The sequence below is a fragment of the Methylibium sp. T29-B genome (assembly GCF_000576225.1).
Classification (GTDB): domain Bacteria; phylum Pseudomonadota; class Gammaproteobacteria; order Burkholderiales; family Burkholderiaceae_C; genus Methylibium; species Methylibium petroleiphilum.
Genome location: NZ_AZSN01000007.1, coordinates 1 through 54030 on the forward strand (window position 1 = coordinate 1; position 54030 = coordinate 54030).

Sequence of the window (54030 nt, forward strand, 5' to 3'; positions counted from 1 at the left end):
GCGCGCACAGGCCTCGGCTTCACGACCTGAGGCACACCTTCGCCGTGCACACGCTGCTGCGCTGGTACCGCGAGGGCGCCGATCTGCAGGCCAGGATGCCGGTGCTGGCCACCTACCTCGGCCACGCCTCGATCGACGGCGCCCAGGACTACCTGCAGATGACCGCCGAGCTGTACCCGGAGATCGTCTCGCGATCGGACGCCGCCTTCAGCGACGTCATTCCGCGCAGGCCCTGGAGGTCGTCATGAAGCCGACCGACCTCTCCCTGCACGTGACGAACTTTCTCACGCGCTATCTCGCCGGCCAGCGCAACCTGAGCCCGAACACGATCAAGGCCTACCGCGATGTGTTCACGCTGGTGCTGCGCTTCGGCCGTGACGGCCGCGGCATCGCCGTCGAGCGCCTGTCCTTGGCCTACATCGACGTGGCCTTTGTCGAGGCGTTCCTCGATCACCTGGCGCAGGAGCGGAAGTGTTCGATCCGTACGCTGAACCAGCGGCTGGCCGTGCTGCACGCGTTCTTCCGCTACGTGCAGTCGGAGGTACCGGAGCGGATGTTGCAGTGCCAGAAGATCATGCGATGCCGCTGCGGCGCCACGTCCAGGTGCCGGTGGCCTACATGTCCAAGGACGAGCTGACGCAGGTGCTGGCGCACCCCGATCCGACCACGCCGGCCGGCCGGCGCGACGCGGTGATGCTCAGCGTGTTGTACGACACCGGCGCCCGGGCGCAAGAGTTGATCGATCTGAACGCACACGACGTGCGCCTGACGACGCCGGCCCAGGTGCGGCTCCTGGGCAAGGGACGCAAGGTGCGCGTGGTGCCCCTGATGGACGCCACGGCTCGGCTGCTGCGCGACCATCTGCGGGAGAACGATCTTGACCGGCCCGAGCGAGGCCATCTGCCTCTGTTCCAGAACCGCCAGGGCTGGCGCTTGTCGAGGTCGGGCCTGCGGTACCTGCCGCACTGCCACGTGCAGGCCGCCCGGTCGGCGGTCCCCGGCTTCACGCAGAAGATCAGCCCCCACAGCATGCGGCACACGAAGGGCATGCACCTTCTGCAGAGCGGCGTGTCGCTGGAGATGATCCGCGACTTCCTCGGGCACGTGGACGTGAAGACGACGCAGATCTACGCCAGGGCGAACCTGGAGATGAAGCGACGCGCGCTGGAGAAGGTGGCTGGCGAGTCGCCATCGGCGGCGTTGCCGTCCTGGCAGCAGAGCAAGTCGCTGCTGGACTGGCTGCGCTCGCTGTAGGCCGGCGCCAGGCCTGCCTCGCAGACCCAGCAGGGGCTGGGCTGCGAGGTGTTATGCGCAGACGGGGTCTCCGGGTTCCTTGGGAGTCGGGGCCGTCCGGTCCTTGCTGCGCATAACCGCGGACGAACCTAAATACGCGTTCGTGATCTGCGGCCGACCGTGGCCGAGCAGGGCGGACACGTGTTGCCGCGCGGCGCTGTCGGCGTCCGCCGCGACTCCCTGGCCGCCGGCCACCGGGGGCAGCGAGCCGGTCAGCTCGGTGTAGCGGTTGGCGGCGAACTGGTGTCGCAGGCCATGCGGAACCACGCGCAGATCGCGCTTCGTGATGCCGAAGCGCTCCATCACGTAGCGCAACCGGCGCAGCGCCTGAACCAGCGTCAGGTTCGGGTCGCCGACGCTGCCCTGCGTGCCTTTGGCGACGTGGCAGGCGTAGGTGACCGCATGGCGGCACAAGGCATCGTCGATCGGCACGTAGCGCTGCCGCCCGCCTTTCGTGCCGCGGTGGGTGTCGAGGTACTGGACCGTTCCGCTCCAGTCCTCCCCATCCGATCCTGAATCGCCCTTTGCCTGGCGCGCCGTCGCCACGTCGACGTGCGGACGCAGCATCAGGCTCTCCTTGAACCGCAGCCCGAAGGCGAGCATCAGCCAGAGGCTTGCCGCCGCGTGCACGTCGTAGTCCTCGACATCGCGGATCACCGACGCGACATCGATGCCCAGGGCGCGCCACGACTTGTCGTTCGTCGTGATGCCGCTACGGCGGTACAGCGCGGGGTCGTCGAAGTACGCCCGGATGGGCTTGAGCAGCTTGGGCTTGCCGATCCAGCGGGTGAAGGTCTTGAGGTGCGAGTAGTACGTCGGGATCGTGCCCGGCGCCAGGCGGCCGGCCTTGGCTTCGGCGCACCAGTGCGCCAGCACGAAGTCGGCATGGCGACCGCTGAACGAGCGCGGGTCGAGCTTGAAGGCCTTGACCGGGTTGTGGTGCAGAAACCGGAACACCCACACGCAAAGCCGGCCACGCGACTGGGCGGTGCGATGCCCGATGTTCTTGGCCTTGACCGCGTGCTGCCAGTTGTACCGGCGCAGGATCAGCGCCAGCACGTGCATGCACCGCTGCGGCTGCAGCGGCAGGGTGTCGAGATCGACGGTGAGCGGATCGGTTTGGGACATGGCGACCTCCGGGTGCCGGTGAATCGAAATTGACGGCCCGTTGAGAGACCGACAGGTGCCGAGCCAGGCATCGAGTCGGTTGCGCGTCCCCCACGCGCGGTTGCCTCGGGTTCGGACGGCAGCACCGTCCAGGCCTTCGTAAAAGTGATCGCCTTGCACACGGTGCGTACACGCGTGGCTGTCCGCTCGGGGCGGACCGCGACGCCAACTCGGCAGGGGCCGAGGGCGGGCGCGGCATGGTGTGCGGGCGTCACCCGTACGTCGGCCCATCGAGGGGCCGCACGCGGACGTTCAACCGGACCGAAAGGCACCACCGCAGCCAACGCGGTGGGCGGTCCGTTCACGCAGGTCCCACGGATACCGGTCAAGCCGGTGTGCCGTGGGTCGCGGTCGCTCGAGGCGGCCGCGGCGCGTGATGCTGGAACGTCGGGGGAAAGGAGGCGGGTGCCTGTGGGCACGCCGCAATCCACGGCCTCGGGGGCCATGGCGGCTGGTGGGTGAACTTGGCGGATCGAGTCCGCATGGATCCGGGGCTCTTAGCCCTCGGCGACCGAGGTCACCGTACTGATGGGCTTCCTTCGACGCAGCGACTGTGCACTGTGCCCGGTGTGGAAGCTACCGGCTTGACGCACCGCAATCATGTGCCAGCGCGACGCGGACCTCAAGCTCGAAATGTGCCGATTAGCGCGCCGTGATCGAGGTCGGCTCGCAGAGCGAGAGGGGTTGACAAGCCTTCTTCCTACCTCTGCCTCCGAAGGACCAGGACAGGAGTGTCTGGCGGGCCATTCGCGCGACTGCGGCACTTGACGGGACCGAGTCGGGTGCGACCGTGGAGCGACTTGCGGAAGCACCGGTGCGGCGGCGGCGAGGTGGGAGTGCAGCGAGAGCCGCGTTCCACCGAGGTCGTCGTGGCGCGCGACCTGATCGCGATAGCGCGCCGGGTTGGACGATCTTCCGCCTGGAAGCGAGCCATCGGCCGTCCGATGCTGGGCGGTCTTCACTGAACCTGTTGGAGGAACTCCATGACAGCAGTCGTCAGAGCCATCGACGTCGGCTTCGGCTACACCAAGTTCACGGTCGGCGGGAGCGCCTCGGACATCCGCTGCGCCCGCTTCCCTTCACTGGCCTGCCTCAGCACGCGTGACCCGTCGGCATCGCTGGGCGCGGAGCGCCGTCGGACCTTCGCGATCCCGATCAAGGGCGTCTTCTACGAGGTCGGCCCCGACGTGGTCCTCGCGGGCGACGGATTCCGCGCCACGCAGATCCACCACCGCTACATCGACACGCCGGAGTACCTGGCACTAGCCCGCGGCGCCATGCGCTCGATGAGGGTCGAACACATCGACCTGCTCGTGGTCGGCCTGCCCGTGGCGACCTTCGCCGCCGACAAGGCCGCGCTCGAAAAGCTGATGACCGGCCGGCACGACGTGGGCGGTGGCAAGACCGTCCACGTGCGCAAGGCACTGGCGATGGCCCAGCCGCATGGCGCGCTGATCGACTATGCGGACCAGCACGACCGCGTGCTCGCGATGCAGGACGAACAAAGTCTGGTGATCGACCCGGCTCTCGCACCTTCGACTGGTTGGTGGCGCGCGGCATGAGGCTGTCGCACAAGCGCAGCCACTCCGTCGACCGCGGCGTGGCCGACATCCTGAACCTCATCGCGGACGACGTCAGCGTGGAGATCGGCTCTACCTACACCGGCCTGGACAGCATCGACCACGCGCTGAGGACCGGCAAGGCGTTGAACGTGTACCAGAAGACCTATCAGCTCTCACGCATGAAGCCGATGGTGGAGAGCATCGCCCGACAGGCCGTCGCGGCCATGATGCGGCGCATCGGCCCCGCCTACGACGTGCGCAACGTGATCCTGGTCGGCGGCGGTGCGTTCCTGTTCCGCAAGGCGGTCATGCAGGCGTTCGCATCGCACGAGGTGCTGGAGGTCAAGGAGCCGATGTACGCCAACGTGCGCGGCTATCAGATCGCAGGTTCCAACTATGTGGCTGCGGCCACGCAGGGCACGGGCGTTGTGGTGGCGGAAGGGGGCAGGGCATGAGTGCCGTCGACACGAAGACAGATCAGAGCGTCCGGCTGCTTTTCGAACTGTCGCGCGACGACAACCCGCGGCTGTTCGACGACCTGATGCGATTCAACAAGGGGCCCAAGCGCGTCAATCGGCTGCGATTCCTCGCCCATGAGGGCCTGCTGGCACAGCAGTGGACTTTGGGCATGACCATTCAGGTGCCGGTGCCGATGGCGGCCGCGCCAAAGGCGCTACGGCATGTCGGCGTGGACCCAGCTGTGGCGCGCCAGACCAGCCAGGCGTTCGAGGTCAGCGCGGGCGGAGCGGAGGATTGATGCGGCGCCAGCGCAAGGCGAAGCGCGCGGTCAGCGCGTCAGCGTTATCGCAGATGGCAGTCTGCGAGCAGTTGTTCGTGTTCGAGCACTTCGAGGGAAAGCGCCCAACGCGCGAGCAGAGGGCGGCCCTGCAACGTGGGCTGCGGGTGCACCGGAAGTTCGCGTCGGAAGGGGAGTCGGAAGCAGCGCGGGTCGGCCGCTGCTTCATTGCCACGCATGTCTTCGGCGAGGGGCCGGAGACGCGAGTTCTGCGGCAATTCCGCGATCGGTTCCTGCGTCACACGCGCGCGGGCCGACGTGTGATCCTCGGGTATTACAGCGTGGCCCCCTTGATCTGCCGGGCCATGGCGCGCGAGCCGAGGCTGCAGGCTGTTGTTCGAACGGTGCTGAAGCCATTGGTGTGGGTAGCCTCACTCAGCCTTGACGTCTCGGAGGGCAGACGTGTCAGATGAGGTTTGGTACGCGGTTCTGGTCGTTGCAGCAGTCTTCGCCGGCGTCTGGGCGATTGTTCGCGGAAAGCGCGGCCGGCATGTCCGCGCAGAGGACTTGCTGCCAGAGCAACTTAAAGACGACGCCCTTGTCTACGTGGAGCGTACGTTTCGGTCCCGAGAGCACCCGCTTATGGTGGCGAGAGTCGATCGGGCGTACCGAAGCCGCCGAGGGCAGATCACCCTTGTGGAGCTGAAGACCCGGGCGCAAGTCAAGGCGTACCCTTCGGACGTCGTCGAGCTGTCGGCACAGCGACATGCGTTGTCGAGCGAGACCGGTGAACAGGTCTCGCCGGTGGCCTTCGTCGTCGTGGAATCGAATGGCGTACGCACACCGCTGCCGGTGCGTCTGCTGTCTCGAGACGTGGTTAGAGCCCTTGCACGAAGGCGCGAGCAGCTTCTCAACGGACTGCGTACGCCGCGCTTTACTTCTCACCCGCGGCTGTGTGCCGGCTGTTCCTATCGGAAACGCTGCCATCCTGGTCGGATGTCTGTGGACGGGCATGGCTTTTCGGAGGTACCAACGAGGCGGGTTCTCGGACCTGGAGACTGATCGCCTCGAGCACGCCAGCCCAGCGCTCCAGTGCGTGCTTCCGTTCCGCGAAGTAGTCGTACTGGTTGTAGATGCCCTCGACATCTCGCACCTTGTGATTCAAAGCGCGTTCCGCGACGAAACGGTCGACCCCGAGCGCGGCCAAGTGCGTGCGCGCCGTCCTTCGCATGTCGTGCACGGTGAAGTGCTCAACGTCGACCAGTTCAAGTCGCCGCAAGGCCACGATCAGGGTGTCGGGGCTGACGTGCTCGAACCGGTTCTTTCGGGGGACACCGGCCTTCATGTGGACGAGGCGACGTGCCGGAAACAGATATGCGCTGCCCGCGGCGTGCACCTGAAGTTCACGTAACCAGGAAACGACCAGCGGCGCAAGCGGGATGTCGATGGCCGTGCGCTTCTTCGTGCGCGAGGGCTGCAGGCGCCAGACCCCTACGTCGAGATCGAACTCGCCCCACCGGGCCGACAGCAGTTCCATCTTGCGCACGCAAAGCGCCAGCAAGAGCCAGATCGACAGCTCGTTGACGCGCCCGAAGTTGAGGGTCATGCGCATCGCGCGAGCTAGCTTGATGAGTTCGTCCCGATCGAGCCACCGCCCCCGCGGAATTTCCGTTCCCCCAGCGTCCGACTGCTCAAATCCGCTCGCGGGGTTGACCTCGATCCAGCGCTGCTTGACAGCGAAGTGGAACATGCGGAACAGGTAGCGCAGGGCGTCGTTCGCGACGGTCGGCGCTCCCTTTGCAACGATCCGAGTCAGCACGTCGTCGATGTGAGAAGGGCGGATCTGATCGACCGACAGCCGCCCGATCACCGGGTTGATGTGCAGGCGAATGACCCGTTCGACCACCTCGGGGTACTTGTATCGGGGAAGGATGTGACGCTGGTACCACTGTTGTCCGAGCGAACGGACATCGGCGCGATCGGCAGCCGCTTGCTTCTCGGCGCGTTTGGCGACCGCAACGTCGACGCCTTGCTGGAGCTGCACCCGGTCTCGCCTGGCGAGCTCGCGGGCGTCCTTCAAGGAGATGTCGGGATAGCGGCCGAGCACCTTCTCCTTGTTCTTCCCGGCCCACCGGTACCTCAGGACCCAGGAGGCCTTGCCGAGCCGGGCCCCGGCCTCGGTAGCGAAGAAGGTAAGGCCTTCGCCGATACCCTTGTCGACGGGCCCGGCGGCGAGCCAGCCTTCAGTGTCTTGTCCGTAGCGGTCCCAGTCATCGCGCGGCCTCCAGCCCGATCCGTGGGGGGAAAATCGGGAGGCGTCGCGCGCCTCGGGGGCGGATGCGTTCCCCCCACGTTTTCCCCCACACAAAACATGCGCTTCACTGGGAAGTCCTGCTACCTCCTGGCACTACGTTCCACACGAAATCAACGGCTTACGAGGCCCTTTGGGGTGGCATCGCACCCCTTGAACCACTACTCGATGTTCTGCACCTGCTCGCGCATCTGCTCGATCGCGACCTTCATCTCCACGGAGATCTGCGTCAGCTCCAATGCGGCCGACTTCGAGCCCAGCGTGTTGGCCTCGCGCTGCAACTCTTGAATCAGGAAGTCCAGGCGCTTGCCGAGCTCGCCACCGGCCTTCAACAGACGTTCGATCTCGTCGAGGTGGGCGCCGAGCCGCGCCAGCTCCTCGGCCACGTCGATCCGGATGGCATAAGCGGCCGCCTCGTTCAGGGCGCGTTCCTGCAGTGCCTGCTGCGGCAGGGTCTGCGCAGCACCGCTCGATGCCAGGGCTTCCTGCCAGCGCTCCAAGAAGCGTTGCTGCTGGCGCTGCACCACCTGCGGCACCAGCGGCTGGGCATCGCTGGCCAGCTGCCGCACGCGGTGGACGCGCTGCATCAGCACCACAACGAGCTTCTCGCCCTCGCGCGCGCGCGCTTCGACCAGCCCCGTCACGGCGCGCCGGGCGGCATCGAGCGCCGCGTCGTCGAGCCGCACCGCCGGCGCCGCGCCGCGGCACCACTGCAGCACCTCGTGCACCGTCAGCGGCGGGGCGTTCGGCAGCCACGATTGCACGGTGTTTTCCAGGCGCGACAGCGTGTGCAGCTGATCGGTCTGCGGCTGGGGCCAAGCGGTGCCGGCGTCGTCCCGCGTCGCGAGCCGCAACTCGATCTTGCCGCGCCGCAGCTGGCCGGTGATCAGCTCACGCAGCGCCGGTTCCAGCGCGCGCATTTCGTCAGGCATGCGAAATGCGATGTCCAGGAAGCGGCTGTTGACCGAGCGCAATTCCACCATCACCCCGGCGAACGGACCGTGCCCGCTCTCGCTGGCGTTTTCCCCTGTGGCGGAGGCCCCGGTCGATGCGCTTGCATAACCGGTCATGCTGTAAACTGCCATCGAACTTATCGCATTGCAAAATCCGATTATGTCAAAGCTGAAACCCGCGCCACTGCCTGCGGGCACCGTGGTCGGGGGTTACCAGGTCATCAAGAAGTTGGCGGCCGGCGGCTTTGGTGTCGTCTATCTCTGCGAAGACAGCGAGCGGCGGCTGATCGCGCTGAAGGAATACCTGCCCGCCTCGCTGGCCGAACGTTCGGTGGGTGAACTCACGCCCCGAGTCAAACCCGAGAAGCAGCCGCTGTACCGCCTGGGCTTGAAGAGCTTCTTCGAGGAAGGCCGTTCGCTCGCGCAGATCAGCCACCCGAGCGTGGTCTCGGTGCTGAACTTCTTCCGCGAGAACGAGACCGTCTACATGGTGATGAACTACCTGCAGGGCGACACCCTTCAGGACTTCATCGTCACGGCACGCGACCTGAAGCGCGACAAGGTTTTCAGGGAATCGACGATTCGTTCACTGTTCGACGAGATCCTCCGTGGACTGCGCATCGTGCATCAGCACAAGATGCTGCACTTGGACATCAAGCCGGCGAACATCTTCATCACGAACGACAACAAGGCGGTCATGCTCGACTTCGGCGCGGCCCGCGAGGTGCTGTCGAAGGAAGGCAATTTCATCCGTCCCATGTACACGCCGGGTTTCGCTGCGCCTGAGATGTACCGGCGCGATGGCACGCTCGGCCCCTGGACCGACATCTACGCGATCGGCGCGTGCATCTACGCCTGCATGCAGGGCTATCCGCCGAACGACGCGCCGCAGCGCATCGAGAAGGACCGCCTCGGGCTTTCGCTGTCGCGCTTGCGCAATGTGTATTCCGACAACCTGATCGAAGTCACCGAATGGTGCATGTCGCTCGACCCGCTGTCGCGCCCGCAGAGCGTGTTCGCGCTGCAGAAGGAACTGGCACGCGAGACCGAGCGCCGCTATACCAAGCTCAGTTTCAGCGAGCGGCTGAAGCTGCAGCTCGAAAACATCAAGACCGGCGCGAAGGCGTGAGGATCGCCGCATGAGGTTCTCCGTCTACCAGATCAGCCGCAAGGGCGGCCGCGAGAAGAACGAAGACCGCATGGGCTATTGCTACACGCGGGATTCGGGGCTGTTCGCGCTGGCCGACGGCATGGGAGGGCACCCGGAGGGCGAGGTCGCCTCGCAGCTCGCGCTGCAGACGCTGGCCGCCATGTTCCAGCGCGATGCCAAGCCGGTGCTGAAGGACCCGATGCGCTTCCTGCACGATGCCATCATCGCGGGCCATCACCAGCTGATCCGCTACGCCACCGAGAAGGCGTTGATCGACACGCCACGCACCACCATTGTCGCCTGCGTTCTGCAGGGCAACACCGCCTACTGGGCGCACTGCGGTGATTCCCGGCTCTACCTGGTTCGCGGCGACAAGCTCATCGCCCGCACCCGCGACCACAGCTATTCCGAGCTGCAGGACACGATGGCGCAGGTTGTGCCGATGGGCGAGCGCTTCAACCGCAATGTGCTGTTCACTTGTCTGGGCAGCCCGGGCAAGCCCGTCGTCGATACCGTGGGGCCGTTGATCCTGCAGAAGCGCGATCGCCTGCTGCTCTGCTCCGACGGTCTGTGGGGCAGCATCAGTGACGACACCATCACCGAGCAGCTCGCCACGCGCTCGATCTCCGACGCCGTGCCTGAACTCGTCGAGCAGGCCCTGCGCAAGGGGGGGCCGAAGAGCGACAACGTGACCGTGCTCTCGGTCGAGTGGGAGGCGGCGGAGAATGCCGTCCCGGACCAGGCCATATCCACCCAGACCCTGGGCGAGGAGGTGTTCGCCTCCACGATCCAGGCCAGTGTCGGCGCCGGCTCCGGCGAACCCGACGAGCTGGACGAAGCCGAGATCGACCGCTCGATCCGCGAGATCAACGAGGCCATCCGGCGCTCGTCCGAATCCAAGAAGCACTGAAAGGCCCGCCATGGGTTTCGAACGCACGCAAGCCCGTGCAGCGGACGCTTTGCGCCCGCTCACCATCACCCGCCGCTACACGAAGCACGCCGAGGGTTCGGTGCTGATCGCCTTCGGCGACACCAAGGTGCTGTGTACGGCCTCGGTCGAGGAGAAGGTGCCGCCGCACAAGCGCGGCTCCGGCGAGGGCTGGGTCACCGCCGAGTACGGCATGTTGCCGCGCTCCACCCACACGCGTAGCGACCGTGAGGCCGCGCGCGGCAAGCAGAGCGGTCGCACGCAGGAGATCCAGCGCCTGATCGGTCGCTCGCTGCGTGCGGTGTTCGACTTGAAGGCATTGGGCGAGCGCAGCATCCACCTCGACTGCGACGTGCTGCAGGCCGACGGTGGCACGCGCACCGCGGCGATCACCGGCGCCTACGTGGCGGCGCACGACGCGGTGACCTGGTTGCTGGCGCAGGGCAAGATCGGGGCCTCGCCGATCCGCGAGCCGGTGGCAGCGGTCAGCGTCGGCATCGTGCAGGGCACGCCCCTGCTGGATCTCGAGTACATCGAGGACTCCGCCTGCGATACCGACATGAATGTCGTGATGACCGGTGCCGGCCACTTCATCGAGGTGCAGGGTACCGCCGAAGGCGCTGCCTTCAGTCGCGCCGAGATGGACCGGCTGCTGGCGCTAGCCGAGCAGGGCATCCGTACCCTGGTCGCGGCCCAGGCCGCGGCGTTGAAGGACTGAGGTCCCCGCCGTGCGCGTGGTCCTGGCCTCCAACAACGCGAAGAAGCTGGTCGAACTGCAGCGGCTGTTCGCCGCGCTGCCGATCGAACTGGTGACGCAGGGTTCGCTGGGCATCGCCGAGGCCGAGGAGCCGCACCACACCTTCGTCGAGAACGCGTTGGCCAAGGCGCGGCACGCCGCTGCAGAGGCGGGCTGTGCGGCGATCGCCGACGACTCCGGCCTGTGTGTCGATGCGCTGGGGGGCGCTCCCGGGGTCGTTTCGGCCCATTACGCGACGGTCGTGCTGCCGGCCGCCGATCGCGAGGCACAGCGTGCAGTGCAGGACGCCGCCAACAACGCGCTGCTGCTCGATCGACTGCAAGGGCAGGCGGACCGGCGCGCCAGCTTCGTCAGCACCCTGGTCGCTTTGCGCCATGCCGACGATCCCCAGCCGCTGATCGCTTTCGGCCGCTGGCAGGGCGAAATCCTCGACGCGCCGCGCGGCGAGGCCGGCTTCGGCTACGACCCGCTGATGTTCATCCCGGCGCTCGGCCGCAGCGTCGCGCAGATGCCGGCCGAAGAGAAGAGCCGCTGCAGCCACCGGGCTCTCGCCGCGCGCGACATGCTTGCGCTGATGCGCGCACACTGGCTCGCGTGAACACGCGAGCTATCGACGTCGCGGCGCTGCACCAGCGCGCCGGCACGCTGCAATTGGCGGCCTTGCCGCCGCTGGCGCTGTACGTCCACCTGCCGTGGTGCCTGAAGAAGTGCCCCTACTGCGATTTCAACTCGCATGAGTTGACGACGGCGCCCATGCTCCGGCCCGACAGGCCCGGGGCTGGAACAGGCCGTGCGCTCGACGCCGGAGTGGAGTCGCGCTACCTCGACGCGCTGCGCGCCGACCTGGAGGGGGCTCTGCCGCTGGTCTGGGGCCGGCGCGTGGTCAGCGTCTTCATCGGCGGCGGCACGCCCAGCCTGTTCTCGCCCGACGCGATCGGGCAACTGCTGGCCGACGTGCGCGCCCGGTTGCCGCTGGAGCCCGGCTGCGAGATCACGCTCGAGGCCAACCCGGGCACCTTCGAGCGGGAGCGCTTCCGCGCTTTCCGCGCGGCCGGCGTGACGCGTCTGTCGATCGGCGTGCAGAGCTTCGACGACGCCAAGCTGAAGGCGCTGGGCCGGGTGCACGATCGCGCCCAGGCCCTGGCGGCTGTCGAGGAAGCGCGCTCGGCCTTCGACACCTTCAACCTCGACCTGATGTACGCGTTGCCAGGCCAGAGCCTGGCCGATTGCGAGGCCGACGTGCGGCAGGCGCTCACCTTCGAGCCGCCGCACCTGAGCGTCTACCACCTGACGCTGGAGCCGAACACCCAGTTCGCGTCGCGCCCGCCGGCCGGTCTGCCCGACGACGACACCGCCTTCGGCATGCTCGATCGCATCACCGAACTCACCACCGCAGCGGGCCTGGGGCGCTACGAAGTCTCGGCCTATGCGCGGCCCGGCCACCGCTGCCAGCACAACCTCAACTACTGGCAGTTCGGCGACTACTTGGGCATCGGGGCCGGTGCTCACAGCAAGCTCAGCTTCGCGCACCGCGTCCTGCGCCAGACCCGCTGGCGCGAGCCGGCGGCCTACCTGCGGCAGGCGGTGGAGGGCGCGGCGGTGTCCAACGAGCACGAGGTGGCGCGCCAGGAACTGCCGTTCGAGTTCATGCTCAATGCGCTGCGCTTGAGGGAGGGCTTCGAACTGGCCCGGTTCGCCGAGCGCACCGGCCTCGCGGTGACCGCGATCCAGCGCGGGCTGGAGGCGGCCGAGGCCAAGGGCCTGATCGAGCGCGATCTCCAGCGTGTCTGGCCGACCGAGCGCGGCTTCGATTTCCTCAGCGACCTGCAGTCGCTGTTCCTGCCGTAGCCAGCCGCGCGTGAAGCTCAGACCCGGTTGAGCGAGAGGCCCGCGGTGCTGCGCAGGCGATCGAGCAGGTGCGGTGCGATCTGCGACAGCGGCAGCACCTCGTGCGCCGCGCCGGCCGCGATGGCCTCGCGCGGCATGCCGAACACCACGCAGCTCGCCTCGTCCTGGCACAGGTTGTAGCTGCCGGCGTCGCGCATCTCACGCATTGCCTTGGCGCCGTCGGCGCCCATGCCGGTCAGCATGATGCCGATGGCGTTCGGGCCCACCACGCGGGCCGCGCTCTTGAACAGCACCTCGACGCTGGGCTTGTGGCGGTTGACCGGCTCACCGTCCTGCACGCGGGCGACGTAGTTGGCGCCGCTGCGCTCCACGCTCAGGTGCAGGCCGCCGGGGGCGATGTAGGCGTGCCCGGGCAGCACGCGCTCGCCGTCGCGTGCCTCGCGCACGCTGATGCGGCACAGGCCGTCGAGCCGGTTCGCGTAGCTGGTCGTGAAGCCGGGTGGCATGTGCTGGGTGATCACGACGGCCGGGGCGTCGGCCGGCAGCGCCATCAGCACCTCCTTGGTGGCCTCGGTGCCGCCGGTCGAAGCGCCGATGAACACAATCTTCTCGGTCGACAGAGGCCCAGGCTGGCGGCCGGCGCGGCCGCGCGCGGTGCGCTGGCACCGGGCGCCGGCGACGGCGCCGTGACCAGCTTGCGCACGCGGGCCTGGGCCGCGGTGCGGATCTTCTCGGTGATGTCGGCGCCGAGCTGGCGCAGGCCATCGGCGACGCCGATCTTCGGCTTGGCGACAAAGTCGACGGCGCCCAGTTCCAGCGCCTTCAGCGTGACTTCGGCACCGCGCTCGGTCAGCGTGGACACCATCACCACCGGTGTGGGACGCAGCCGCATCAGGCGCGACAGGAAGTCGATGCCGTCCATGCGCGGCATCTCGACGTCGAGCGTGATGACGTCGGGATCGAGGTTGCGGATCATCTCGCGCGCGACGATCGGGTCGCTGGCCGCGCCGACGCAGCTCATGTCCGGTTCGCGGTTGATGATCTCGGTGAGCAGGCTGCGCACCAGCGCCGAATCGTCCACCACCACCACACGGATCTTCGCCATCTTGTTCTCCCTGTTCTTGTGTCCTCGATGCACCGTCCTGTCGCCGCCGGTCGGCTCAGAACAGGTCCACCGAGCCCCCACCGCCCGTGGCCGGCAGCACGGCCTTCGCGGCCGCGCGATCCTGCGCCACCAGGGCGTCGGTGTTGGTCGCTGCCAGCCGCTTGACCATCGCCTTGCCGCTGGCCGGGAAGAAGCACACCTTGCGCGGGTAGATGTCGAGCACGTCCTTGCTGACCACCGGGATGCGCTCGGTCTTCAGGTAGTCCAGCACGAAGGCGGTGTTGCGCTCGCCGACGTTGAGCGTGTTCATCCCGCTCACCACCGCGCCGCCGCCGAACACCTTGGCCTCGAGCGTCAGGCGGTTCGCGCCGCGCTTGAGCATCTCGTTGATGAGCAACTCCATCGCATAGGAACCGTAGCGGCCCGATTCCATCGCACCGCCGCCGTCGGGCAGCATGAAGTGGTTGAGTCCGCCGATGCGGCGCTCGCGGTCCCACAGGCAGGCGGCGATGCAGGAGCCCAGCGTGGTCATGATCAGCAGATCTTCGTCATGGACGAAGTACTCGCCCGGCAACACCTTCACGGCGTCGGCCTTGAAGTGGGCGTCGAAGAAGAAAAAGGAGGCCTCGCCTGGCTTGCGCGGCGCGGCCTTCAACTGCTCGAGGCGGGAGAACGGGCGGCCGGTGCCGCGCGCGGGGCCGGCGGCAGCGCCTGTGGGCTGGGCGATGGAAGAGAGCATGAGGGCAGGGGGCGGGTCGGGAAATTCAGCGATCCACGCGCTCGTAGACCGTCTTGCCGCGCAGGCGGAACAGTTCGCGCGCGTCGCTGAAGTTCTCGGAATGGCCGACGAACAGCAGGCCTCCCGGCTTCATCACGCGGTGGATGCCTTCCAGCACGCGGCGCTGCGTCGGGTTGTCGAAGTAGATCATCACGTTGCGGCAGAACACGATGTCGAACGGGTCTCCCAGCGCCCATGCGCTGCTCATCAGGTTGAAGGCGCGGAACTCGATCATGCGGGCCAGTTCGGGCTTCACGCGGATCGAGCCGGCGTTGGCGCCCTTGCCGCGCAGGAAGTGCGCGCGCAGCCGTTCGGGGCTCAGGCCGCGAGAGTCCGCGTCGTAGACGCCGCGGCTCGCGGTGGCCAGCACCTTGGTGTCGATGTCGCTGGCGACGAGCTTGACGTTGTGCTGGGAACCCAGCGCCTCGATGACCGTCATCGCCAGCGAATAGGGTTCCTCGCCGGTGGAGGCCGCGTTGCACCACATCCGCACGGCCTGGCCACGCCGTTGCTGCAGCGCCTGCGTCAGCAGCGGAAAGTGGTGCTCCTCTCGGAAGAAGCTCGTCAGGTTGGTGGTCAGGCAGTTCACGAACTCCTGCCACTCCGCCTCGCCGGCAGGGCCGGTGTGCTGTTCCAGCCACTGCAGGTAGCTGCCGACCGAGCGGTGCCCGGTGTCGCGTAGCCGGCGCGACAGCCGGCTGTAGACCATGGCCTGCTTGCCCGGCTGCAGGTTGATGCCGGCACGCTGGTAGATCAGGGCGCAGACGCGCTGGAAGTCGGCGGCTTCGAAATCGAACTCGCGTTCGCCGGCCGGCGGCGAAGCGGACGGGACGGATGACAGCACGGCGCTCATGATGGGGCGAGTTCGGACAGTGGCAGGGGGATCGTCAGGTTTATCGGCGGAAGTCTGGCGATCTTGAGCGGCCGACCGGGCCGCAAGAAGCCGAGCGGAAGCGGTGCAGTTCGCAGCTTCACGCCCGTGTCGCCCCCGCTAGACTGCCGTGATCGTGAAGCCTTCCCGCCCCTCGCCGCCGGACGCGCCCCTGCCCACCGACGGACTCCACCTCGACACCGCGCTGCAACTGCTGCAGCGCGCCGGGCACGCGCTGTCGACGGGTCCGCGCGACGCGACCTGGCTGCAGCAGCTGGTCGACGCGCTGTGCGACCTGTCCAGCCGAGACGCCCTCACCGGCCTGGCCAACCGCCGGCAGTTCGACCTTGCGCTCGAGCGCGAGACCGATCGTGTGGCCCGCTCGGGCGAGGCGGCACTGGTGCTGCTGCTCGACATCGACCATTTCAAGCGCGTCAACGATACCTACGGCCACGCCGCCGGCGACATGGTGCTGCAGGCCGTGGCGCGCACGCTGCAGGAATGCGTACGTCCGATGGACACCGTGGCCCGCTACGGCGGCGAGGAGTTCGCGATCGTGCTGCCCAACTGCCCACCGGCATTCGCCCAGGCGGCCGCCGAGCGCGTGCGCCGAGCGGTCGAGGCGCGCACCGTCCCGTTGCCACAGGGCACCATGCTGAGTGTCACCCTGAGCGCCGGTGGTGCCTTCGCTCCGCCATGGGTGCGCTCGTCGGCCCGCCTGTGGACCGAGCGTGCCGACGCCCAGCTCTACCGTGCCAAGGCCGAGGGCCGCAACCGCACGTGCATCGAGCCGACTGCCGTCTCGCTCGTCAGTGCCGAAGAGCGCGGCATGCTGTTCTCGCCCAGTCTGCCGATGCCACTCGACGATGCGGCGGCCACCTCCTAACTCCTCACCGCCATGACCACCGCTCCCACCGACCGACCCGCGCCGAACGACGCGCCGCCGCGCGCCCGCATCCTGGCCGTCACCAGCGGCAAGGGTGGGGTCGGCAAGACCTTCATTTCCGCCAATCTCGCGGCGGCGCTGGCGCGCCGTGGCCTGCGCGTGCTGGTGCTCGACGCCGATCTGGGCCTGGCCAACCTCGACGTGGTGTTGAACCTGCATCCCAAGATCACGTTGCACGATGTCTTCACCAGCGATGCCACGCTGGAGCAGGCGGTGCTGCCGGCGCCCGGCGGCTTCTCGGTGCTGCTGGCTGGCTCGGGACTGGTCGAATATTCGCGGCTGACGCCCGAGGTGCGCGAGAAGCTGCTCGCGGTGATCGAGGAAGTGACGCCGCGTTTCGACATCGTGCTGCTCGACACCGGCGCGGGCATCTCCGACGTGGTGCTCTACACCGTGTCGCTGGCCGACGAGGTGCTGATCGTCGCCACGCCGGAGCCGACCTCGATGACCGATGCCTACGCCACCATCAAGGTGCTGGCGATGCAGCAGTCACGGCGCGAACTGCGGCTGGTGGTGAACCAGGTGCCGCGCGCCGGCGACGGGCGGGGCGTCGCGCTGCAACTGCAGCAGGTGATCGACCGTTTCGTCAGTTCGGCCGTGGACACGCCGGTGCGGCTGGAACTGCTGGGCGAGGTGCCGCTCGACCCCTCGGTCCGCGACGCCGTCAAGAAGCGTCAACTGGTCGTCGAGACACTGCCGGGCACGCCCGCCGCGCAAGCGGTGAGCCAGCTGGCGGCCCGGCTCAGCCCCTGAACCTGCCGCGTCCGCCGGGCGCCGCCGCCGCTGGCGCATGCCGGCCCCGCCCGCGGCAAACGCTATGCTCCGGGCCGAAATGACCACGACCCCTCCTGAATCCACCGCCCCGGCGACACCCTACGAATGGGTCGGCGGCGAGCACGCCGTGCGCGCGCTCGTCGACCGCTTCTACGACCTGATGGACCTGGAGCCCGGCTTCCACGACCTGCGCCGCCTGCACCCGAGCACGCTGGACGGCTCGCGCGACAAGCTGTTCTGGTTCCTGTGCGGCTGGCTCGGGGGGCCGGATCTCTACGTCGAGCGCTTCGGCCACCCGCGCCTGCGCGCGCGGCACCTGCCCTATTCGATCGGCGTGCGCGAACGTGACCAGTGGATGGCCTGCATGGAGCAGGCGATGCACGAATGCGAGCTCGACCCCTTGCTCGTCTCGCGGCTCAAGCTTCGTTCGCCAACACGGCCGACTGGATGAGGAACCGGGGCACCTGAGGGCCGCGGTTCCTCTTCGGTCTAGACCGACGAAGGCGGCGCGCCGAGCAGCACGACGAGCGCGCCGGCGCCGCCTTCGGACCCGCGCGCCTGCGTGAAGGCCAGCACCTCGGCCTTCTGCACCAGCCAGGTCCTCACCTTGGCCTTCAGCACGGCCTGCCGGCCCGGTGAGCCATTGCCCTTGCCGTGCACCACGCGCACGCAACGCAAGCCTTGCCGACCGGCCTCGCGCAGGAAGTCGGCGAGCCGCTCGCGGGCCTCGTCCCGGCGCAGGCCGTGCAGGTCGAGATGGGCCTGGATGGCCCAGCCGCCGCGCCGCAACTTCCTGACGACGTCGATACCCACGCCGCTGCGGCGGTAGGACAGCGCTTCATCCGTGTCGAGCAGCGACTCCACATCGAACTCGTCGGACAGCGCCTCGCGCAGCGCGGCCTGCTCGTCACGCTGGCGTTGCAGCGGCACGGGCTCCGGCTTGGGCCGTGGCACCGGCGCGCGCACGGCGCGCTGGAGCGGAAACACCGGGCCGACGCTGAGCGCGAACAGGTCGCGCTCGCGCCGCAGGCGCGCCTCTGTGGCACGTTGCTCGGCCTCGAGCCGAGCCTGCTCTTGCGCGGCGTCGTCGATCCGGCGCTTCAGGGCCTTCAGGTCCTGCAGGCTGCCGGCCACCGGCGCGGCGGCCTTGCGGCGCGTTCGGCGCGCCCGGCCAACGGGCGGGTCGGCACTCACAGCAGCCCCCGCTCGGCGAACGACACCACGCTGCCCCGTGCCACCACGAAGTGATCGAGCACCCGCACGTCGACCAGCGCCAGCGCGGCCTTCAGCGCCTGTGTCAGGGCCTCGTCGGCACGCGAGGGCTCGGCCACGCCGGACGGGTGGTTGTGGGCCAGGATCGCCGCCGCGGCGTTGAGCGCCAGCGCGCGCTTGACCACTTCGCGCGGGTACACGCTCGCTTGATTCAGCGTGCCGCGGAACAGCTCCTCGAAGGCCAGCAACCGGTGCTGCGTGTCGAGGAACAGCACGGCGAACACCTCGTGCGGCTTGCTGGCCAACTGGAGCTGCAGGTAGTCCTTCACGGCCTGTGGCGAGTCGAACACCGGCGTCTGCGCCAGCCGCGAGGCCAGGCTGCGGCGGGCGATCTCCAGCACTGCCGCCAGCTCGGCCCGCTTGGCCGGCCCCAGCCCCTTCACGCTGCCGAGCTCGGCTGTGTCGGTTGCCAGCAGCCCGGAGAGTCCGCCGAAGCGATCGAGCAGCGCCTGCGCGAGCTGCAGCACGCCCTGGCCCTTGAGCCCGGTTCGCAGCAGAAGCGCCAGCAGTTCCGCGTCGGCCAGCGCCGCCGGGCCGCGGGCGAGCAGCTTTTCGCGGGGTCGGAGGTCGGCGGGAAGGTCTTTCACGGTGCAGTGCGAAAATCCACCCCAGTCTATCGAAGCGAAAGCAAACCTCCGTGGTCAACGCTCAACAGGTCCAGCCCGGGTCCTTCCTGACCCTGCACTACCGGCTCACCGGCCCGGACGGTGCCGATCTGATCAACACCTTCTCCGACAAGCCGGCCACGCTGTCGCTGGGCACCGGCGAGCTGGCGCCGGCCGTGGAGCGGCGCCTGATCGGCCTGGCCGAGGGCGCGCACACCACCTTCCAGCTCGCCCCCGGCGAGGCCTTCGGCGAGCGCAACCCCGAACTGCTGCAGCGCGTGGCGTTGTCGGTGCTGCGCGCGCACGGCGACCCCGACGAGCGCTACGGCGTCGGCGATGTGGTGCAGTTCCCCACGCCGGACGGGCAGGGCGCCTTCGCCGGCGTGCTGCGCCAGCTGGGCCCGCCCGAAGAAGACTGGGCGCTGTTCGACTTCAACCACCCGCTCGCCGGCCAGCCGCTGAGCTTCGAGGTGCAACTGATCGGGGTGCTGTGATGACGATGGACACGAGCCCGTCCCACGACGCCGAACGCGGCGTGACCGACGTGCTGCTGGCCGAGCCGCGCGGCTTCTGTGCCGGCGTCGACCGGGCGATCGAGATCGTGGAGCGCGCGATCCGCAAGTTCGGCGCACCGATCTACGTGCGCCACGAGATCGTGCACAACACCTTCGTGGTCAACGACCTGAAGGCCAAGGGCGCGATCTTCATCGAGGACCTGGCCGACGTGCCACCCGGCGCCACGCTGGTGTTCAGCGCCCACGGCGTGAGCCGCGCGGTGCGCGACGAGGCCGAGGCGCGCGGCTTCAGCGTCTACGATGCCACCTGCCCGCTGGTGACCAAGGTGCACGTCGAGGTGGCCAAGCTGCACAAGGAAGGCTACGAGTTCATCATGATCGGCCACAAGGGGCACCCCGAGGTCGAAGGCACGATGGGCCAGCTGAGCGAGGGCATCTACCTGGTCGAGGACGTCGACGACGTGGCGCAGGTGCGGGTGACGCGCCCCGACCGCCTGGCGGTGGTGACGCAGACCACGCTGTCCACCGACGACGCGGCCGAGATCCTGGCCGCCGTGAAGCGCCGCTTTCCGCACGTGCGCGAGCCCAAGCAGCAGGACATCTGCTACGCCACCCAGAACCGCCAGGACGCCGTGAAGGTGCTGGCGCCGCAGGTCGACGTGGTGGTGGTGGTGGGCAGCCCGACCAGCTCGAACAGCAACCGCCTGCGCGAGCTGGCCGAACGCCTGGGCACGCCGGCCTACATGGTCGACTCCGCCAGCGACCTGCGGCCCGAGTGGTTCGAGGGATCCGCCCGGGTCGGCCTGACCGCCGGCGCCTCGGCGCCCGAGCTGCTGGTGCACGAGGTGATCGAGCGCCTGCGCGCTCTGGGTGCGGTGTCGGTGCGCAAGATGGCCGGCGTGGAGGAAACCGTGCGCTTCCCGCTGCCCCTGGGGCTGGGCGACAAATCGATGGAAGGTGTGGCCTGACGCCGCAACCCTAGAATCGCGAGCCTTTTCCCGCCGCCACCCACCATGCTGGACATCAACCTGTTGCGCAAGGACCTCGAGGGCGTCGTCGCGCGCCTCGAGACGCGCAAGTCGCCACAGCCCTTCCTGGACGTGGAGCGCTTCACCGCGCTCGAGGCCGAGCGCAAGGCCATCCAGACCCGTACCGAGGAGCTGCAGGCACGACGCAACAGCCTGTCCAAGCAGATCGGCCAGCTCAAGGCCAAGGGCGAGGACACGGCGGCGGTGATGGCCGAGGTGGGCGGCATCGGCGACGGGCTCAAGGCCAGCGCCGAGCGGCTGGAGGTGATCCAGAGCGAGCTCAACGCGCTGCTGATGGCGTTGCCCAACCTGCCGCAGGCCGGCGTGCCGGTCGGTGCCGACGAGCACGCCAACGTCGAGGTGCGCCGCTGGGGCCAGCCGCGCGCGCTGGACTTCGCGCCGAAGGACCACGTGGACCTCGGCGCACCGCTCGGGCTCGATTTCGAGACCGGGGCCAAGCTGTCCGGCGCACGCTTCAGCTTTCTGCGCGGGCCGGTGGCCCGGCTGCACCGTGCGCTCGCGCAGTTCATGCTCGATGTGCAGACGCAGGAACACGGGTACGCCGAGTGCTACACGCCCTACATCGTGAACCGCGAGGTGCTCGAGGGCACGGGCCAGTTGCCCAAGTTCGAGGCCGACATGTTCTGGGTCACGCGCGGCGGTGACGACGACGAAGCCACCACGCAGTACCTGATCTCCACGTCGGAGATCTCGCTGACCAACAGCGTACGCGAGCAGGTGCTGGCCGCCGACCAGCTGCCGATCAAGCTCACGGCCCACAGCCCTTGCTTCCGCTCCGAGGCCGGCAGCGCCGGCCGCGACACGCGCGGCATGATCCGCCAGCACCAGTTCGACAAGGTCGAGATGGTGCAGATCACCACCGCCGAGCAGAGCGACGCCGCGCTCGAGGCGATGGTGGGCCACGCCGAGGCGGTGCTGCAGAAGCTCGAGCTGCCTTACCGTGTGATCACGCTGTGCACCGGCGACATGGGCTTCGGTGCGGCCAAGACCTACGATCTTGAGGTCTGGCTGCCGGCGCAGAACACCTACCGCGAGATCAGTTCCTGCTCCAACTGCGAGGCCTTCCAGGCGCGCCGCATGCAGACCCGCTACAAGACGGCGCAGGGCAAGAACGAACTGGTGCACACCCTCAATGGCTCGGGCCTGGCCGTCGGCCGTGCGCTGGTGGCGGTGCTGGAGAACGGCCAGAATGCCGACGGCAGCATCACGATCCCGGCGGCGCTGCGGCCCTACCTCGGTGGGCTCGAAAGGCTGGTGGCCTGAGCTACAATTCGTGGCTTCGCTAGCGATAGCGAGACCACAGTTTTCCGGAGAGGTGGCAGAGTGGTCGAATGTACCTGACTCGAAATCAGGCGTACGGTATCCCCGTACCGAGGGTTCGAATCCCTCCCTCTCCGCCAAGTAGTCCAAGCCCGCGCATGCCGCGGGCTTTTTTTGCCGAAGGCCCGCGCCGTGCGGCCTCCGGGCCGGATGGGCATTCTCTGGACGCCCGCGCCAGGGCCATCACCGCGTCCCTCAGGCCGGCTTTCTCAGTGGCCCGCCGCGGTGGTACGAATATCCCACCGACCATCGTGCCCGCAAGAAGCACGGCCCCGCACCGCGGGGCCGTGACCGTGGCGCTGGCTAGCTCAGCCCATGCCAAGCAGCGCCCGCTGTTCTTCCCAGTCCATCGGCAGCGGCCCCATCCGCGTCAGCCGATCGGCGGACAGCTCCAGCGGACCTTCCCCCGTCGCGATGGCCTCCACGATGTCCGGCGCCAGGAAGGCCAGATAGATCACCCGCGTCACGTACGACGGCGAGATCTGCGCCTGCTTGGCGACCTCCGCCACGGTGCTGCATCGCCCCGACGCCAGCAGCGCGAACCACCCTTGCGCCTTCGCGATCAATCCGATCAGCTTGCCATCGGCCTGGCGAGCCCTGGGCGCCGAGCCGTTCCCCACGATCAGCCGCATCGCCATCCCACAGCGCTTCAGCTGCACGGGCGCCTCGATGGTCGTCTGGACCATCCCCGGCAGCCCACCGGCCTTCAACGTGATCCGCAGCTGGTCCAGGCTGACCGCGATCCTCTCGACCAAGCGCTGAACCGTCTCGATCCGCGGCTTCACCTGCTGCAGCTCGCCCGCCGCCTCCTTCGCCTGCCGTAGCGCCCCTTGGACCGCCGTCGCATCGCCCGTCCCGGTGAGGGCGTCGATCACCCGGCCCTCGTCCTGCAGGAACCTCGCCAAGCAACCCACGACGCCACGCTCCAGCTCCGGCGCCGGAATGCGCAGCGTCTCCTCCCCACCCTTCCCAACGTAGTAGCGGTATCGCTTCTGCCCCTTGGCGGCATGGCTCGGCGTCAGCCGATCCCCGCTCGAGCCGAACACCAACCCGGCCAGCAGGCTGGCGTCCTTTGCCCCCCGCCGAACCCTCTGTCCCTGCCGGTTGCTCGCCAAGCCATCCTGTACGGCCTGCCAGACCGCCTGATCCACGATCGCCGGGTGATGGCCCTCGAACACCTGCCCCTTGTGCACGATCTGGCCCCGGTAGACCGGGTTGCTCAGGATCCGGTACAGGTGGCCCCGGCTGAACGGTCGATCGCCGGTCGCGCCTTCCCGCTGCGTCGCCCGCGGTGGCGTGCGCCACGCCCGGGCATCGATCTCCCGCTTCAGGCGACTCACGCAGCCCAGCTCCAGATACAGGCGGTAGATGGCCCGCACCCGCTCCGCCTGCACCTCCTCGATCGCCAAGGACCGCTCGTGCGGTCGGTAGCCGATCGGGGCGATCCCGCCCATCCACAGCCCCTTGCGCTTGGAGGCGGCGATCTTGTCCCGGATCCGCTCGCCGGTGACCTCCCGCTCGAACTGAGCGAAGGACAGCAGTACGTTCAAGGTCAGCCGCCCCATCGAGCTGGTGGTGTTGAACTGCTGGGTCACCGACACGAACGACACCCCGTGGGCGTCGAACTGCTCCACCAGCTTCGCAAAGTCCGCCAGCGAGCGGGTCAGCCGATCGACCTTGTAGACCACCACGATCTGCACCCGGCCGGCCGCCACATCGGCCAGCAACCGCTGCAGGGCCGGGCGGTTCATGTTCCCGCCGGAGTAGCCCCATCGTCGTAGACCGTCCGAGAGGCCTTCCAGCCCTGCGCCTTCTGGCTCAGGATGAACGCCTCGCTGGCCTCCCGCTGGGCATCCAGTGAGTTGAAGGACTGTTCCAGCCCCTCCTCGGACGACTTGCGGGTGTAGATCGCGCAGCTCAGGCTCACCGGCGCAGCCCGAAGAAGAGAGGGCCTGACCAGGCCGTGCCGGTGATGGACCGGGCGATGGCCGAGAGGCTGCGGTAGGTCTGGCCGTTCCACTCGTAGCCCGAGGACAGCACCGTCACCTGATGGGTCCGGCCCTGCCACTCGCGCAGCAGCCGGGTGCCAGGAGCCACGGTAGATGAGGAGGGCCCGGCAGATCGCCGCAGGGACCTCAGGAGGCGGTCAGGAGCGCTGGTGCCGAGTCGCTCGGCCATCTGCAGCTGCCAGCCCAGGGCCAGGGCCAGCATCTGGCCCGTGAGCCCTTGGGTGCCGGGTAACCGAACGCCTGGAGCCACCGATCGGCCAGTTGCGGGCGGGACAGCGAGGCGAGGGTGGCTAGCTCGGCAACAAGTGAGCTCATGCCTCGACGATGCGGTAGATCCGCACGCCGGCGTCGCTGGCCTCGCAGGCCACCGACAAGCCGAGCTTCTTGCGCAGCACGCCGCTGATCGTGCCGCGCACGGTGTGGGGCTGCCAGCCGGTCAGCTCGGTCATCTGCGGCAGGGTGGCGCCGGAGGCCGAGCGGAGCAGGGCGATCAGGCGGGATTGCTTGGTGCCGGGGATCTCGGCGGCCGGGGGAGCGGGTGGAGGCGTCGACCGGCGTGCAGCGCGAGCGGGGGACGTGGCGGCTGCACGGGCGGCGGGCTTGGTTGTGCGCGCGCGCGGGGAGGCCTTGGCGGAGCGGGACGGGGTCTTGGGCACGAGCTTCTCCTGGTGTGGCGCCGCGACGGCCGCGGCGGCACCAGTACCGCTCGAATGCGCGAAGGCATCAAGTCATCTGCGCCGAGAAGTGGCGACAAGTCCGCAGTTGGCCGTCCACAGCGGCGCGCCTGCTGTCGGCACGGCAGCGGTTGCGGTCATGCGGACCTCTGCCTCTGCTGGCCGCTTGCGACGACATGGCCCACTGAACGCGTTCGACGCTGGCCAGTCGAGGCTTGGGCAAGTCTCAGATGGCATCGCTCGCAAGCTGCGCCTGGATCACCAGGCACCAGGGCCTGCTCATCATCGGACCCACCGGGGTGGGCAGCCCTGGATCGGGTGCGCCATGGGCAACCAGGCATGTCGTCGGGGCCTGACGGTGCAGTTCCATCGGATTCGCGAGTTGTACGACCAGATTACCGATGCGCAGCACGACGGAACGCTTCGAAAGCTGAAACTAGGGCTCACGAAGTTGAACTTGCTGATCCTTGACGATTTCTGCATCTGCGACATGACGACCATTGCGGCGCAGCTACTGCTCGACGTCATCGACAGCCGCCAGAACTGCGGATCGCTGCTGATCGCGAGCCAGTACCTCGTGGACAAATGGCATGGGCTCCTTCCCGATCAGACCATTCCCGACGCCACGCTGCACCGATTCGTGCACACCTCGCACCGCCTTGAACTTGAGGGGCGAGTCGACGCGCAAGCTTCGCGCGAAGCTGGAGCCTAACGCGGCGTAACGCCGTTCAACGAGCCGTTGCTCGTCGTACCGGGCAACGGCCGACGTCATGCGCAAACCAGTACCTGCTGGCCACCCGCGTGGCATCGCGATTCACCCGAGCTACTTCGTCCAAGGTCAGCTCGCAGTCGATGGCGCCGGCGGCCAAGCAGATACCTGGTGCCACTGGCAGGATCGGTTCGTCGATGACGGCGTCCGGAACTAGAAACTCCAGCCCGTTGGTGGCGCTGAACACTCCCCAGCGCATAGCATGCGCACCTCGCACCCACTCTCGGTCAATGGAGATGAGCCGGTCCATGCCGGCGGCCATCCGACCCGGTAGTGACCCATGGGGCTTGAGAAACATAACTCCGCCCTTCTTTCCAATCGCTCCTGTGCATCAAGGGTCAGGTCGCGTTCTCCCGCCATGATGTTGATCTGCAAGTCTGACAGCGGGTCACGGGCGCGAAGGCAACGGAGTCGCCAGAGGAGATACATCTCTGTCATCGGACGGTGCATGTCGGAGCTCAAACTAGACAGTGACTGTTCGGTGAGGCGGTGGACGATCGCTTGGTTCTGTCCTCGATAACTTGCCCAGGCCGGACTTAGATTTCTGGTCCCACGACCTCATCGTGCAGAAGAGAGGTTTGCCCGGCTTAAGTTGGCGATCAATATCCTCTTCAAGGAAGCGCGCATGCACAAGCCCGTCGCGGCCGCAGGACCGCTCGATGGTCCGGCTTGGCATCAGGTGCTGCTGGATGGTCAGCTCATGTGGATTGCCGGGTTGAGTTCTTTCGCATCGCGCCATGCCTGGTCTATCCTGCCGACATGCCCAGAGACTACCTCTCCGCTTTTCCCATCCCTGGCCATCTCGTCCCGGCGAAGCTCCGCGAGCTTCTGGCCCCAGTCGGCCTGGAGCCGACGCTTCGGATCGAGGTGAGCGCAATGTTCGAGACGGATGAGCAACAGCGGCCCACCGAGGTCGTGCATTTCCAGATGGCTGTAGTCCCCGAGGACAAGGCCGACGAGCTTGGTGTCTTGGATGAGGCGGCGGGCGGCGTTGTCGCGTATTCGGTTCCCACGCTCGGCGGAAAAGGCCAGTCGGTGAACTTCGCGCCGGATCTGTCCGGATACGACTACGTGGTCGCGTCTTGGGGCGACGGTTCCTTCTACACCTTTAGCCTGTCTGAGAAGGTCTGGATGGCATTGGGGTTGACACCGCGCTGCCTGGGCAACGACGAGCAGCGTCTCGTGTACGACGACCTCGGGTTGCCTGAGTTCGGAATCGCTGAAGGCGAGGTCTCCATGGAATATTACTGGGAGGCCCAACGGAACGTCAGTTGGCGCATGTCCAACGAGCACCTCCGGCGGTACCTGTGGATGCGTGGCGCTGTTGGCGTGCGGTCGTTCTACTATGGCGGCCCCGTCGACGATGCCCCGGAAGTCCGAGCCTGATGAACGGGCAATCGCACGTCTCTATCAACGCGGATGGTGGATGGTGCGAGGTCGACATCCAGGAAGACGACGACGGGTTGTACCTCCAGGTCTGGGCAACCGTGACCGCCGTGTCCTGCGAGCTGTGCGCCGAGCAGCGCGCCGACGTCCTGATCTGGCCAGGGCTAGATGGCCGATGACGCGCGCTAGAGCCAACGCAATGCTGGCCGGCGGCGTCGTCCACCTCGGCGACCGGTTCCTTGAGCGCTACGAGCAGAATGCCTTCTACAGGGCAACACCCAACCGCTATGGCGACATCAACCCGTCCTACCGCGGGCAATGGACGTTTTCCGGCTGCACCCGCGTGGGTCGCAACCTGATTCGAGTCCCGATTCGCGAGCTGTACAAGCCTAAGCCCGACCGAGAGATCGTCCACGCGCACCGCTTTGTCCTGGACGAAGCCCGGGTGGCGGCCACTGATCTTGGCGAAGAGCACATCGTCGGAAAAGTGCAGCGGCTTGTGGGGCAACTGCTGGATCTCGGCGATAACCTGGCCCGCCTTGCAACCTCGCTGGGCATCCAGAGCGATGCCGAATCCCTTGTTGGTCTGTCCAGGGCTGAGGTGGAGGCTAATGGCTGGCATCGATATACGCAGCTGAGCCGTTTGGCGCGCGTCGCACCGTTGGACATGACGCAGGCCGCATTCTTGTCCAGGTGCAAGAGCCTGCACGAGCTGTGGCAGCGCGTCCCAAACGGGATTCTTCGATCCATGCTGCGTAGTGCCGGTTGCCCGGCGAAGGACGTCAAGGACCTGGCGAGCGGCAAGCTGCTGCAGGCGCTCCTCAATATCGTCGAGAGTCTCGACGCTCAGCAGGAGTCCATCGAAGCGTTTTCTTCGGAGGATGCCCGTGAGGACTGGAATCGCAGGAACGAGCGCTTGGCCGCGCTCTTCTTGAACAACGATCTCCGGGTCGCCGAGGCGCATGATGCCGTTGGCGAAGCGTTGCAGACGCTACAGGCCATGGGTTTCGACACCGCCAGCCTGAACCAGGGGTACGGTCGCGCGCTTGACTTCGTTTTCGATGCTGTGATTGACGCCTTCGCTGCGATCAATCAGCCACTGCGAAAAGTGCTTACCTCATAGATAGGCCTGGGCAAGAGATTCCTGGGCATGTTCCCTAGCTTTCACCATGTTTCCTGAGAGGTGTGAGAAGCCGCTGCTGCCTCCCGCTAAGAGCACCGCTCAAGCACCGGCGTGCTGCGCGTCGCGACTACTAAGTTGCTCGTGACGGAGCGGGCGATGATCCAAGACGCCCTCTTGACTGGAATGCAAGCCAATTCATCGATCGCGCGAAGTACGGAGTTGCACTACGATTGTGCCGCCCATGTTCGGAAGAGTCTCGTTCGAGAGCGCATGGCGCCGAACCCGCCAATAAGCGGCATTTGGATCGGGTGCTAGGAGAAGCCGCGCCAGGAGGAGATCCGTTTGCCGATTCGTCTGCGCTTCCTGCTCGATACGAACATTTTGATCCCGTTGCAAGATTCGATGGCAGTGCTGCGTCCCAGCCTTGCCGATTTCATGCGGCTGTGCAACGCCCACGGACACCAGCTGCTGTACCACCCGGCGTCGGTCGATGACATCAATCGCGACCCTGACGCTGACCGGCGTGCCCGTACGCTTGCTCGGCTGCCGCAATACACGTTGTTGCCCGAGGATCTCACTGCGAGTGGAACGATACGCCAGGCTTGTCGGCGAACGACGCATGCGACAACCGCATCCTCTGGGCCCTCAAGCAGAACGCAACCCACGCGCTTGTCACTGAGGATCAGGGGCTGCACAAGAAGGCGCGGGCACATGGTCTGAGCAACCAGGTTTATTACATTCAGGCGGCCGACGACTGGCTCAAGCGTTTGCATGAGCCAGCATCGATCACATTGCCAAACATTGAGGAGGTTGAGCTTCACACGCTAACGCCGCAGCTCCATAGCAATTTCTTCACCAGCATTCGGAGCGACTACGCTGGCTTCAACGCTTGGTTTCGGCGGATCGCCATGGAAGGGCGTCGGGCCTGGGTGTATCGCGAGCCTGGCCAAGGCGAGATCCACGCCATCTGCATCTTCGCCGTGCAGACAGACGAGAAGATCTCCGATGACGGTCAAATCCTGCCTGGACCGGCACTCAAGCTGTGCACGTTCAAAGTCGGGGAGGCGGTACGTGGCCGGAAAATTGGCGAGCTATTCTTGCGCGCCGCCTTCCGGTACGCAACGCAGCATCAGTGCGAACACATTTTCCTGCACGCAAACTCCCGGCAGCAGGACCACCTGACCAGTCTGATTGAGGATTTTGGCTTTTGGGAGCGCGGCCAGTACAAGGGCGACGCGGTCTTCGTCAAGGACCATCCTGTGCGGCCGCCAGCTGTTCGGCTTGACGCGCGCGAATACGTCAGGCGCTACTACCCGCACTATATCGGCGGCGTCGATGTCGAGAAGTTTATCGTCCCGATCCTGCCCGAGTTCCACAGCATCTTGTTCCCGGATTGGCTGGTCGCTGGCCAAGCCCTGCCGGTCGGCCACCCGCTGCGCCACGTCAGCAACGCCATCAAGCTCGCCTACCTATCCAACGCAGGGAGCAAGAAGCCCCGGCCGGGTGACGTGGTGCTCTTTTACCGAAGCCATGATCAGAAGGCAATCACGACGCTGGGCGTCATCGAATGCTACGAGTCGATGGGGCAGGCGGACCAGATCGCTCGCCTTGTGAGCCGGCGCACTGTGTATTCAGATGCTCAGATCGCGGAGATGACCCGCCAGAATAGGCGGGGGGCCACCAAGGTCATGCTGTTTAGGCTCATCGAGCACTTCGACAACCCGGTCACCTATAAACAACTGCAGAGGCCGCTGCGTGTCGTTAGCGGCCCGATCCAATCCATCACTCACATTACCGATGAGTCTTTTTCAAGAATCCTCGCAGCAGCCGACCGGTAGAGCTGTGCTGCTGTCAATCAAGCCGAAATACGCGGACTTGATTCTCTCGGGCACAAAGACCGTAGAGCTTAGGCGCAGCTGGCCGTCCAACGACGTGGGCGTGATGGTCATCTACTCGTCCGCCCCCATACAGCGCCTCACCGGAATCGCGCTGATCACGGAGATCCGCGAGTGCACGCCGGACGCGCTGTGGGATGTTGCACAGGCTCATGGCGGTGGAGTCACGGAAGACGAGTTGAAAGAATACATCGGCAAGAAGGCGCTCGCCTACGGCGTCATGCTGGGCCGCGTAGAGGTCGCGGAAGTGCAGGTTGATCCCAAAGAGCTGTTCCCGAACTTCACTCCCCCACAGGGCTTCCTGTACTTGAGCCCCTCGGACTACCAGCGTGTGAAGTCAGCCATGTTTCCAGGAGGCATTAACTTGTGAACATCTTCGTTGCCGGTATCCATGGCGTGGGTAAGACCTACCTGGCAAAGCGTCTGCCAGCGCATAGTGGATTGATGCATACGTCGGCGAGCACGCTGATCAAGAAGGAGCGCGCGCTGCCAGATTGGAACGTTGACAAGCGTGTGGCCGAGGTAGACGCGAACCAACTCGCGCTGGCCCAAGCAGTCGCACGACACAACGAAGCCGGTATGGCACTTCTCCTCGATGGCCATTTCGTCTTGCTCGGGCAGGAGGGAGAGTTCAAGCCGCTCGACACTAAGGTATTTGAGGCGCTCAACCTCAAGTCCGTCGTGTTGATTGAAGCGGCTCCGGAAGTCGTGGCGGGGCGGGTAAGTGGGCGCGATGCATTGCACCGAGGCCCTGCATGGCTAGCCGAATTTATGACGAAGGAGCGTTCGCAGGCAGAACTGGTGTGCGCCGAGCTGAAATTGCCGCTCAGTGTGCTCGAGTCGCCCGATGATGCTGAGTTCTCAAGGGCGGTGGGCGTCGTCGTATGATGCTCATCGTGAGGTGCCAAACTGCCGATTTCAGGCGACCGGTCGTCCCCAATGCTGAGGTGAAAATCGAGACCGAAGATGGGAGTGTCATCCTGAACACGCAGTAGCGCGAAGAGGCGCCTTATCTAGTGCTGGCAGATCATCTTGGCGCCCGAGGCGCTGCCTATAGCAGCTGACACAAGCTGAACGTGAACGATGTGAGCCCGCGGCTATTGACGTTCGCTAAGACGCGACTGTGCAGGCGTCTGAGTGGGGCGATGAGAATGACCATGGGCCTTGGGAGCGGCCGATTTGGATGCCGACGGCTCTTGACCGGCTGGCAGCTGTAGTGGGTCAGGAACGGCGCTTCGGATCAGGTTTACTACGAAGCGTTGTCCTCGAAACAGCCGCCATCCGTGGCGCTTATAGCGCCACTTCGCTTGAAGTCAGGAAGTCGTCCGGACTAAGGCAGGGCATGTCTGCTACCGGCCCATCGGATGGCGCGCCACACGGACCACGGTGAGATGGAGCGACTCTCAACCGCGCTTGTAACACTGGGCAATCCAATCAAGGACGCCCTCGCGATCTCGGCCCTCAAGTTCCCAGCGATTCCGCTCAAAGAAGAGCTGGGCTTCCTGAGAGAAGTAAGCGGTGGTGGCCAGGATCGCCTTACTCGCACGGTTGTCCGCCTTGACCCCCAACAGCTCCCGGACCGGTCTCACACCAATCGTCTTGCGCTTGTCTGGGTGCTTGCATTCGATCAAGTATCTCAGATTGACCTCAGCCCGACGAATAGCGATGACATCTCGGCCGCCGTCGCGGGTTCTCTTCGTCAGTTCGACTTCGTATCCCAGGCCATCGAAAATCTCGGCGATCAACTTCTCGAAGTCCCGATGTGAGAGCTTCTGGAAGAGGTCCGGCGAGTTGTGCAAAGCTTCAAGCATCCGCTGATCGAAGAACTTGCAAACCTGAATGACGCTCGACGGACTATCGAGAGGACCTAGATCGAACAGGCCTATTGGTTCTTTGAATCCAAGCCCCATCGTATCGCACAACGCTCGGTAGGCTATCCGATAGTCGCCTGTGAAGTCGATCGCGTTGGCGGGTTGTCGCCATGAAGAATTCTTGTCTACCAGCACTGGAATCACGCGGAGCCTTTGCTGCTTGAACTGCACCATCTTTGCCAGTTCAATCTCGCGGCGCATCCAGTCAGAAGTTGAAGTGTTCTTGGACACAACAAACAGAAAGTAATCTGAGGAAGCAAGCTCTCCTGCCATGAAGCTCTGGATGTCATATCTTGCGTCAAGATCCTGGTTGGCGAACCAAACATTCACCTTCGCTGTGAACATCAAGTCGTCCTCAAGACGTTTCAGCAAGGGCGTGTCATGATCGATATGCGTGTGTGACACGAAGACTTTGATGGGGCGCCGACGATGATCATCATTCGGCTCAAGCGAGTCGTCCAAAGGGCGCTCATGCTCGTCTTCCCACGAGCCCGCTGAGGATTCTTGGCCACAGGCATCGCATTCCACTACGGTCCAAGGCAGTAGGAATGCCCCTAGTTGCCAATGGCGCGAGGCTTTGCAAAGAGGACAGTGAAGCCCGGACATCGCTAGCTTTCTGATCAGGTGGATAAGCCGCTGCGGAGCAGCCTCCGACGATTGAGCCTGTCTCCGTCAGATTCACGGTCCGCCATCGCGGAAGGAAAAGCTGAACGCTCCCTGCGGCGGTCGACGCAAAACATGCTCCGGCTTGAGATGCATGCGCGCGCTGGACGGAACACCGTCATCGCCCAGCACTTGAACCTGCTGATGCGAGCTCAGCTTAAGCAGCGCCGTCTCGACCATGTGGCGCGTCGCTGGCGTGGTGTTGATCAGCCGCAAGAAGAACTGCTCGAAGCTGATGCCATCGGGCACCTCGCTGAGGAGCCTGGGAATTTGCGCCAGCATGGCGTCTTCGCTGACCGTGGCGGCCACTTCAGAGAAGTCAAACCCGGTTTGCAGCTTGCCGGTGTCGTCGAGCTTGCCGATGTAGCCGGTGCTGAACATGTTGAAGCCGGCGCCGCCGTAGTGCGCGAAGTGGTTGTGATGCTCCCAATGAGTGGACGCCATCACATCCCTAGCTTTCCAGTGCTGCGAGAGGTGCAGCAGCCAAAAATCACCGAAGCCCTGCTCGGGCCGGATGAAGAACGGCGTGTGGAACTTCGCCGCGGACGCCCGCGTCACGTCCTCATACAGCGTGGCCTGCAGCGCCACCCGCCACCACGGCGACTTCTTGAGGTCGTCGATCTCCGCCGCAGTCATCCCGCTGCGGATGCCGGTGGCAGTCTTGAACTGGTTCAGGTTCTTCACGTCGAGGAACTTGATCAGCGCATCCACGTAGAAGGTCAAGATGACCTCGGCTTTGGCAAGTCTGCTGAAGATGTCGCTCAGGCAATGCATGGGCACAGCCGAGTACCCGTATTGGTCGAGGACGAATAGCGCACGGCCTGACCTGGTACTGCGTGCCTCGCAGCGCTTGATGACGGCGTCGCTGTAGTCAGCGAACTGCCCGCGGATCAGCCGGATCCGCTCGGAAGCTAGTGCCTGGCCGTAGTTGCGCTGAACCAGGAGGTTGCGCAGAAACTCCAGTGCCGATGGGCACTCGTCGATACAAATCAGCTCGACGTCAATGTCGATGGGCTTGCGACGGTCCTGGCGAGTCATGACCAGGTACTTCGCCTCCTCGATGGCTTCGAGGATGACCAGCGGCGAACCGGGCGTCTCCCGGCCGTCCTCATTGATGTAGAGGCCTCCACCGCAGAAGCCGTCAGCCACGGTCATCCGGATCTGTTCCCGCTGCAGTCGCGAGAACAAGGTCAGAAAGTACTTGATTAGGTAGTTGCGAAGCAGCGCATGTTTGACCTCACTATGGCGCTTCAGAAGCGGGGGCATGCTCCCCCAAACCCAGTCGTAATGTGGCATCGCTTGGCGCTGCTGCGCTCTGGTTCCCCCAGACTGCGAATGTGCACGCCCGCCAACTGGGCATCAAGGAGAATGTGGCGCGCCACCGACAGTAGTACGCTGCCGATCAGGCGCCCAACTGCCCCAGTGCGGCGTCGGGCATCTCGTCCCACGTGCGTCCGTTGAGCTCGCGGCCGTTCGCGGCCTTCGCCCGACGCTTTCCGTCGGCGCCCCAGCCGCCCCATTGCTTGAAGAAGAAGGCGACCTCCTGCTCCTGGCATTGCTCGCGCACAGACTCGACCCATTCCATCTTCATAGGCCTGGCCTTTGGGCCAGACTCGCCGCCGACAATGACCCAATGGATGTCCTTGAGACTCAGCTCGCCCACGTCCGACAGCAAGGGCTCCACCGAGAGGAACCGGATCCGAGCTGGCACTGTGCGCAGATGATCGATCCGCGGCACGCCGTACTTCTTGTCCTCCACCGAGACACCCAGCCAGGCGTTATCGGGAACCTTGCGCGTGCGGAAGAAGCGCGCCATGCGGGCGGCACGCTTCGTGAGGATCTGGTACGTGTGATGAGGCGTCTGCTCGATGACGGCGAAGACCTGCTCGACGTATGCGTCCGGTACTCGGTCGTGGAATAGGTCCGACATCGAGTTGACGAAGTACACCGTCGGCTTCTTGCGTTTCAGCGGATCGTTAAGTCGCTCTGGCAGCAACGTCAGCTCAAACCCGTTCTCATAGCCAGGAGTGCCCATAGCCTTGAGCCGCCGCGCCATGGTCTCTGCGTAGCAGTGTTTGCAGCCAGGCGAGATCTTGGTGCAACCTACGGTCGGATTCCACGTCTGCTCGGTCCACTCGATCCTGCTGATGGTTGTCATTGCTCTGCTTCCTTCGCTAGCTTAGTCGGTACCCTGGCCTGCGGCCTGTAGGCGCGAACGATGCCCCTGACGACACCGACGATGTTCAGGCTCCTTGTTGGCACGATGGCCTTGTCGCCGTCGCTGCCGTGCGACAACAGATGCAACTTCGCGCCGGCCTGCCTGAACTCCTTGACCGTGTGGGCGTCATCGACCTCCGCCACGACGTAGTCGCCATGCATGGCTTGCACGCCGGTTTCCACGACAGCGACGTCGCCACTGAGGATTCCCACGCCCACCATCGATTCGCCCCTCACGGAGATCAGGATGGTTCTCGATGGCCGCGACACGACTAGCTCCGACAGTCTCTGCTCATGGACAAAGCCCGAACCTTCTTGGTCGGGGTCGAGGCCTGCCATCACCGAGTCGTCGCTGAAATCCAGGGCGAAGAAGGCCGGGCCTGGCACCAGGCGCCCGCCGGGCGCTTTGCCGACGTGACCTGAAGCCGCCAGCCGCTTGACCAGACTGAATGCGGCGTTCTTTGCCCGAAAGCCCAGCGCGGCCGCTAGGTTCTCGTACGACGGCAGACAACGCTCGCGCGCATAAAGATCGCGCAGGCGGCGTAGATGTACCTGATCGTTATTCGGTCTAGCCATTTGAATTAGTGTACATTCGTCCACTAATTTTGCAAAAACCCGTGCCGTCGCGCCTAAGCACTGCCCTCAGCCCGCGACGGCCCGATCTAGTCGAGAGGCATCACACCTAGAAAAGCTCGCGGTTCTGACTGCGAGCGATGTCGCCCCAGATGCGGTCCGGCAGCGGGTGACGCGAGAAGAACACCAGCCGGTAGATCGCCCGCCCTTTGCCGTCGGTGATGCGCGGCATCTGTGAGCTGACCGTGAAACCCAGCGCCTTCACGGCGTTGCACCATTCGTCGAAGAACCACAGAGACAGATTCTTCTTGGATATCTTAGGCGGCACCCGCGAACGCCACTCGGGTAGCGCATGGTCGAAGCGGTCGCGCGCCGGATTCAGCTCCATGTCGATGTTGCGGGTCAGGTCCATGAGGCTGAAATGGACAGCGAAGTCGACATGCTCCAGCCTGGCCAGCCGCTCGATGATGGAGAACGACAGGTACTCAAGGTTGTACGGGTCGATGTAGGCCAGAGCGAGGGCGCCGAACGGCACTGCCTTCGCCATTTGATCCACCATCTCTATGGCAGGGCCGACGAACTTCTGAACCGGCGCGCCTCGTGCGACCAAGCGCTGCTCGTTGGCGGCCGCCCTGTCCGGATCGATGTCGCCGATGAGGACCTTCGTGAAAGGTGAGCCCGACAGAATCGACTGGCGGTAGGCGATCACCGAGCCGCCGTCACGGGTAATGGCTTCACCCTTCACCTGAATGCGGCCCGGGCCGCAGAAGGGGTCAATCAGCACGCGCTGCTTGAAGCGCTTCTGCGCCTCGCGCGTCGCGTTCAAGTAGCGGCAAAGGTAGCGGTGCTTCTCGAAAGGGACCCACTCGCCCACGCCATTTTCTTCTGGACCGCGCTCAATGGGCAGATCGGAAAATGGATCAGATTCCCAGAGGTCTACAGCTTCTGAAGTCAATTTCTCTCCCTGACATCTCACACAAACAAACGGTTCTGCGGGAGCGGCGATCAACGTCGTCTTTAAGAACCCGTAGTTGTCCCCTAGTATGAAGAGGAATGTCCGGGGTAACGCTAGCTGCTTTCCCCTGCCGAATGACTGCATGCCGCATGCCTGGATGCATTGAGCCTCACGTTGAGGCGGGGCTTGGCGCCCCCGGCTGGTAGTGCAGGCGAGCAGATGGAGCAAGCCGCGAACGCTCAAGCATCAGTCCGGCCGAGATCTGTAGTGCGGTGGCACTGCGACCGGTGTCAGCACTGACCCAGGCCAGGCCAGGGCAGTACGTTCAGCGTTCGGCTGCCTGTGGCTGTCAACGCATCAAAGCCAATTATCGAGCCACCCCGGCCGAGGCTGTCCGAAAGAGCGCCTTCACATCCTTGTGGTGGACGACTTGCAGGATGCAGCCGACTCCTTGTGCATGTTGCTGCGCCTGGATGGGGGCGAGCTGAGCGCCGCGTACAGTGGCGAGCTGGCACGGCAGGAAATGCAGCGACGGCCGCCCGACCTCGTTCTGCTCGATCTAGGCTTGCCGGACATCGATGGCTTCAAAGTATCGCGCCTCGCAAACTCCTAGCGTGGGATCTTTGGCGTTATTGCGTGAAAACGGCAACGAACCACAGGTTCTTGGCGCTGCCGACAAAGCGACGCCGACGTTCCCTCGGTCAACTTAGCGATGTCGATACGCCCAAGATCGCATGCACCGTCCTGACACCTGAATGACTGGTCCTGGCCGACATCGGTCAGAGCGGCCGTGAGAAGCGGACGGTCAAGTCGCTAGCGCGGCGACCGTCCGCTCTCACCAAGAGCAGTCATCGCACGCTCGAGCACAACGAACCGCTTTCAGTCTGAAGCTGACATCCTGTTGTCTCCGCCACGGTCCTGGCGCGGGGGGCGGTATGCGTCCGCCGGATCAGATGGCGAGCTGCTCAGGCGATTTCCCCGAGGCGATGGCATCGATAAACCATTGTGGGCGGCGGCCGTGCCCAGTCCACGTATTGCCGTTCCCATCCTGGAACTTGATCTTCCCAGCCTTCGCCTTGCGGCCCTTCTTGGTCGTCATTTTCCGACCAGCCGTTGAGGAGGCCGTGCGCGCGACCCTTGCGCTCAAACCGAGATCCGCAGCGGTCAAGCCGTAAACGGTGATCGCCTCTTTGATCTTCGCGATCACCGAATCAACTTCCTTCTTCTTGATCTGGCTCGCTTGAGCTTCGAGCTTGGCGATCTGCTTTTGCAGTTGACTGAGTGTTGTCATAGAGAGTCCTTTGATGCCAATGGAAGCAAAGGATATGTTGACATAAGAAAAAGGCAAGGCTGCAGGCAGAGATGGCCTACTGAACGACAGCCTAAACGGCTAGTTCACCGCGCGAGCCGCGCCGTCACGGCTGGCTGCGACGAATTCGCTCGCTGCTCTTGAGCGCTTTGCGGTAGCGCGCATCGATCCGATCGCAGAACTCGCCGAACTTGAGATCCAAGGCGGAGGCGATTCGGTGCAGCACGCTAAGGCTCGGCTGCTTCTTCCCGACCTCGATCAACGAGATGAACGGCCGGTCGAGGTCGCAGCGGCCTGCCAGATCCTCTTGCGTGAAGGCCAACTCTTGTCGGCGAACCTTGACCTCGACCCCGAGGGCGTCAATGAGGGCTTGGTTACGACTCGGGCGCATGGCGCCGGAGTGTTGGTGCTGTGTACACTAAAGACACGTGTCAACTGACAGCAAATCGACGAACGTTTCAAGCTCGGGAACCCCGTCTTTGCTGGTGATCGTCGCGTGAAGCGCACTGTCAGCGCGAGATGCCGGGCTCGTCATTGGACTACCGCCCGGGTGTTCGCCACAGTGGTCGCACTGTCCAAAGCACCTAAGGAGGGATACCAAAGATGGCCGAGATGAAAGGGCGCCGACGCGCTGAACGTGTTTCACGCCGCGGCCTCACCGTGGCCCTCGTGGCGGCCTTGACCGCCTGCGCCACCCCCGTCCAGCTCCCCGACCGCGTCCACACCGTGACCGGCTCCTCCGGCGGCACCTACATTGAGCGCGTCGACTTCTCGTACGTGCCGCCCCAGCCGCGCAGCTTCTCCCAGCTCAAGCTCTGCATCGCCGAGCACGTCCACCAGCAAGGCGCCCAGCTGAGCGACACCGCCGGCTCCTTCGTCGGCGCGGCCACCGGCACCTACTACCAGGTCAACCGTAGCCAGACCGTGATCGGCGGCCCGGTCTTCAAGTACATCGACGAAGGCACCACCACCCTGGTCGCCAGCGGCCTGACCCGCACCGATTCGTCCGCCGGCCTGGTCGTCGACCTGGTCCGCTTTGACCTCAAGGCGGCCACCGGCCCACAGGGTCTCACCCTGGTCTTCTCGCAGATCGAGCGCGCCCAGCAGAACACCGGCGGGCTGGCCAACGAAGGCTTTGGCCCCGTCGGCACCTGGGCCGGCGCCCGCGCACCCGGCGTCTACACCGCGCTCGAGCGCCTCGCCGACCGCCTCAAGGCCTGCCTGGGCTGAGCGCCGAGGCCTGTTAACCCCCACCTGACACCCCCATGCCCGCCCTCAACGACAAACCCGTTCGCCTGCTGATGCACGACATGGCGGCAGCCTTCGCCCTGCAGCCCGGCCAAGCCTTCTCCCGCGAGCGCGCGGTCCAGTGGTTTGCCGAGCACTACCCCAACGTCAAGGAGGGCACCGTCACCGCCCACCTGATCCGCCTGTCCACCAACGTGCGCACCCGGCTGCAATACGCCGCCCGCGACGACGGCAGCGACGACCTCTTCTTCAAGATCGACAGCAGCCACTTCCGCCTGTACGAGCCGGGCAGGGACCCCATCCCGATCAGCTCGCTGACCGCCCAGTCCGATGACGCCGAACCCACCGTGGCCGAAAACACTGCTGCGGCACTCTCCCAGGAGTTCGCCTACGAGCACGACCTGCGCGACTACCTGGTGCGCAACCTCCACGCCCTGGAGCCGGGGCTGCGCCCCTACACGGACGAAGGCATCACCGGCGTCGAATTCCCGGCCGGCGGGCGCTTCATCGACATCCTGGCCGTCGACCAGCACGGCGACTACGCCGTCATCGAGCTCAAGGTCTCCAAGGGCTACGACCGCGTCGTCGGACAGCTGCTGCGCTACGTCAACTGGATCAAGGAGCACCACGTCGACGGGCCACAGAAGGTGCGCGGCATGATCGTCGCCAAGGACATCAGCGAAGACCTGCGGCTGGCCTGCCGCGCGCTCCCCGACGTGACGCTCTACGAGTACAAGCTCTCGGTCACGGTGCAGCAGGTCAGTGGATGAGGGGCGGGGGTTCGTCCAGATCGGGCAGCGGCAGCAGGCCGGGGTCGGTCGGGTCCGGACACGCGTCTGAACAAGCGTTCGGCTGGGAGGGGTCGAGGGGGTCGAAGCGGTAGGGGCGTCCCTCTTTGCGGGCCTTTGCTGCCTCAGCGAGGGCCAGGTGGTAGGGGCAGTTCACGAAGCCAGCCATGTAAGGTACCTGGATGACGCCCGATTCGCTGCTGCCGGGTTGCGCATACGTGCGGGCCACACGGAGCTTCTCGGCGACTTCCGGCGATTCACGCCGCATGCGCAAGAAGAGCTTCTTGGCCTGCTTGTCGCCCGCCGCCGCGGCGCGCGCCAGCCTTCGGTAGATCAGCTCGCGGTTGGTCATGTCGCCTTGAGCGACATCGGGGTGTGCGTCTCGCACCTTTTCGTCCAAGAGGCGAGTCACCAGGTTCGGCTCATCGGGCGTCGGCGGCTTCTTGCGCTTCACGTGCTTCTCTCCAGGCCAAGTCGGACAGGGTGGCCTCCATCAGTTTTCGTTGCTGGATCGGCGCCAAGATCTCCCACATCTCCTCTGGAAGATAGGGGATGAGGACGACGCCCAGCTCAGGCTGCGGCTTGGGGTTGGCCGAGCCGGTCCGGCGCTGGATCTCGTTGCGGCTTTGCTTCATCTCCTCGTCGTGTAAGAGGGCGGCGGCCTTCACGTCTCCTTGGACTGCAGCAGCGATCGCTTTCCGCAGGAGGCCCTCTTCGAGCGTGAGCGGGCGCTTCTTGCCGCGGAGCGTGATCGAGCCGCACACCTCGTTTGCGACCCGCTCGATGACCGTCAGATCCGCTGGCTTGGGCTTGCGCGGCCGTCCCTTCGGATTCCCCGACTGGCCCTTCACAAAACGCGACGCCTGCGGCGGCTTGCCGTAGCCGACCGGATAGTCGGGGTCGTTGGGACCTTTGTCACTGCTCATCGCCATCCTCCCGACGCTGGGTCACCACCTCGGCCCACGAGCACCCGGCGACCGCGCTGCTCTCGCCTTCCACGTCCTCCAGCAAGACCGCCTGGCCGCCGCTCCGTAGATAGCGCTGCACCGTCACATCCACATAGCGCGGATCCAGCTCCATCAGCGCCGCCCGCCGGCCGGTGCGCTCGGCCGCGAGCAGGGTCGAGCCCGAGCCCCCGAAGGGATCGAGCACCAGCCCGTCACGGTGGGAACAGTCGAGGATGGCGTCGGCGATCATCGCCGTCGGTTTCACCGTCGGGTGCATGGCCAGGCGCTGCGAGCGGCCTTTGGACGGGGTGGTGACGCCGGCGTAGGGCCAGACGTTGCTGCGGTTGCGCCCGTGCTGCCCAGCTCGATGTTGTTGATGTGCGCCCCGCGGCCGGCCTTGTAGACGAAGATCAGCTCGTGCTTGGAGCGATACAAGGACCCCATCCCCGCGTTGGCCTTGTTCCAGACGCACAGGTTCTTCAGCTCCGTGTACGACACTGTGGCCGCGTCCATCAGCTCACGCAGGTGCCGCCAATCGATACACAGGAAGTGGATGGATCCGTCGACCGAGTTCGCCACCAGCAGCATGAAGACCGCGTTCAAGAAGGACGTGAACTCCTGCGGGCTCATCTCCCCGGAGGCCATCACGAACTCCCCGTGGCGATCCCCGGAGGTCACGTTCCCGGCGATCGGCACGTTGTAGGGCGGGTCGGTGAAGACCATCTGCGCGGGCTGGTCGCCCAGCAGGCGGCCGTAGGCCCGTGGATCGGTGGCGTCGCCGCACAGCAGCCGATGCCGCCCGAGCTGCCACAGGTCCCCGACGCGCGAGACGGGTGGCGCCTTCACGTCCGGCTCGAGCGGCTCGTCGTCATCGGCCTGCATCGGGCAGAGCAGGGCGTCGATCGCAGGGGTGTCGAAGCCGGTGAGGCGGATGTCGAAGTTGCCCCCCAGCTTCGCCAGCTCCCCAAGCTCCATCGTGAGGAGCTGGGTGTCCCAACCGGACTGCTCGGCCAGGCGGTTGTCGGCGATCACGTAGGCCCGGATCTGCTCGGGGGTGAAGTGATCGAGCCGCACGGTGGGCACCTCGGTCAGACCGAGGACCTTAGCGGCCTCGAGGCGCCCGTGGCCGGCCACGACCATGCCGTCGCGGTCGATCAGCAGAGGGTTGGTGAAGCCGAACTCTTCGATCGAGCGAGCGATCAGGCGGATCTGCTTCTTCGAGTGCTTGCGAGCGTTGCGCTCGTAGGGCCGCAGCGAGGCGACCGGCATCATTTGAAAGGTTGCGGCCACTGCGGGCGCGCGGATTGGTTCCGTCGTCATGGGATTTCCCCAAAAAAGTTAGTACGACACACGTGCATCAACCGCATGGCGGATGCGCCCGGTTGTCGTCCCACCTTCGCCCATGCGACCGGTGAAGACGCGCGAGAAGCTAGCTCGCTGATCTGCCCATCACATGATGAGCGACCGTCAACCACATAGCTGTTGAGTTCGGTTGTCGTCCCACCTCCGCCCATGCGACAGGTGAAGACGTGCGAGGTGCGACCTCACCAATCTGCCCATCACATGACGGGCAGGCATCGCCACATGGCGGATGCGCTCGGTTGGCGTCTCACCTCCGACCATGCGGGCAGTGAAGACGCGTGAGGAGCTACCTCACTGATCTGCCCGTCGCATGACGGGGGGATCAAGGAACCGTGCGAGCACTCTATACCAAAATTTTGCTCTTGGGTTATATCAAAACGCGGCAGGCCGGTCCTTCCGAGGATCCCGCCGGCACATGCATCGATCGAGGTACATCGAAGCGCGGATGTTGGGGCCGAGATAGGGCAGGCATACGGTTTGCCCCTGCAGCCTCACGATGTATCAGATCCGCATCCTGTGGCGGCGTAACGTGCGTCACTCAGTCCACTTCCCAAAGATGCTCAACGCATGGTGGCCGTCCACCCCTGAGCTGCTCGAGCAGTTTGAAGGAATTGTCTACGCCGCGAACGAGATCCACGGACCAGGGACGCACTGGATCGAGCGACGGCAAGTCGAGGTCCTGCACTGAATCTCATCGCAATCCGCTAGAGGCCCACATGTACGCCTCGCGACCAAGTCATGAGCCTTCCAGTCGAGCCTGAACACGCTTTAATGTGGCAGCACGGAACGTCCTACCGAGATCCGCTCGCCACGCCATCGTCACCGGTACAACGAACGCTAGGGCTGCAGCCATGACCTGGGTGATCGACATCGACACGACGGGTGCATCGCAGCTGCAGCGGGCCCGAGCTGTTGCTGCATGCTGGGCCGTCTTCGAAAGGGAGGCCGTCCATCCACGCCTCGCGGAGCGCGCGGCCTATGCTGAGAGCGAGGAGGCGCCGAGCGCGTCGGCCGAGAAAGCCGAACTGACGGCGGTGTGGCACGAGGCCGTCGAAGCCGCCGTGGCAGCTTGCTGGGCGGGGGTGCATCCACGGCCACCGACCGCGATCGTCGTTCGCGAGATCGACGATGAGGCGATGCGGCAGCCAGGCGATGAGAAGGGGCTCGGCAGCGACTAGCGTCGCTTTCTTGTCCGCAGATCGAGTGCTCAAGCCACGTAAGACCCACCGAGACGAACTGCGGCTCGGGAGGCGATGCCTGGGCGGTTGATCCAACTGGTGTAGCCGTCTCTTAGTCGATGGTCGCATTAGGCAGCGCAGTCACGCCCGCATCTTTCACCACGGTCATCGCCGGTATGGCTTGTGTTCGTGGCGACCGGCAAATGCCGATCGGCGGCGCTAGTTCTTCGCCGAATGCTCCACTCGGTAAAAGTTGAACGTGATGGCGGGGATGCCGATGGGTTGGCCGACCTTGCTCTGCTCGACGACGAGCGAGGCGATACCGCGGTACGCCGGCTGAGAATCGAGCGTCAGTGCCCAAGTCCAGGATGACCGAACACGACCTCGCCGTGTCGTCGAATCTTCCGATCGAGTCCAGCGCTTGAAGAAGCATGCCGCGTAGTCGTCAGCAATCGATTGCATGGTCTTCGTCGTGATCGCGAGCGTCACGTCCGATTGCAGCCCATCGATGCGGTCGATGCCGCTCTGGCCAGCGATGTCGCACTCCAAGACTCGAAGCGCTGAATCGCCTTCGAAGCGGAGGATCTTGCATTGCTCAAACGGCAGCGTCGAACCCGATACGCGGTGGATCGCCACCTGCCCCGGGGAGCGCTCAAGCACGTCCCCCGTCAGTTGGGCTAGATCGCGAAACGTGTGGTCAACCAGCCGATGCATGCCATCGCAGTCGGCCTCCGTGAGCGCGTTCGCGACCCCGCTGGCGAACAGGACGAGAACGGTCGCAGTCGTTCGAATCGATCTCCCTGCGTCCATCGAGTGTGCTGTGGAAGCCATCGTCGTTCGGTCCCCTTGTCGTCGGTCGGGACCAGAATCTAGTACGAAAAGTCAGCTCAACGCCAAGTTCGACGCGATGGATACTCAAACAGGTGGCTTCACACGCGTGTCGAGCAGCGTGAGCAGGTTGAGCAGTGTCGATCGCAAGGCCGGTCCGAGTGGCCAGATCGGGCGCCATCCGGAAGGGCCGGGATGCGTCCGCTCGCCAACCCGTAGCATCGCCGTCGTATGCTGAGGCGCTTCGTCTCTGCCAACTGCACCCGGAGAACCACCCTGACATTGCAGGATTCCATCCGCAAGGATCTGCTGGTCCTCTGGCTCTCCATTGCAGCCGTGGCAATGGTGCTCGTTGCGCTGCTCATCCTTCTCGTCCAGCAGAGTGCCGGGCCTCAACTCGCGCGCGCGCGTGGACAAGCCTCGGTGAGTTGCGAGGCGCTGCGCGCCGGCGCAGCACGACTTCACATGGGGGCACCGGGAGATTCCTCGGTGAGCCCCAGTTCGCAGAAGCTGCCTGGCGCACAGGCAATCCTTGATCTCGTGCTGCGTGACCGCCCGGGCATGGAAGGTGGCTTCTGGCAGACCGATGCAGGCGTTGTGGCGTATGCCTTCCCCACCTACGACGGAACCGGCATCAAGCGCGATCCTCCCAGCGCTGAGCTCGAACGCATCGTCGCCACAGCGCAGCGCGCTCTGCAGACGAACGGTCTGGTGACTGACATTCGTCCCGGACTGCGCGAGGCCGTGGTCTTCTCGGCCTGTCCGATCGATTCACCGCCGCACGTCCTGGCGGCTTGGACTCTGACGCGGGTGACACTGATCAGTGCGGACGTGGTCAACCCGCTGATACTCACTCTGAGCCTGCTGCTGTGCATGGTCGTGCTTTCCGGTGTCTGTTTGGGCCGCATGCTCGCGCGCTGGCGACAGCAGTCCGCACAACTGCAAGCGCAGTTGGCGCAGGCCGAACGGCTGGCGGCACTCGGACGCATGTCGCCGGCCTTGCTCACGAGATTCGCAACCCACTTGGAACGATGCGCATGAAAGTGGAGAACGCGATGGCCGCTGGCGCTGACGTCCGGGAAGCGCGTATCGCGGGCGCCATGGAGTCGGTGCTGTCGCAGACACAGCGACTGGAGTCGCTGGTCTCCAGTTTGTTGGCCCTGACGCAGCCTCTGCGGGTGGACCGCCAGTCCGTCGATTTGGTCGCGTTCCTGGACGAGCAGATCCAAGTCCACGCGATTGCGGCTCAGCGTGCCGGTGTGCGGCTCGCGCGGTCGGTGGATTCCGATCTCACCGAGGCTGCCTCGAGTTCGGCGTGGTTCGACCCGACCCAACTGGCCAGGGCGTTCGACAACCTGCTGCTGAACGCACTGGCTCACACAAGGGAAGGCGGGTCGATCGAGTTGGGGGCGCGGCGCGCGAGCCCGGGCCGGCTGTTGCTGTGGGTGGCTGACGATGGCGCCGGCGTGCCCGTCGAGTTGCGCGATACGCTGTTCGAACCCTTCGCCACTGGCCGCAGCGGCGGGTCGGGCCTGGGTCTTGCACTGGTGCGGGAGATCGTGCAGGCCCACGGTGGCCGGGTGACTCTTGCCGAGACGGCGCAGGGCGCGCGCATCGAGATGGAGTTCCCATGGCCCACATCCTGATCGTTGACGACGATGCGGCGTTTCGAGACAGCCTCTCCGAGACGGTGCTCGACCTCGGCCATACGGCCCTCCAGGCGGGCACCGTCGACGCGGGGCTGCATCGGCTTCGCACCGAAGCCGTCGACGTCGCGATCGTGGACCTGCGCATGCCCGGAGACGATGGCCTGACGTTCCTGCGCAAGGCGGCACGCCTCGCGCCCGTCCCCTGCATCATGCTCACCGCCTATGCGAGTGGCGCCAACACGATCGAGGCGATGCGTCTGGGGGCCTTCGACCATCTCACCAAGCCGGTAGCCCGGGCAGCGCTCATGCAGACCTTGGAACGGGCGCTGCAGAGCAGCGACGCACGCGCCGCCGATGCGACAGCGGTGCCGTCTGCAACGGATGCTTCGTCGGCAGAAGAGACTGAACTGGTCAGCAGCAGCGAAGCCATGCGCGAAGTCTTCAAGCGGATCGGCATGATCGCCGGCAGCGATGCCACGGTGCTGATCCTCGGGGAGACGGGTACTGGGAAGGAGCTGGTCGCCCGGGCGCTGCACGGCAACAGCACCCGTGCCGGACGGCCGTTCGTCGCGGTGAACTGCGCGGCCATTCCTTCGGACCTGATGGAGAGCGAACTGTTCGGGCACGTGAAGGGCGCCTTCACGGGCGCCACCAGCGACCGGGTCGGGCGCTTTCGGGAAGCCGACGGTGGCACGCTGTTCCTCGACGAGATCGGTGACATGCCGCTGCCGACGCAGGCCAAGATCCTGCGCGTTCTGCAAGAGCGCGAGATCACGCCTGTCGGCGGCACGCGCGTGTCGCGTGTGGACGTGCGCATCCTGGCTGCAACACATCGAAACCTGCCCACGGCTGTGAGCGAAGGTCGGTTCCGCGAGGACCTCTGGTACCGGCTGCAGGTGGTGCCCCTCCAGTTGCCACCGCTGCGCGAGCGCGTAGGCGACGTCCTCCTGCTGGCCGAGCATTTCCTGCGACGGGCAGGCAAGGGCGCGCCCAAGCGCTTGACTGCGGCGGCGGCGCAGCGCCTCCTGGCGCACCCTTGGCCCGGCAACGTACGAGAACTTCGCAACGCCATGGAACGCGCCGCGCTCCTGTGCCACGGCTCGGCGATCGAGCCCGAGCACCTGGGGCTGCTGACGGCCGGTGTGGCTTCCCCAGAACTCGAGATCGACTGGAACGGCAGCTTGGCGCCCGCCATCGCCCAGGTTGAGCGCCAGATGATCCGACATGCATTGGCGGAGACCGCCGGCAACCGCGCCGAAGCAGCCCGACGTCTCGGGCTATCTCGCCAGCAGCTCTATCGCAAGCTCACCGAACACGGCATCGAGTGAGGCTGTCCGATCCTGTGACAGGCACTGTCAATGATGCGGACACTTCGCTCGCCGTTGACCCAATAAGCTGTTGATTTCCTTGAGATTTCCTGGTGGCACAAGCCGTGCGCGCTGAGGAGGCGTGTTTCACGTCACCCCAGGAGTCTCAGATGTCCAGACGAGTTCTTTCTATCCTCGCCATCGCCGCAGGGCTGAGCGCCGCGACGGCGCAAGCCGTACCGCCTCGGCCAGGTGCGGAGCCGCCGCCGCCAATGCAATCGCCCGGGCTTGGCCTGGCCGCTCAGGCCATAGCCGAAGGGCGGGTTCAGAGGCTGCTGATCAACCCCTACGGTGAGGTCGACGGACTGCGGCTTGCTGACGGCACGCTCGTCAGTTTCCCTCCGCACATGTCCGGGGCACTGACCGCAGCGGTCAAGCCGGGCGACACCGTGCGCATCATTGGCCGTATGCAAGGCCGCGGCGCCGCCAAGGCGGATGCCGTCGTCAATACGGCCACCGGACAGACCGTGTACGACCAGCCGCCGACGCTGACCGAAGGCCGCCCGTTGCCGATGCATCTGCGCGCGCAACAGCTGCAGCCCCAGAAGGTCGAAAGCCGTGTCGAGGCCGTGCTGACGGGGCCGCGCGGCGAAGCCAACGGCGTCATCCTTGCCGACGGCAGCATCGTGCGCTTCCCGCCCGAGACCTTGCGGTTGTCGGTCCAGCCGGGGGCGCCGTTCGCGGCTTCCGGTCTGGGCACGCGCAATGCGATCGGCACCTCGCTCGAGGCCGTGAGCATGGGCACCAGCCTGTCTGCCTTGCAGTCTCTGTACGAACGCGCGCCCTAAGGCGCTTCCAAGGCCAGTTCCGGCGCGAAGCGGCCGCTCGCGCCGGAACCGCACAGCTCGTTCGGACACCTCAAGGGTCCCCAATGTCCCCAAAGATCCTCCCTGTCGTCCTTTTGCTGATCTCGAACGTCTTCATGACGTTTGCCTGGTATGGGCACCTCAAGTTTGGCGACCAGCCGCTGTACCTGGTGATCAGTGTGAGCTGGCTGATCGCGTTTGCCGAGTACTGCTTTGCGGTACCAGCCAACCGCATCGGCCACGCGGTGTACAGCGCCGCAGAGCTCAAGACGATGCAGGAAGTCATCACGCTGACGGTGTTCGCGGCCTTCTCGGTGTGGTATTTGGGCGAGCGGTTGACACTGAATCATCTTCTGGGGTTTGCCTTCATTGGGCTGGGTGCGTTCTTCATCTTCAAAGGCCCATTGCACTAGCGAGCGATGATGCCGACATCAAGCAAGCCCGAAGACTCGCAGCGCTGGCTGGGCGGCCTGAACTTCTTCTTGGCAGACGTGCGGGATGGGCTGGGGCCGTTTCTCGGGGTCTTCCTGATGGGCCTAGGTTGGCGTGCCGACGACATCGGCTATGTACTCGGCGCAGCCGGCTTCGCAGGCATGTTGGTCACCACGCCCCTGGGCGCATGGGTAGACGCATCGCGTCGCAAACGAGGGCTGCTGGCCGGCGGCACGATCGCGCTGATCGTCAGTAACCTGGCGCTTTGGGCGGCACCCAGCGGCATCGTGGTTACCACAACGCAGGTGGTCACTGCCGTCGTCGGCGCGTTGTTCGGTCCTGCGCTGATGGGACTTACGTTGGGTTTGGTCGGGCCGAAGGATCTGCCGCGGCAGCTGGGCCTTAACGAGGCCTGGAACCACGCCGGCAACGTCGCCGCGGCAGCCCTTGCAGGATTCGCCAGCTACCGATGGGGCTTGCCGGCGGTCTTCGTGCTCATGACCTTGATGGCGACCGCGTCGCTGCTGTGTCTGAGCAAAATCCAACCCCAACACATCGACCACAACGTCGCTCGAGGCCTCGACGCCGATAGCGCCCAGGCGGTCAAGGGTTCCGATCGGATCCCTTCGCATGGCAGGTTGCCTCGAAGTCACGCAGCCTGCGCGTGCTGGCCGTAACGATGATGCTGTTCCATCTCGGAAATGCCGCGATGCTGCCCTTGTTCGGTCAGGCCGTCGTCTCGCGCGGAGAAGCCGATCCTGGTGCGTTCACTGCCCTCACGGTCATCGTTTCGCAACTCGTCATGATTCCCGTGGCGCTCCTGGCCGGTCGGTATGCGGCGCGCCACGGCTACTGGACTCTCCTCACCGCAGCGTCGATGGCACTGCCGCTGCGCGGACTGATCGCTGCCTTCTGGGCAACGCCCTGGGCCCTGCTGCCCGTGCAGATCTTGGACGGGATCGCGGCGGGCTTGCTCGGCGTAGCTCTCCCGGGATTGGTCGCGTCGATTCTGCGCGGGAGCGGGCACGTCAACGCGGGCCTGGGAGCGGTGATGACCGTTCAGGGGATTGGGGCGGCACTCAGTCCTGCGCTGGCCGGATGGATCGCGCACCGCCATGGCTATGGCCCAGCTTTCGTGGCGCTCAGCCTTGTCTCGGCACTTGCATTGGTGATGCTGCTGCTTGCAAAAGGCGCAGAGCATCCGCGACGGCGGAAGTAGTCAAGGCCTCGATTCCTGGGAGGATTCAACGTTACCCGGCAGAGTTCATCAATGGACAGATGCCTGACAGTGCGAATCTCCTCGGCGAATAGAGTAGCTGCGTCTCGCGGGTACCGTCCGAGCTGGCAAGCATGCTGCTTTCCGCGCTAGGCCCGGAGCCCTCGGCTTGCAGCCGAGGGCAGAGCCGTATCGCAAGCGCTACGGGGCCGGCTCAACCCTTGGCGGAGCTGAGCTATGACGACTTCTTTACCTTGGACGTCGACTTCGCACCGGCCTTGTCGGTGGCAGGCTGAGCGTTGGCTTCTTGTGCACCCTTCGCTGCTTGGCTACGGATAAAGTGCTGGAGCAGTTCGAGCTGATCGTCGGTGAACTCAGGAAAATCGGGCATTCCCCGAGGGCGCAACCGACCCTCTTTGACCACCGCCTTCAACGAATCTAGGTTGAGAGGTATCGGTGAGGCGCGCAAGTCGGGCGCCGCGCCGCCCGAGACCGCGCCTGACCCGTGGCACCACACGCAGTTCGAAACAAAGAGCGCTCGGCCTTGCTCCACCTTGGTCTCATCGACCTTGAACTCAGCAGGCGCGATGGGTTTGGGGAAGAACGGCGGCTCGAACATTGGCATCGTGGCCTTGCCATCAAGCGCGAAGGTGAACAGCCGTCGCGTCTGTGCGCGGTAGGCCCAGCCGTAGTTGGCGACCGCGGATCCGCCTGCAAGAGAGACGCCTGCACCACCGAAGCCGACTAGGATCGACACGTACTGCTTGCCGTCGACCGAATAGGTGATGGGCGGAGCCGATATGCCCGAGCCAAGGAACATGTGCCAGAGCGCCTTACCGGTCTTGGCATCGTAGGCGTACAGGTTGCCGTTAGCGCGGCCCTGGAAGACCAGATCTCCTGCGGTGACCATCGTGCCTGGGTTCCAGAAGCCGTCCGCTTGTACTTCCCACACCTTCTTCTGCTTGATCGGATCCCAGGCCAACAGCGAACTCACGCCGGTGCCTTTGGGGATGTCTCCGCCCAGGCCAATGTCCACCGCCGGGTCGAAGTTGAGGTTCGGTGACTTCCAGTCCTTCTTGATGGAGCCGTCATTGAACAGGGCCGGAAGTTCCACCTTCGGGAGATAGGCTAAGCCAGTGCGCGGGCTGTATGACATCGCGTGCCAACTGTGCGCGCCAAAGGGGCTTGGATAAATCAGCGCAGGGGCGCCTTCGTAACGCGCGCCGGGGATCTCGATAGGCCGCCCAGTCTTCATGTCGATTCCCGAGGCCCAGGTGACCTTGGCAATCTTCTCGGCGGAGATCAGCTTCCCGTTGCTGCGATCCAGTACATAGAAAAATCCGTTCTTGGGCGCATGCACCAGCGCTTTGACCATCTGACCCTTGATCTTCAGGTCTGCAAGCACGATGTCCATGCTGGAGTTGTAGTCCCAAGTCTCACCCGGAACGGTCTGATAGTGCCACTTGTACTTGCCGGTGTCGGGATCGAGTGCCACTAGTGAGCAGAGGAACAAGTTGTCACCGCCGTCAGGGCTGCGGATCTTGCGGTTCCACGGTGACCCGTTGCCGGTTCCGATGATGATCTGGTTGAACTCGGCGTCATAAGTGAACCCGTTCCAGGTGTTGCCGCCGCCGCCGTGCTTCCACCATTCGCCGGTCCAGGTCTTGGCGGCCATCTCCTGGGTTGCGTCCTCGAAGCCGTCGGCCGGATTGCCGGGAACGATGTAGAAGCGCCAGGCCTGCTTGCCGGTCTCGGCGTCATAGGCAGTGATGTAGCCGCGCGCCGCACCATTCTCGGTGCCGCCATTGCCGATCAGTACCTTACCGCGGAAGATCTTGGGATATCCGCTGACGTACATCGGCTTATCGACGTCGGTGGTCTGGACGCTCCACTTCTCCGCTCCGTCCTTCGCGTTGAGGCCGATCAGGCGGCCGTCATTGGTGGCGATGATCAGCGTGCCCTTCCAAAACCCGACGCCGCGCGTGCCACCCCAGAAGAGGCGCAGGCGCTTGCCGGCGTGCTCGATGGTCTTGGGGTCATACTCCCAGAGAACTTTGCCGGTCTTGGCATCGACAGCTCTTGTCACGCTGTACGAACCGGCAAAGTACAAAACGCCATCGACGACAAGTGGCGTGCCGAGAAGTGCTCGGTCATTGGGCAGTGGCAACTGCCATGCGAGATTGAGCCTAGAGACGTTCTTGGTGTTGATCTGGTCTAGCGGGCTGAAGCGGTTCTCGCTGTAGTCGCGGCCGTAGGAGAGCCAGTTGGCGCCGTTTCGGGTATCGGCTAGGGCCGCGTCGTCCACCACCGTTTCCGCCGCAGTCAAGCGGGCCGCGACCAGCAGCGCACACGCGAGCGCGCCCGTGATTCGTCTCTGCATGTCTCCTCCAGTCTCGATGTGATCGACGATTGTGGGGACTGAGCATTGGAGCTTCCCCTCTCTAGAGGGGGGGATCGAGGGGGCGAACGCGCCATGGACGAGAACCTATGAGGAATTCCTACGCGATCGAGCGGCAGCGAATCTACTAGAACAAGATTCGCGCAGCTGTTCCGTTGATTCGTCGGCAAACGAGTCGTGGTTGTGAAAGGCCTTGCCGGCGTGCCGCGTGAAGCAGGTAGGGCAAATGAGGTAGCCATAGAAACCGAGTCGATCTCCAGGTGATGGCTATCGAAGGCGCCACCCATCAAGGAATTGTTCTCGATCGGCCAAGAAGGATTCGCCATGAATCTCAATGATTGAATAAGGACTGATAACCCGGCGCGGAAGAGGGCTTGCCCTCCCTAATACCTCTCTCCAGGAGGGGTGAACTGCGCGCTCGATGCCTTAGATTACTGCTGGAAAGTCGATGCCTGCTGAAGCTCTTTGAGGGGCTATGTCCCATCTCTAAGGCTCGCGCCCAGTTGGGGCGGGGCTTCTAATGCGCGACGCTAAATAATCGCCATATCCCGTAGCTCAGTGGATTGATGCGCAAGATCAATCGAGCCCATTCGATGGCTAGCTTTGGGTGGCAAGAGCGCTTTCATCAATTGTAATTATTCGCTTGATGGAGCCGTGGCGCATGAATACAAGTCAAGATTGATTGTATTTATATTTAATTGCAAAATAACTACGGAGATGCGCAATGCGCAAGTTCTGGTCGGTTGGGGCGACTTGGCTGGTTCTAAGTGTTTTGTGTTCCGGCGCTGAATCGGCTGAGTCGAATTCAGGGGCTGATACTCAATGGCCGAGCTACAACCTCACGGCGGATGGTCAGCGTTTTGCTGCGGCGGATCAGATCAACGTCAAGAACGCGGCGCAGTTGGGGGAGGTTTGCCGCATTAAGGTTGCAGATGCGGGGACGTTTCAATCTGGTTTGGTCCAGATTGGAGGGCTGATCTACCTCACGACCGCGCTTGACACGTTTGCTATCGACGCGACGAACTGCTCCGTGCGCTGGCGTCACAGCTACACCCCTGAGCAAGAGGTGGTTTGGAGTGTGAACCGCGGGGTTGCCTACTCCAACGGCAAGATCTTCCGTGGCACGCCGGATGCACGTCTGCTCGCAATCGACGCACTATCAGGTAAGACGGTCTGGCAGCACCAGGTCGGCGATCCGCAGCTGGGAGAGTTCTTCAGCGCTGCGCCGCAGGTGTTCCAGGGGCTGCTGATCATTGGCGCTGCGGGCGGCGACTGGGGTACTCGTGGTCGAGTGATGGCGTTCGATGCTGAAACTGGGCGCGAGGTCTGGCGCTTCAATACGATCCCCCGAGGCAAAGAGACAGGGGCGGAGACTTGGAAGAACGTTGGGACCGCGCGCTATGGTGGCGGTGGGACCTGGACCTCTTACACGCTCGACATGGCGTCCGGTGAGGTTTTTGTTCCTGTTGGGAATCCGGCGCCAGATTTCATCCCGGCTCATCGTCCTGGGTTGAATCTGTTTGCTAACAGCATGGTTGTGCTTGATGCGCGTACCGGTGCATTGAAGTGGTACTACCAGCTTGTCTCGAACGACGGACACGACCTCGACTTGGGGGCGGCGCCGATGCTTTACTTTAATAGTAAAGGCGACGGTATGGTCGGCCTTGGGAGCAAGGATGGGTACGTCTACGGTATCGATCGTGAAACACACAAGAAGGTGTTCCGTACGCCGATCACGACCATCAAGAATGAGGGAGTTCTGCCTACGCCGGCGGGCGTGCTGGTGTGTCCCGGTCCGCTTGGTGGCGTCGAATGGAATGGGCCGGCGCTCGACAAAGTCAACAAGACAATCGTCGCTGGTACGGTCGATTGGTGCGCGGTGCTAAAGCGCGAAGAGAACTTCGCGTACAAACCGGGTACCTTTAATCTGGGAGGGCATTGGGAGTTCCAGGGGAAAGGCCGAGGCGCTGTTGTCGCGCTCGATGTCGATACCGGAGAGGTACGTTGGAGCTATAAAACTCCTGCGCCGCAGGTTGCGGGTGTCACGCCTACCGCTGGTGGGGTGATCTTCTCCGGGGACATGGCGGGCAACTTCTTCGCATTGGAAGGCGCAACTGGGAAAGAGCTTTTCAAGGTGCAGACGGGTGGGGCACTGGCGGGCGGAGTGATCACATATCTTCGCGGCGGGAAGCAGTACGTGGCATTTGCATCGGGCAACGTGTCGCGCCTCTTTAACGAGTCAGGCAGCTCAGGCAGTCCATCGCTGGTGATCTACGCGCTCAAAAGCGCAGACGTGGCTACTACGACTCAAACGCCAGTAGGCACTTCGATGGCAAGTGGAACCGTCGTCGCCTCAGGCGCCGGCACATATGCTTCGATCTGCTCCGGCTGTCATGGAGCTAAAGGCGAAGGGGGTGTCGGGCCCAC

61 protein-coding genes, 1 tRNA gene and 5 pseudogenes (1 of these 67 only partly in view) are annotated in these 54030 nt (G+C 65.0%); 40 read left to right on the top strand and 27 right to left on the bottom strand.

Features of this window, described 5'->3' with window-relative positions; all coding sequences use genetic code 11:
• From Y694_RS02240 to Y694_RS02245, 3 genes and pseudogenes are all read left to right on the top strand, one after another.
• Positions 1 to 248, top strand: a pseudogene (locus Y694_RS02240) (integrase); the annotation flags it as partial.
• Positions 245 to 637, top strand: a complete 393-nt coding sequence (locus Y694_RS24620) for a site-specific integrase (protein WP_197028712.1) — start codon at positions 245 to 247, stop codon at positions 635 to 637. The pseudogene Y694_RS02240 and the gene Y694_RS24620, both read left to right, overlap by 4 nt.
• Positions 580 to 1254: a tyrosine-type recombinase/integrase gene (locus Y694_RS02245; RefSeq protein WP_197028713.1), complete on the top strand. Its 675-nt coding sequence runs from the start codon at positions 580 to 582 to the stop codon at positions 1252 to 1254. Before Y694_RS24620 ends, Y694_RS02245 begins: the two co-directional genes overlap by 58 nt.
• Positions 1255 to 1305: 51 nt before the next feature.
• Here the strand turns inward: Y694_RS02245 and Y694_RS02250 are convergent, their stop codons facing one another.
• Positions 1306 to 2421: an integrase domain-containing protein gene (locus Y694_RS02250; protein WP_051495512.1), complete on the bottom strand. Its 1116-nt coding sequence runs from the start codon at positions 2419 to 2421 to the stop codon at positions 1306 to 1308.
• A 1022-nt stretch (positions 2422 to 3443) separates the two neighbouring features.
• Between Y694_RS02250 and Y694_RS25315 the strand changes: the two genes are divergently transcribed.
• From Y694_RS25315 to Y694_RS27015, 5 genes and pseudogenes are all read left to right on the top strand, one after another.
• Positions 3444 to 4022 carry a PRTRC system protein D gene (locus Y694_RS25315; protein WP_231497490.1) on the top strand — a complete coding sequence of 193 codons (579 nt, stop codon included), beginning with the start codon at positions 3444 to 3446 and terminating at the stop codon, positions 4020 to 4022.
• Positions 4007 to 4477, top strand: a complete 471-nt coding sequence (locus Y694_RS25320) for a hypothetical protein (protein ID WP_231497491.1) — start codon at positions 4007 to 4009, stop codon at positions 4475 to 4477. The genes Y694_RS25315 and Y694_RS25320 overlap by 16 nt, the downstream gene beginning before the upstream one ends.
• Positions 4474 to 4779: a hypothetical protein gene (locus Y694_RS02260; protein ID WP_036229508.1), complete on the top strand. Its 306-nt coding sequence runs from the start codon at positions 4474 to 4476 to the stop codon at positions 4777 to 4779. The genes Y694_RS25320 and Y694_RS02260 overlap by 4 nt, the downstream gene beginning before the upstream one ends.
• Positions 4779 to 5231, top strand: coding sequence for a CFI-box-CTERM domain-containing protein (locus Y694_RS02265; RefSeq protein ID WP_036229509.1), 453 nt, complete (start codon positions 4779 to 4781; stop codon positions 5229 to 5231). Before Y694_RS02260 ends, Y694_RS02265 begins: the two co-directional genes overlap by 1 nt.
• A pseudogene (locus Y694_RS27015) lies at positions 5221 to 5685 on the top strand (hypothetical protein); the annotation flags it as partial. The gene Y694_RS02265 and the pseudogene Y694_RS27015, both read left to right, overlap by 11 nt.
• A 7-nt stretch (positions 5686 to 5692) precedes the next feature.
• On the opposite strand, the gene Y694_RS02270 reads toward Y694_RS27015, so the two are convergent.
• Both Y694_RS02270 and Y694_RS02275 read right to left on the bottom strand, forming a co-directional pair.
• The gene (locus Y694_RS02270; RefSeq protein WP_409072460.1) at positions 5693 to 6865 is read right to left on the bottom strand and encodes a tyrosine-type recombinase/integrase; all 1173 of its coding nucleotides are present in this window, start codon (positions 6863 to 6865) and stop codon (positions 5693 to 5695) included.
• A 365-nt stretch (positions 6866 to 7230) separates the two neighbouring features.
• Positions 7231 to 8139, bottom strand: coding sequence for a YicC/YloC family endoribonuclease (locus tag Y694_RS02275; RefSeq protein WP_036229511.1), 909 nt, complete (start codon positions 8137 to 8139; stop codon positions 7231 to 7233).
• Positions 8140 to 8182: 43 nt separating this feature from the next.
• Between Y694_RS02275 and Y694_RS02280 the strand changes: the two genes are divergently transcribed.
• Genes Y694_RS02280 through hemW form a run of 5 tightly spaced genes read left to right on the top strand, consistent with a single transcriptional unit; the run spans position 8183 to position 12705 of the window.
• Entirely contained in the window at positions 8183 to 9151 is a 969-nt protein-coding gene (locus Y694_RS02280) for a serine/threonine-protein kinase (RefSeq protein ID WP_011830291.1), read from the top strand.
• A 10-nt stretch (positions 9152 to 9161) separates the two neighbouring features.
• A complete protein-coding gene (locus tag Y694_RS02285; RefSeq protein WP_011830290.1) occupies positions 9162 to 10082 on the top strand; it encodes a PP2C family serine/threonine-protein phosphatase in 921 nt (306 codons plus the stop codon).
• A gap of 10 nt (positions 10083 to 10092) precedes the next feature.
• The gene (rph, locus tag Y694_RS02290) at positions 10093 to 10818 is read left to right on the top strand and encodes a ribonuclease PH (RefSeq protein WP_011830289.1); all 726 of its coding nucleotides are present in this window, start codon (positions 10093 to 10095) and stop codon (positions 10816 to 10818) included.
• A 10-nt stretch (positions 10819 to 10828) separates the two neighbouring features.
• Complete coding sequence (gene rdgB / locus Y694_RS02295; protein WP_011830288.1) at positions 10829 to 11455, top strand: RdgB/HAM1 family non-canonical purine NTP pyrophosphatase; 627 nt, start codon at positions 10829 to 10831, stop codon at positions 11453 to 11455.
• Positions 11452 to 12705, top strand: coding sequence for a radical SAM family heme chaperone HemW (gene hemW / locus Y694_RS02300; protein WP_011830287.1), 1254 nt, complete (start codon positions 11452 to 11454; stop codon positions 12703 to 12705). The genes rdgB and hemW overlap by 4 nt, the downstream gene beginning before the upstream one ends.
• A 17-nt stretch (positions 12706 to 12722) precedes the next feature.
• On the opposite strand, the pseudogene Y694_RS02305 reads toward hemW, so the two are convergent.
• From Y694_RS02305 to Y694_RS02315, 3 genes and pseudogenes are all read right to left on the bottom strand, one after another.
• Positions 12723 to 13810 (bottom strand): annotated as a pseudogene (locus Y694_RS02305) (chemotaxis response regulator protein-glutamate methylesterase).
• Between the two features lie 55 nt (positions 13811 to 13865).
• Positions 13866 to 14549 carry a chemoreceptor glutamine deamidase CheD gene (gene cheD, locus Y694_RS02310; RefSeq protein ID WP_036229514.1) on the bottom strand — a complete coding sequence of 228 codons (684 nt, stop codon included), beginning with the start codon at positions 14547 to 14549 and terminating at the stop codon, positions 13866 to 13868.
• 25 nt (positions 14550 to 14574) lie between these two features.
• Complete coding sequence (locus Y694_RS02315) at positions 14575 to 15441, bottom strand: CheR family methyltransferase (protein WP_011830284.1); 867 nt, start codon at positions 15439 to 15441, stop codon at positions 14575 to 14577.
• Positions 15442 to 15589: 148 nt separating this feature from the next.
• Between Y694_RS02315 and Y694_RS02320 the strand changes: the two genes are divergently transcribed.
• The 3 genes and pseudogenes from Y694_RS02320 (at position 15590) to Y694_RS02330 (ending at position 17647) form a co-directional block, all read left to right on the top strand.
• Positions 15590 to 16345 carry a GGDEF domain-containing protein gene (locus tag Y694_RS02320; protein ID WP_011830283.1) on the top strand — a complete coding sequence of 252 codons (756 nt, stop codon included), beginning with the start codon at positions 15590 to 15592 and terminating at the stop codon, positions 16343 to 16345.
• Positions 16346 to 16357: 12 nt separating this feature from the next.
• The gene (locus Y694_RS02325; RefSeq protein ID WP_011830282.1) at positions 16358 to 17158 is read left to right on the top strand and encodes a MinD/ParA family protein; all 801 of its coding nucleotides are present in this window, start codon (positions 16358 to 16360) and stop codon (positions 17156 to 17158) included.
• A 79-nt stretch (positions 17159 to 17237) separates the two neighbouring features.
• Positions 17238 to 17647, top strand: a pseudogene (locus Y694_RS02330) (group II truncated hemoglobin).
• Between the two features lie 21 nt (positions 17648 to 17668).
• Here Y694_RS02330 and Y694_RS02335 read toward each other — a convergent pair.
• Positions 17669 to 18373 (bottom strand): Smr/MutS family protein, encoded by a 705-nt coding sequence (locus Y694_RS02335; protein ID WP_011830280.1) that lies wholly within the window; start codon positions 18371 to 18373, stop codon positions 17669 to 17671.
• Entirely contained in the window at positions 18370 to 19038 is a 669-nt protein-coding gene (gene radC, locus Y694_RS02340) for a RadC family protein (protein WP_011830279.1), read from the bottom strand. Before radC ends, Y694_RS02335 begins: the two co-directional genes overlap by 4 nt.
• A gap of 50 nt (positions 19039 to 19088) precedes the next feature.
• On the opposite strand from radC, the gene Y694_RS02345 reads away from it, so the two are divergent.
• From Y694_RS02345 to Y694_RS02360, 4 genes are all read left to right on the top strand, one after another.
• Positions 19089 to 19550 (top strand): peptidylprolyl isomerase, encoded by a 462-nt coding sequence (locus Y694_RS02345; RefSeq protein ID WP_036229516.1) that lies wholly within the window; start codon positions 19089 to 19091, stop codon positions 19548 to 19550.
• Positions 19550 to 20539: a 4-hydroxy-3-methylbut-2-enyl diphosphate reductase gene (gene ispH, locus Y694_RS02350; RefSeq protein WP_051495514.1), complete on the top strand. Its 990-nt coding sequence runs from the start codon at positions 19550 to 19552 to the stop codon at positions 20537 to 20539. The genes Y694_RS02345 and ispH overlap by 1 nt, the downstream gene beginning before the upstream one ends.
• Before the next feature lie 45 nt (positions 20540 to 20584).
• Positions 20585 to 21883: a serine--tRNA ligase gene (gene serS, locus Y694_RS02355; RefSeq protein WP_036229517.1), complete on the top strand. Its 1299-nt coding sequence runs from the start codon at positions 20585 to 20587 to the stop codon at positions 21881 to 21883.
• 46 nt (positions 21884 to 21929) lie between these two features.
• Positions 21930 to 22020 (top strand) — tRNA-Ser (locus tag Y694_RS02360).
• A gap of 228 nt (positions 22021 to 22248) precedes the next feature.
• Here the strand turns inward: Y694_RS02360 and Y694_RS02365 are convergent.
• The 4 genes from Y694_RS02365 to Y694_RS22325 form a co-directional block, all read right to left on the bottom strand.
• On the bottom strand, positions 22249 to 23691 hold the full coding sequence (locus Y694_RS02365) for a recombinase family protein (RefSeq protein ID WP_051495515.1): 1443 nt from the start codon (positions 23689 to 23691) through the stop codon (positions 22249 to 22251).
• Positions 23688 to 23867, bottom strand: a complete 180-nt coding sequence (locus Y694_RS25325; RefSeq protein WP_051495516.1) for a recombinase family protein — start codon at positions 23865 to 23867, stop codon at positions 23688 to 23690. Before Y694_RS25325 ends, Y694_RS02365 begins: the two co-directional genes overlap by 4 nt.
• On the bottom strand, positions 23864 to 24151 hold the full coding sequence (locus Y694_RS02370) for a DUF2924 domain-containing protein (protein WP_051495517.1): 288 nt from the start codon (positions 24149 to 24151) through the stop codon (positions 23864 to 23866). Before Y694_RS02370 ends, Y694_RS25325 begins: the two co-directional genes overlap by 4 nt.
• 109 nt (positions 24152 to 24260) lie before the next feature.
• Positions 24261 to 24605, bottom strand: a complete 345-nt coding sequence (locus Y694_RS22325) for a DUF3489 domain-containing protein (RefSeq protein WP_051495518.1) — start codon at positions 24603 to 24605, stop codon at positions 24261 to 24263.
• A gap of 157 nt (positions 24606 to 24762) precedes the next feature.
• On the opposite strand from Y694_RS22325, the gene Y694_RS24035 reads away from it, so the two are divergent.
• The gene (locus Y694_RS24035; RefSeq protein ID WP_255343759.1) at positions 24763 to 25335 is read left to right on the top strand and encodes an ATP-binding protein; all 573 of its coding nucleotides are present in this window, start codon (positions 24763 to 24765) and stop codon (positions 25333 to 25335) included.
• 16 nt (positions 25336 to 25351) lie between these two features.
• Here the strand turns inward: Y694_RS24035 and Y694_RS24040 are convergent, their stop codons facing one another.
• Entirely contained in the window at positions 25352 to 25642 is a 291-nt protein-coding gene (locus Y694_RS24040; protein WP_152543496.1) for a hypothetical protein, read from the bottom strand.
• A gap of 509 nt (positions 25643 to 26151) precedes the next feature.
• On the opposite strand from Y694_RS24040, the gene Y694_RS25330 reads away from it, so the two are divergent.
• The 3 genes from Y694_RS25330 to Y694_RS25340 are packed head-to-tail and all read left to right on the top strand — an operon-like array spanning position 26152 to position 27901.
• Complete coding sequence (locus Y694_RS25330; RefSeq protein ID WP_152543495.1) at positions 26152 to 26778, top strand: hypothetical protein; 627 nt, start codon at positions 26152 to 26154, stop codon at positions 26776 to 26778.
• Positions 26778 to 26957: a hypothetical protein gene (locus tag Y694_RS25335; protein ID WP_051511975.1), complete on the top strand. Its 180-nt coding sequence runs from the start codon at positions 26778 to 26780 to the stop codon at positions 26955 to 26957. The genes Y694_RS25330 and Y694_RS25335 overlap by 1 nt, the downstream gene beginning before the upstream one ends.
• Before the next feature lie 20 nt (positions 26958 to 26977).
• Entirely contained in the window at positions 26978 to 27901 is a 924-nt protein-coding gene (locus tag Y694_RS25340; RefSeq protein WP_231497492.1) for a hypothetical protein, read from the top strand.
• 195 nt (positions 27902 to 28096) lie between these two features.
• Here the strand turns inward: Y694_RS25340 and Y694_RS24625 are convergent, their stop codons facing one another.
• Positions 28097 to 28522 carry a hypothetical protein gene (locus Y694_RS24625; protein WP_197028715.1) on the bottom strand — a complete coding sequence of 142 codons (426 nt, stop codon included), beginning with the start codon at positions 28520 to 28522 and terminating at the stop codon, positions 28097 to 28099.
• Between Y694_RS24625 and Y694_RS02390 the strand changes: the two genes are divergently transcribed.
• The 3 genes from Y694_RS02390 to Y694_RS23090 are packed head-to-tail and all read left to right on the top strand — an operon-like array spanning position 28504 to position 30684.
• Positions 28504 to 29739 (top strand): GNAT family N-acetyltransferase, encoded by a 1236-nt coding sequence (locus Y694_RS02390; protein ID WP_197028716.1) that lies wholly within the window; start codon positions 28504 to 28506, stop codon positions 29737 to 29739. The two genes, Y694_RS24625 and Y694_RS02390, sit on opposite strands and share 19 nt — an antisense overlap.
• Before the next feature lie 4 nt (positions 29740 to 29743).
• On the top strand, positions 29744 to 30166 hold the full coding sequence (locus tag Y694_RS22330; RefSeq protein WP_051495520.1) for an ASCH domain-containing protein: 423 nt from the start codon (positions 29744 to 29746) through the stop codon (positions 30164 to 30166).
• Positions 30163 to 30684 carry an ATP-binding protein gene (locus tag Y694_RS23090; protein ID WP_081771382.1) on the top strand — a complete coding sequence of 174 codons (522 nt, stop codon included), beginning with the start codon at positions 30163 to 30165 and terminating at the stop codon, positions 30682 to 30684. The genes Y694_RS22330 and Y694_RS23090 overlap by 4 nt, the downstream gene beginning before the upstream one ends.
• 515 nt (positions 30685 to 31199) lie before the next feature.
• On the opposite strand, the gene Y694_RS22335 is transcribed toward Y694_RS23090, so the two are convergent.
• The 5 genes from Y694_RS22335 to tcmP all read right to left on the bottom strand — a co-directional run bounded on the left by Y694_RS22335 (position 31200) and on the right by tcmP (position 35994).
• Positions 31200 to 32129: a restriction endonuclease gene (locus Y694_RS22335; RefSeq protein ID WP_161728058.1), complete on the bottom strand. Its 930-nt coding sequence runs from the start codon at positions 32127 to 32129 to the stop codon at positions 31200 to 31202.
• 216 nt (positions 32130 to 32345) lie between these two features.
• On the bottom strand, positions 32346 to 33596 hold the full coding sequence (locus Y694_RS02410; RefSeq protein ID WP_231497493.1) for a three-Cys-motif partner protein TcmP: 1251 nt from the start codon (positions 33594 to 33596) through the stop codon (positions 32346 to 32348).
• A 136-nt stretch (positions 33597 to 33732) separates the two neighbouring features.
• Positions 33733 to 34488 (bottom strand): DUF5131 family protein, encoded by a 756-nt coding sequence (locus tag Y694_RS02415; RefSeq protein WP_036229520.1) that lies wholly within the window; start codon positions 34486 to 34488, stop codon positions 33733 to 33735.
• Positions 34485 to 35123, bottom strand: a complete 639-nt coding sequence (locus Y694_RS02420) for a LexA family transcriptional regulator (protein ID WP_036229521.1) — start codon at positions 35121 to 35123, stop codon at positions 34485 to 34487. The genes Y694_RS02415 and Y694_RS02420 overlap by 4 nt, the downstream gene beginning before the upstream one ends.
• Positions 35124 to 35229: 106 nt before the next feature.
• Positions 35230 to 35994: a three-Cys-motif partner protein TcmP gene (gene tcmP / locus Y694_RS02425; protein ID WP_231497494.1), complete on the bottom strand. Its 765-nt coding sequence runs from the start codon at positions 35992 to 35994 to the stop codon at positions 35230 to 35232.
• Positions 35995 to 36496: 502 nt separating this feature from the next.
• Between tcmP and Y694_RS02430 the strand changes: the two genes are divergently transcribed.
• Entirely contained in the window at positions 36497 to 36688 is a 192-nt protein-coding gene (locus tag Y694_RS02430) for a response regulator (RefSeq protein ID WP_152543482.1), read from the top strand.
• Positions 36689 to 37024: 336 nt separating this feature from the next.
• On the opposite strand, the gene Y694_RS02435 is transcribed toward Y694_RS02430, so the two are convergent.
• Both Y694_RS02435 and Y694_RS02440 read right to left on the bottom strand, forming a co-directional pair.
• Positions 37025 to 37366 carry an H-NS family nucleoid-associated regulatory protein gene (locus Y694_RS02435; RefSeq protein WP_036229526.1) on the bottom strand — a complete coding sequence of 114 codons (342 nt, stop codon included), beginning with the start codon at positions 37364 to 37366 and terminating at the stop codon, positions 37025 to 37027.
• A gap of 124 nt (positions 37367 to 37490) precedes the next feature.
• Complete coding sequence (locus Y694_RS02440; RefSeq protein WP_051495522.1) at positions 37491 to 37775, bottom strand: helix-turn-helix domain-containing protein; 285 nt, start codon at positions 37773 to 37775, stop codon at positions 37491 to 37493.
• 269 nt (positions 37776 to 38044) lie between these two features.
• On the opposite strand from Y694_RS02440, the gene Y694_RS02445 reads away from it, so the two are divergent.
• Positions 38045 to 38614, top strand: a complete 570-nt coding sequence (locus tag Y694_RS02445; RefSeq protein ID WP_152543481.1) for a hypothetical protein — start codon at positions 38045 to 38047, stop codon at positions 38612 to 38614.
• A gap of 35 nt (positions 38615 to 38649) precedes the next feature.
• Positions 38650 to 39402 carry an endonuclease NucS domain-containing protein gene (locus Y694_RS02450; protein WP_036229528.1) on the top strand — a complete coding sequence of 251 codons (753 nt, stop codon included), beginning with the start codon at positions 38650 to 38652 and terminating at the stop codon, positions 39400 to 39402.
• Here the strand turns inward: Y694_RS02450 and Y694_RS02455 are convergent.
• The 4 genes and pseudogenes from Y694_RS02455 to Y694_RS25350 form a co-directional block, all read right to left on the bottom strand.
• Positions 39392 to 39874 carry a hypothetical protein gene (locus Y694_RS02455; protein WP_036229529.1) on the bottom strand — a complete coding sequence of 161 codons (483 nt, stop codon included), beginning with the start codon at positions 39872 to 39874 and terminating at the stop codon, positions 39392 to 39394. The genes Y694_RS02450 and Y694_RS02455 overlap by 11 nt on opposite strands.
• Positions 39843 to 40346 (bottom strand): DUF5681 domain-containing protein, encoded by a 504-nt coding sequence (locus Y694_RS22340; RefSeq protein WP_051495524.1) that lies wholly within the window; start codon positions 40344 to 40346, stop codon positions 39843 to 39845. Before Y694_RS22340 ends, Y694_RS02455 begins: the two co-directional genes overlap by 32 nt.
• A complete protein-coding gene (locus tag Y694_RS25345) occupies positions 40336 to 40839 on the bottom strand; it encodes a site-specific DNA-methyltransferase (protein ID WP_231497495.1) in 504 nt (167 codons plus the stop codon). Before Y694_RS25345 ends, Y694_RS22340 begins: the two co-directional genes overlap by 11 nt.
• A 602-nt stretch (positions 40840 to 41441) precedes the next feature.
• Positions 41442 to 41687 (bottom strand): annotated as a pseudogene (locus Y694_RS25350) (ParB/Srx family N-terminal domain-containing protein); the annotation flags it as partial.
• A gap of 538 nt (positions 41688 to 42225) precedes the next feature.
• Here Y694_RS25350 and Y694_RS24045 point away from each other — a divergent pair.
• Entirely contained in the window at positions 42226 to 42417 is a 192-nt protein-coding gene (locus tag Y694_RS24045) for a hypothetical protein (RefSeq protein ID WP_036248471.1), read from the top strand.
• Between the two features lie 163 nt (positions 42418 to 42580).
• Positions 42581 to 42907: a hypothetical protein gene (locus tag Y694_RS02470; RefSeq protein WP_036229531.1), complete on the top strand. Its 327-nt coding sequence runs from the start codon at positions 42581 to 42583 to the stop codon at positions 42905 to 42907.
• A gap of 219 nt (positions 42908 to 43126) precedes the next feature.
• Here Y694_RS02470 and Y694_RS02475 read toward each other — a convergent pair whose 3' ends face one another.
• Positions 43127 to 43738, bottom strand: coding sequence for a hypothetical protein (locus tag Y694_RS02475; protein WP_152543480.1), 612 nt, complete (start codon positions 43736 to 43738; stop codon positions 43127 to 43129).
• 228 nt (positions 43739 to 43966) lie between these two features.
• On the opposite strand from Y694_RS02475, the gene Y694_RS25355 reads away from it, so the two are divergent.
• From Y694_RS25355 to Y694_RS25370, 7 genes are all read left to right on the top strand, one after another.
• The gene (locus Y694_RS25355; protein ID WP_231497496.1) at positions 43967 to 44776 is read left to right on the top strand and encodes a hypothetical protein; all 810 of its coding nucleotides are present in this window, start codon (positions 43967 to 43969) and stop codon (positions 44774 to 44776) included.
• The gene (locus tag Y694_RS25360; RefSeq protein WP_231497497.1) at positions 44773 to 45381 is read left to right on the top strand and encodes a sensor histidine kinase KdpD; all 609 of its coding nucleotides are present in this window, start codon (positions 44773 to 44775) and stop codon (positions 45379 to 45381) included. The genes Y694_RS25355 and Y694_RS25360 overlap by 4 nt, the downstream gene beginning before the upstream one ends.
• Positions 45366 to 46712, top strand: a complete 1347-nt coding sequence (locus Y694_RS02485; protein ID WP_036229534.1) for a sigma-54 dependent transcriptional regulator — start codon at positions 45366 to 45368, stop codon at positions 46710 to 46712. The genes Y694_RS25360 and Y694_RS02485 overlap by 16 nt, the downstream gene beginning before the upstream one ends.
• Positions 46713 to 46861: 149 nt before the next feature.
• Positions 46862 to 47539, top strand: a complete 678-nt coding sequence (locus tag Y694_RS02490; RefSeq protein ID WP_036229536.1) for a hypothetical protein — start codon at positions 46862 to 46864, stop codon at positions 47537 to 47539.
• A gap of 83 nt (positions 47540 to 47622) precedes the next feature.
• Positions 47623 to 47970 (top strand): DMT family protein, encoded by a 348-nt coding sequence (locus Y694_RS02495; protein ID WP_036229537.1) that lies wholly within the window; start codon positions 47623 to 47625, stop codon positions 47968 to 47970.
• A gap of 6 nt (positions 47971 to 47976) precedes the next feature.
• Complete coding sequence (locus Y694_RS25365) at positions 47977 to 48666, top strand: MFS transporter (RefSeq protein WP_231497498.1); 690 nt, start codon at positions 47977 to 47979, stop codon at positions 48664 to 48666.
• Positions 48667 to 48671: 5 nt separating this feature from the next.
• Positions 48672 to 49208 (top strand): MFS transporter, encoded by a 537-nt coding sequence (locus tag Y694_RS25370; protein ID WP_231497499.1) that lies wholly within the window; start codon positions 48672 to 48674, stop codon positions 49206 to 49208.
• Positions 49209 to 49440: 232 nt separating this feature from the next.
• Here the strand turns inward: Y694_RS25370 and Y694_RS02505 are convergent, their stop codons facing one another.
• The gene (locus tag Y694_RS02505) at positions 49441 to 51585 is read right to left on the bottom strand and encodes a PQQ-dependent dehydrogenase, methanol/ethanol family (RefSeq protein ID WP_081782179.1); all 2145 of its coding nucleotides are present in this window, start codon (positions 51583 to 51585) and stop codon (positions 49441 to 49443) included.
• A gap of 742 nt (positions 51586 to 52327) precedes the next feature.
• On the opposite strand from Y694_RS02505, the gene Y694_RS23095 reads away from it, so the two are divergent.
• On the top strand, positions 52328 to 54030 hold the 5' portion of the coding sequence (locus Y694_RS23095; RefSeq protein WP_081771366.1) for a PQQ-binding-like beta-propeller repeat protein. The gene runs 145 nt beyond the window's last position; 1703 of the gene's 1848 nt are visible here — the first part of the coding sequence; the start codon lies at positions 52328 to 52330; its stop codon lies off the right edge, out of view.

Coding starts and splice junctions, on each gene's coding strand:
- Y694_RS24045 (WP_036248471.1), top strand. CDS start 42,226: ATGTATCAGATCCGCATCCTGTGGCGGCGTAACGTGCGTCACTCAGTC.
- Y694_RS02435 (WP_036229526.1), bottom strand. CDS start 37,366: ATGACAACACTCAGTCAACTGCAAAAGCAGATCGCCAAGCTCGAAGCT.
- Y694_RS02470 (WP_036229531.1), top strand. CDS start 42,581: ATGACCTGGGTGATCGACATCGACACGACGGGTGCATCGCAGCTGCAG.
- Y694_RS22340 (WP_051495524.1), bottom strand. CDS start 40,346: ATGAGCAGTGACAAAGGTCCCAACGACCCCGACTATCCGGTCGGCTAC.
- Y694_RS02415 (WP_036229520.1), bottom strand. CDS start 34,488: ATGACAACCATCAGCAGGATCGAGTGGACCGAGCAGACGTGGAATCCG.
- Y694_RS24040 (WP_152543496.1), bottom strand. CDS start 25,642: ATGGACCGGCTCATCTCCATTGACCGAGAGTGGGTGCGAGGTGCGCAT.
- Y694_RS25360 (WP_231497497.1), top strand. CDS start 44,773: ATGAAAGTGGAGAACGCGATGGCCGCTGGCGCTGACGTCCGGGAAGCG.
- Y694_RS25365 (WP_231497498.1), top strand. CDS start 47,977: ATGATGCCGACATCAAGCAAGCCCGAAGACTCGCAGCGCTGGCTGGGC.
- Y694_RS02440 (WP_051495522.1), bottom strand. CDS start 37,775: ATGCGCCCGAGTCGTAACCAAGCCCTCATTGACGCCCTCGGGGTCGAG.
- Y694_RS24620 (WP_197028712.1), top strand. CDS start 245: ATGAAGCCGACCGACCTCTCCCTGCACGTGACGAACTTTCTCACGCGC.
- Y694_RS02490 (WP_036229536.1), top strand. CDS start 46,862: ATGTCCAGACGAGTTCTTTCTATCCTCGCCATCGCCGCAGGGCTGAGC.
- Y694_RS25340 (WP_231497492.1), top strand. CDS start 26,978: ATGCTGGCCGGCGGCGTCGTCCACCTCGGCGACCGGTTCCTTGAGCGC.
- Y694_RS02285 (WP_011830290.1), top strand. CDS start 9,162: ATGAGGTTCTCCGTCTACCAGATCAGCCGCAAGGGCGGCCGCGAGAAG.
- Y694_RS24625 (WP_197028715.1), bottom strand. CDS start 28,522: ATGCGTCGTTCGCCGACAAGCCTGGCGTATCGTTCCACTCGCAGTGAG.
- Y694_RS02410 (WP_231497493.1), bottom strand. CDS start 33,596: ATGCCCCCGCTTCTGAAGCGCCATAGTGAGGTCAAACATGCGCTGCTT.
- serS (WP_036229517.1), top strand. CDS start 20,585: ATGCTGGACATCAACCTGTTGCGCAAGGACCTCGAGGGCGTCGTCGCG.
- Y694_RS02420 (WP_036229521.1), bottom strand. CDS start 35,123: ATGGCTAGACCGAATAACGATCAGGTACATCTACGCCGCCTGCGCGAT.
- Y694_RS02265 (WP_036229509.1), top strand. CDS start 4,779: ATGCGGCGCCAGCGCAAGGCGAAGCGCGCGGTCAGCGCGTCAGCGTTA.
- Y694_RS02315 (WP_011830284.1), bottom strand. CDS start 15,441: ATGAGCGCCGTGCTGTCATCCGTCCCGTCCGCTTCGCCGCCGGCCGGC.
- Y694_RS02245 (WP_197028713.1), top strand. CDS start 580: ATGCCGCTGCGGCGCCACGTCCAGGTGCCGGTGGCCTACATGTCCAAG.
- Y694_RS24035 (WP_255343759.1), top strand. CDS start 24,763: ATGCGGACCTCTGCCTCTGCTGGCCGCTTGCGACGACATGGCCCACTG.
- Y694_RS25355 (WP_231497496.1), top strand. CDS start 43,967: ATGCTGAGGCGCTTCGTCTCTGCCAACTGCACCCGGAGAACCACCCTG.
- Y694_RS25370 (WP_231497499.1), top strand. CDS start 48,672: ATGCTGTTCCATCTCGGAAATGCCGCGATGCTGCCCTTGTTCGGTCAG.
- Y694_RS02250 (WP_051495512.1), bottom strand. CDS start 2,421: ATGTCCCAAACCGATCCGCTCACCGTCGATCTCGACACCCTGCCGCTG.
- cheD (WP_036229514.1), bottom strand. CDS start 14,549: ATGCTCTCTTCCATCGCCCAGCCCACAGGCGCTGCCGCCGGCCCCGCG.
- Y694_RS02485 (WP_036229534.1), top strand. CDS start 45,366: ATGGCCCACATCCTGATCGTTGACGACGATGCGGCGTTTCGAGACAGC.
- Y694_RS02495 (WP_036229537.1), top strand. CDS start 47,623: ATGTCCCCAAAGATCCTCCCTGTCGTCCTTTTGCTGATCTCGAACGTC.
- Y694_RS25315 (WP_231497490.1), top strand. CDS start 3,444: ATGACAGCAGTCGTCAGAGCCATCGACGTCGGCTTCGGCTACACCAAG.
- Y694_RS02505 (WP_081782179.1), bottom strand. CDS start 51,585: ATGCAGAGACGAATCACGGGCGCGCTCGCGTGTGCGCTGCTGGTCGCG.
- Y694_RS02275 (WP_036229511.1), bottom strand. CDS start 8,139: ATGACCGGTTATGCAAGCGCATCGACCGGGGCCTCCGCCACAGGGGAA.
- Y694_RS02365 (WP_051495515.1), bottom strand. CDS start 23,691: ATGAACCGCCCGGCCCTGCAGCGGTTGCTGGCCGATGTGGCGGCCGGC.
- Y694_RS02325 (WP_011830282.1), top strand. CDS start 16,358: ATGACCACCGCTCCCACCGACCGACCCGCGCCGAACGACGCGCCGCCG.
- Y694_RS02280 (WP_011830291.1), top strand. CDS start 8,183: ATGTCAAAGCTGAAACCCGCGCCACTGCCTGCGGGCACCGTGGTCGGG.
- Y694_RS02370 (WP_051495517.1), bottom strand. CDS start 24,151: ATGCTGGCCCTGGCCCTGGGCTGGCAGCTGCAGATGGCCGAGCGACTC.
- rph (WP_011830289.1), top strand. CDS start 10,093: ATGGGTTTCGAACGCACGCAAGCCCGTGCAGCGGACGCTTTGCGCCCG.
- Y694_RS02450 (WP_036229528.1), top strand. CDS start 38,650: ATGCCCGCCCTCAACGACAAACCCGTTCGCCTGCTGATGCACGACATG.
- Y694_RS25330 (WP_152543495.1), top strand. CDS start 26,152: ATGCCCAGAGACTACCTCTCCGCTTTTCCCATCCCTGGCCATCTCGTC.
- Y694_RS02260 (WP_036229508.1), top strand. CDS start 4,474: ATGAGTGCCGTCGACACGAAGACAGATCAGAGCGTCCGGCTGCTTTTC.
- Y694_RS02475 (WP_152543480.1), bottom strand. CDS start 43,738: ATGGCTTCCACAGCACACTCGATGGACGCAGGGAGATCGATTCGAACG.
- Y694_RS25335 (WP_051511975.1), top strand. CDS start 26,778: ATGAACGGGCAATCGCACGTCTCTATCAACGCGGATGGTGGATGGTGC.
- ispH (WP_051495514.1), top strand. CDS start 19,550: ATGACGATGGACACGAGCCCGTCCCACGACGCCGAACGCGGCGTGACC.